Source organism: Solirubrobacter phytolaccae (assembly GCF_027587195.1).
GTDB lineage: Bacteria > Actinomycetota > Thermoleophilia > Solirubrobacterales > Solirubrobacteraceae > Solirubrobacter > Solirubrobacter phytolaccae.
Map to the genome: position 1 here is coordinate 1 of NZ_JAPDDP010000026.1, position 56,043 is coordinate 56,043.

General features: G+C 70.8%; 56 protein-coding genes and 1 tRNA gene (1 of these 57 only partly in view). 13 read left to right on the plus strand and 44 right to left on the minus strand.

Annotation, left to right across the window (positions count from 1 at the left end; genetic code table 11):
- Window positions 1-182, plus strand: a 182-nt coding sequence (locus OJ997_RS15590; RefSeq protein ID WP_270026082.1) for a hypothetical protein, incomplete at its 5' end; no start/stop codon positions are given.
- A 657-nt stretch (window positions 183-839) separates the two neighbouring features.
- Here OJ997_RS15590 and OJ997_RS15595 read toward each other — a convergent pair.
- The gene (locus OJ997_RS15595) at window positions 840-2,291 is read right to left on the minus strand and encodes a DHA2 family efflux MFS transporter permease subunit (protein ID WP_270026083.1); all 1,452 of its coding nucleotides are present in this window, start codon (window positions 2,289-2,291) and stop codon (window positions 840-842) included.
- Window positions 2,292-2,311: 20 nt separating this feature from the next.
- On the opposite strand from OJ997_RS15595, the gene OJ997_RS15600 reads away from it, so the two are divergent.
- Window positions 2,312-3,139: a TIGR01777 family oxidoreductase gene (locus tag OJ997_RS15600; RefSeq protein ID WP_270026085.1), complete on the plus strand. Its 828-nt coding sequence runs from the start codon at window positions 2,312-2,314 to the stop codon at window positions 3,137-3,139.
- Between the two features lie 23 nt (window positions 3,140-3,162).
- Window positions 3,163-3,459 carry a hypothetical protein gene (locus OJ997_RS15605; protein ID WP_270026086.1) on the plus strand — a complete coding sequence of 99 codons (297 nt, stop codon included), beginning with the start codon at window positions 3,163-3,165 and terminating at the stop codon, window positions 3,457-3,459.
- 13 nt (window positions 3,460-3,472) lie between these two features.
- Here the strand turns inward: OJ997_RS15605 and OJ997_RS15610 are convergent, their stop codons facing one another.
- The 19 genes from OJ997_RS15610 to OJ997_RS15700 form a co-directional block, all read right to left on the minus strand.
- On the minus strand, window positions 3,473-3,727 hold the full coding sequence (locus OJ997_RS15610) for a hypothetical protein (RefSeq protein WP_270026087.1): 255 nt from the start codon (window positions 3,725-3,727) through the stop codon (window positions 3,473-3,475).
- Window positions 3,724-4,434, minus strand: a complete 711-nt coding sequence (locus OJ997_RS15615; protein WP_270026088.1) for an ABC transporter ATP-binding protein — start codon at window positions 4,432-4,434, stop codon at window positions 3,724-3,726. The genes OJ997_RS15610 and OJ997_RS15615 overlap by 4 nt, the downstream gene beginning before the upstream one ends.
- On the minus strand, window positions 4,431-5,270 hold the full coding sequence (locus OJ997_RS15620) for an ABC transporter ATP-binding protein (protein ID WP_270026089.1): 840 nt from the start codon (window positions 5,268-5,270) through the stop codon (window positions 4,431-4,433). Before OJ997_RS15620 ends, OJ997_RS15615 begins: the two co-directional genes overlap by 4 nt.
- Entirely contained in the window at window positions 5,267-6,478 is a 1,212-nt protein-coding gene (locus OJ997_RS15625; protein ID WP_270026090.1) for a branched-chain amino acid ABC transporter permease, read from the minus strand. Before OJ997_RS15625 ends, OJ997_RS15620 begins: the two co-directional genes overlap by 4 nt.
- Window positions 6,475-7,530 (minus strand): branched-chain amino acid ABC transporter permease, encoded by a 1,056-nt coding sequence (locus tag OJ997_RS15630; RefSeq protein ID WP_270026091.1) that lies wholly within the window; start codon window positions 7,528-7,530, stop codon window positions 6,475-6,477. The genes OJ997_RS15625 and OJ997_RS15630 overlap by 4 nt, the downstream gene beginning before the upstream one ends.
- 116 nt (window positions 7,531-7,646) lie before the next feature.
- Window positions 7,647-8,915 carry a branched-chain amino acid ABC transporter substrate-binding protein gene (locus OJ997_RS15635; protein WP_270026092.1) on the minus strand — a complete coding sequence of 423 codons (1,269 nt, stop codon included), beginning with the start codon at window positions 8,913-8,915 and terminating at the stop codon, window positions 7,647-7,649.
- Between the two features lie 150 nt (window positions 8,916-9,065).
- Window positions 9,066-9,230 (minus strand): hypothetical protein, encoded by a 165-nt coding sequence (locus OJ997_RS15640; protein ID WP_270026093.1) that lies wholly within the window; start codon window positions 9,228-9,230, stop codon window positions 9,066-9,068.
- 12 nt (window positions 9,231-9,242) lie between these two features.
- Window positions 9,243-10,055 carry a tryptophan synthase subunit alpha gene (gene trpA, locus OJ997_RS15645; protein WP_270026094.1) on the minus strand — a complete coding sequence of 271 codons (813 nt, stop codon included), beginning with the start codon at window positions 10,053-10,055 and terminating at the stop codon, window positions 9,243-9,245.
- Window positions 10,052-11,236, minus strand: coding sequence for a tryptophan synthase subunit beta (gene trpB / locus OJ997_RS15650; RefSeq protein WP_270026095.1), 1,185 nt, complete (start codon window positions 11,234-11,236; stop codon window positions 10,052-10,054). The genes trpA and trpB overlap by 4 nt, the downstream gene beginning before the upstream one ends.
- Complete coding sequence (locus OJ997_RS15655; RefSeq protein WP_270026096.1) at window positions 11,223-11,858, minus strand: phosphoribosylanthranilate isomerase; 636 nt, start codon at window positions 11,856-11,858, stop codon at window positions 11,223-11,225. The genes trpB and OJ997_RS15655 overlap by 14 nt, the downstream gene beginning before the upstream one ends.
- A complete protein-coding gene (gene trpC, locus OJ997_RS15660; protein ID WP_270026097.1) occupies window positions 11,855-12,646 on the minus strand; it encodes an indole-3-glycerol phosphate synthase TrpC in 792 nt (263 codons plus the stop codon). The genes OJ997_RS15655 and trpC overlap by 4 nt, the downstream gene beginning before the upstream one ends.
- A gap of 70 nt (window positions 12,647-12,716) precedes the next feature.
- Window positions 12,717-13,748: an anthranilate phosphoribosyltransferase gene (trpD, locus tag OJ997_RS15665; RefSeq protein ID WP_270026098.1), complete on the minus strand. Its 1,032-nt coding sequence runs from the start codon at window positions 13,746-13,748 to the stop codon at window positions 12,717-12,719.
- On the minus strand, window positions 13,741-14,298 hold the full coding sequence (locus tag OJ997_RS15670) for an anthranilate synthase component II (RefSeq protein WP_270026099.1): 558 nt from the start codon (window positions 14,296-14,298) through the stop codon (window positions 13,741-13,743). Before OJ997_RS15670 ends, trpD begins: the two co-directional genes overlap by 8 nt.
- Complete coding sequence (trpE, locus tag OJ997_RS15675) at window positions 14,295-15,752, minus strand: anthranilate synthase component I (protein ID WP_270026100.1); 1,458 nt, start codon at window positions 15,750-15,752, stop codon at window positions 14,295-14,297. The genes OJ997_RS15670 and trpE overlap by 4 nt, the downstream gene beginning before the upstream one ends.
- Window positions 15,736-16,347, minus strand: coding sequence for a bifunctional phosphoribosyl-AMP cyclohydrolase/phosphoribosyl-ATP diphosphatase HisIE (hisIE, locus tag OJ997_RS15680; RefSeq protein WP_270026101.1), 612 nt, complete (start codon window positions 16,345-16,347; stop codon window positions 15,736-15,738). Before hisIE ends, trpE begins: the two co-directional genes overlap by 17 nt.
- A 15-nt stretch (window positions 16,348-16,362) precedes the next feature.
- Window positions 16,363-17,130 carry a hypothetical protein gene (locus OJ997_RS15685; RefSeq protein WP_270026102.1) on the minus strand — a complete coding sequence of 256 codons (768 nt, stop codon included), beginning with the start codon at window positions 17,128-17,130 and terminating at the stop codon, window positions 16,363-16,365.
- A complete protein-coding gene (locus tag OJ997_RS15690) occupies window positions 17,127-18,497 on the minus strand; it encodes a putative bifunctional diguanylate cyclase/phosphodiesterase (protein WP_270026103.1) in 1,371 nt (456 codons plus the stop codon). Before OJ997_RS15690 ends, OJ997_RS15685 begins: the two co-directional genes overlap by 4 nt.
- Window positions 18,452-19,615 (minus strand): NAD(P)/FAD-dependent oxidoreductase, encoded by a 1,164-nt coding sequence (locus OJ997_RS15695; RefSeq protein ID WP_270026104.1) that lies wholly within the window; start codon window positions 19,613-19,615, stop codon window positions 18,452-18,454. Before OJ997_RS15695 ends, OJ997_RS15690 begins: the two co-directional genes overlap by 46 nt.
- The gene (locus OJ997_RS15700) at window positions 19,612-20,457 is read right to left on the minus strand and encodes a phytoene/squalene synthase family protein (protein ID WP_270026105.1); all 846 of its coding nucleotides are present in this window, start codon (window positions 20,455-20,457) and stop codon (window positions 19,612-19,614) included. Before OJ997_RS15700 ends, OJ997_RS15695 begins: the two co-directional genes overlap by 4 nt.
- A gap of 31 nt (window positions 20,458-20,488) precedes the next feature.
- On the opposite strand from OJ997_RS15700, the gene OJ997_RS15705 reads away from it, so the two are divergent.
- From OJ997_RS15705 to OJ997_RS15715, 3 genes are read left to right on the plus strand one after another with little or no spacing between them, the layout of a single operon-like run.
- On the plus strand, window positions 20,489-21,418 hold the full coding sequence (locus tag OJ997_RS15705) for an ArsA family ATPase (RefSeq protein ID WP_270026106.1): 930 nt from the start codon (window positions 20,489-20,491) through the stop codon (window positions 21,416-21,418).
- Complete coding sequence (locus OJ997_RS15710) at window positions 21,415-21,870, plus strand: PH domain-containing protein (protein WP_270026107.1); 456 nt, start codon at window positions 21,415-21,417, stop codon at window positions 21,868-21,870. Before OJ997_RS15705 ends, OJ997_RS15710 begins: the two co-directional genes overlap by 4 nt.
- A complete protein-coding gene (locus OJ997_RS15715; RefSeq protein WP_270026108.1) occupies window positions 21,827-23,320 on the plus strand; it encodes a PH domain-containing protein in 1,494 nt (497 codons plus the stop codon). Before OJ997_RS15710 ends, OJ997_RS15715 begins: the two co-directional genes overlap by 44 nt.
- Here the strand turns inward: OJ997_RS15715 and OJ997_RS15720 are convergent.
- The 5 genes from OJ997_RS15720 to OJ997_RS15740 are packed head-to-tail and all read right to left on the minus strand — an operon-like array spanning window position 23,289 to window position 27,751.
- Window positions 23,289-25,049 (minus strand): metallophosphoesterase family protein, encoded by a 1,761-nt coding sequence (locus OJ997_RS15720; RefSeq protein ID WP_270026110.1) that lies wholly within the window; start codon window positions 25,047-25,049, stop codon window positions 23,289-23,291. The genes OJ997_RS15715 and OJ997_RS15720 overlap by 32 nt on opposite strands.
- 32 nt (window positions 25,050-25,081) lie before the next feature.
- Entirely contained in the window at window positions 25,082-25,966 is an 885-nt protein-coding gene (gene era / locus OJ997_RS15725) for a GTPase Era (RefSeq protein WP_270026111.1), read from the minus strand.
- Window positions 25,963-26,343 carry an rRNA maturation RNase YbeY gene (gene ybeY, locus OJ997_RS15730; protein ID WP_270026112.1) on the minus strand — a complete coding sequence of 127 codons (381 nt, stop codon included), beginning with the start codon at window positions 26,341-26,343 and terminating at the stop codon, window positions 25,963-25,965. The genes era and ybeY overlap by 4 nt, the downstream gene beginning before the upstream one ends.
- A gap of 1 nt (window position 26,344) precedes the next feature.
- A complete protein-coding gene (locus OJ997_RS15735; RefSeq protein ID WP_372517901.1) occupies window positions 26,345-27,322 on the minus strand; it encodes a PhoH family protein in 978 nt (325 codons plus the stop codon).
- Complete coding sequence (locus OJ997_RS15740) at window positions 27,323-27,751, minus strand: GatB/YqeY domain-containing protein (RefSeq protein WP_270026114.1); 429 nt, start codon at window positions 27,749-27,751, stop codon at window positions 27,323-27,325.
- Between the two features lie 40 nt (window positions 27,752-27,791).
- Here OJ997_RS15740 and OJ997_RS15745 point away from each other — a divergent pair, with 40 nt between their 5' ends.
- Window positions 27,792-28,148: a DUF192 domain-containing protein gene (locus OJ997_RS15745; protein WP_270026115.1), complete on the plus strand. Its 357-nt coding sequence runs from the start codon at window positions 27,792-27,794 to the stop codon at window positions 28,146-28,148.
- Here OJ997_RS15745 and OJ997_RS15750 read toward each other — a convergent pair.
- The 10 genes from OJ997_RS15750 to murJ form a co-directional block, all read right to left on the minus strand.
- A complete protein-coding gene (locus OJ997_RS15750; protein WP_270026116.1) occupies window positions 28,104-28,787 on the minus strand; it encodes a DMT family transporter in 684 nt (227 codons plus the stop codon). The genes OJ997_RS15745 and OJ997_RS15750 overlap by 45 nt on opposite strands.
- Window positions 28,788-28,950: 163 nt before the next feature.
- Window positions 28,951-29,904 (minus strand): pyridoxal-phosphate dependent enzyme, encoded by a 954-nt coding sequence (locus tag OJ997_RS15755; protein WP_270026117.1) that lies wholly within the window; start codon window positions 29,902-29,904, stop codon window positions 28,951-28,953.
- Window positions 29,905-29,979: 75 nt separating this feature from the next.
- A complete protein-coding gene (locus tag OJ997_RS15760) occupies window positions 29,980-30,774 on the minus strand; it encodes a 50S ribosomal protein L11 methyltransferase (RefSeq protein ID WP_270026118.1) in 795 nt (264 codons plus the stop codon).
- Window positions 30,771-31,514, minus strand: a complete 744-nt coding sequence (locus tag OJ997_RS15765) for a 50S ribosomal protein L11 methyltransferase (RefSeq protein WP_270026119.1) — start codon at window positions 31,512-31,514, stop codon at window positions 30,771-30,773. Before OJ997_RS15765 ends, OJ997_RS15760 begins: the two co-directional genes overlap by 4 nt.
- Entirely contained in the window at window positions 31,511-32,650 is a 1,140-nt protein-coding gene (dnaJ, locus tag OJ997_RS15770; protein ID WP_270026120.1) for a molecular chaperone DnaJ, read from the minus strand. The genes OJ997_RS15765 and dnaJ overlap by 4 nt, the downstream gene beginning before the upstream one ends.
- Window positions 32,651-33,655 (minus strand): heat-inducible transcriptional repressor HrcA, encoded by a 1,005-nt coding sequence (gene hrcA, locus OJ997_RS15775; protein ID WP_270026121.1) that lies wholly within the window; start codon window positions 33,653-33,655, stop codon window positions 32,651-32,653.
- A 4-nt stretch (window positions 33,656-33,659) separates the two neighbouring features.
- The gene (locus OJ997_RS15780) at window positions 33,660-34,031 is read right to left on the minus strand and encodes a MaoC/PaaZ C-terminal domain-containing protein (protein ID WP_270026122.1); all 372 of its coding nucleotides are present in this window, start codon (window positions 34,029-34,031) and stop codon (window positions 33,660-33,662) included.
- Window positions 34,010-34,414, minus strand: a complete 405-nt coding sequence (locus OJ997_RS15785) for a MaoC family dehydratase N-terminal domain-containing protein (RefSeq protein ID WP_270026123.1) — start codon at window positions 34,412-34,414, stop codon at window positions 34,010-34,012. Before OJ997_RS15785 ends, OJ997_RS15780 begins: the two co-directional genes overlap by 22 nt.
- Window positions 34,411-36,219 carry a translation elongation factor 4 gene (lepA, locus tag OJ997_RS15790; RefSeq protein ID WP_270026124.1) on the minus strand — a complete coding sequence of 603 codons (1,809 nt, stop codon included), beginning with the start codon at window positions 36,217-36,219 and terminating at the stop codon, window positions 34,411-34,413. Before lepA ends, OJ997_RS15785 begins: the two co-directional genes overlap by 4 nt.
- Before the next feature lie 13 nt (window positions 36,220-36,232).
- A complete protein-coding gene (gene murJ / locus OJ997_RS15795) occupies window positions 36,233-37,828 on the minus strand; it encodes a murein biosynthesis integral membrane protein MurJ (protein ID WP_270026125.1) in 1,596 nt (531 codons plus the stop codon).
- On the opposite strand from murJ, the gene rpsT reads away from it, so the two are divergent.
- The 3 genes from rpsT (at window position 37,822) to OJ997_RS38120 (ending at window position 39,043) form a co-directional block, all read left to right on the plus strand.
- On the plus strand, window positions 37,822-38,151 hold the full coding sequence (gene rpsT / locus OJ997_RS15800) for a 30S ribosomal protein S20 (protein WP_270026126.1): 330 nt from the start codon (window positions 37,822-37,824) through the stop codon (window positions 38,149-38,151). The genes murJ and rpsT overlap by 7 nt on opposite strands.
- A 70-nt stretch (window positions 38,152-38,221) precedes the next feature.
- Entirely contained in the window at window positions 38,222-38,683 is a 462-nt protein-coding gene (locus OJ997_RS15805) for a ribosomal protein L7/L12 (RefSeq protein ID WP_270026127.1), read from the plus strand.
- A 9-nt stretch (window positions 38,684-38,692) separates the two neighbouring features.
- On the plus strand, window positions 38,693-39,043 hold the full coding sequence (locus OJ997_RS38120; RefSeq protein WP_372517902.1) for a ribosomal protein bL12: 351 nt from the start codon (window positions 38,693-38,695) through the stop codon (window positions 39,041-39,043).
- A gap of 3 nt (window positions 39,044-39,046) precedes the next feature.
- Here OJ997_RS38120 and OJ997_RS15815 read toward each other — a convergent pair whose 3' ends face one another.
- Window positions 39,047-41,002, minus strand: a complete 1,956-nt coding sequence (locus tag OJ997_RS15815; protein ID WP_270026128.1) for a glycoside hydrolase family 15 protein — start codon at window positions 41,000-41,002, stop codon at window positions 39,047-39,049.
- Between the two features lie 25 nt (window positions 41,003-41,027).
- Window positions 41,028-42,005: a DNA polymerase III subunit delta gene (gene holA, locus OJ997_RS15820; RefSeq protein WP_270026129.1), complete on the minus strand. Its 978-nt coding sequence runs from the start codon at window positions 42,003-42,005 to the stop codon at window positions 41,028-41,030.
- Window positions 42,006-42,107: 102 nt separating this feature from the next.
- On the opposite strand from holA, the gene OJ997_RS15825 reads away from it, so the two are divergent.
- Window positions 42,108-44,819, plus strand: coding sequence for a YncE family protein (locus OJ997_RS15825; protein ID WP_270026130.1), 2,712 nt, complete (start codon window positions 42,108-42,110; stop codon window positions 44,817-44,819).
- Between the two features lie 63 nt (window positions 44,820-44,882).
- On the opposite strand, the gene OJ997_RS15830 is transcribed toward OJ997_RS15825, so the two are convergent.
- From OJ997_RS15830 to leuS, 4 genes are all read right to left on the minus strand, one after another.
- Window positions 44,883-47,633, minus strand: coding sequence for a lamin tail domain-containing protein (locus OJ997_RS15830; protein WP_270026131.1), 2,751 nt, complete (start codon window positions 47,631-47,633; stop codon window positions 44,883-44,885).
- Between the two features lie 140 nt (window positions 47,634-47,773).
- On the minus strand, window positions 47,774-50,308 hold the full coding sequence (locus OJ997_RS15835; protein WP_270026132.1) for a DNA internalization-related competence protein ComEC/Rec2: 2,535 nt from the start codon (window positions 50,306-50,308) through the stop codon (window positions 47,774-47,776).
- Window positions 50,309-50,318: 10 nt separating this feature from the next.
- Window positions 50,319-50,936, minus strand: coding sequence for a helix-hairpin-helix domain-containing protein (locus tag OJ997_RS15840; protein WP_270026133.1), 618 nt, complete (start codon window positions 50,934-50,936; stop codon window positions 50,319-50,321).
- An 87-nt stretch (window positions 50,937-51,023) separates the two neighbouring features.
- The gene (gene leuS, locus OJ997_RS15845) at window positions 51,024-53,483 is read right to left on the minus strand and encodes a leucine--tRNA ligase (protein ID WP_270026134.1); all 2,460 of its coding nucleotides are present in this window, start codon (window positions 53,481-53,483) and stop codon (window positions 51,024-51,026) included.
- 76 nt (window positions 53,484-53,559) lie between these two features.
- Here leuS and OJ997_RS15850 point away from each other — a divergent pair.
- A tRNA-Ala gene (locus OJ997_RS15850) sits at window positions 53,560-53,632 on the plus strand.
- Window positions 53,633-53,692: 60 nt separating this feature from the next.
- On the opposite strand, the gene rsfS is transcribed toward OJ997_RS15850, so the two are convergent.
- From rsfS to OJ997_RS15865, 3 genes are read right to left on the minus strand one after another with little or no spacing between them, the layout of a single operon-like run.
- Window positions 53,693-54,064 carry a ribosome silencing factor gene (rsfS, locus tag OJ997_RS15855; RefSeq protein WP_270026135.1) on the minus strand — a complete coding sequence of 124 codons (372 nt, stop codon included), beginning with the start codon at window positions 54,062-54,064 and terminating at the stop codon, window positions 53,693-53,695.
- On the minus strand, window positions 54,061-54,654 hold the full coding sequence (gene nadD, locus OJ997_RS15860) for a nicotinate-nucleotide adenylyltransferase (protein WP_270026137.1): 594 nt from the start codon (window positions 54,652-54,654) through the stop codon (window positions 54,061-54,063). Before nadD ends, rsfS begins: the two co-directional genes overlap by 4 nt.
- On the minus strand, window positions 54,651-55,910 hold the full coding sequence (locus OJ997_RS15865; RefSeq protein ID WP_270026138.1) for a glutamate-5-semialdehyde dehydrogenase: 1,260 nt from the start codon (window positions 55,908-55,910) through the stop codon (window positions 54,651-54,653). The genes nadD and OJ997_RS15865 overlap by 4 nt, the downstream gene beginning before the upstream one ends.
- A gap of 75 nt (window positions 55,911-55,985) precedes the next feature.
- On the opposite strand from OJ997_RS15865, the gene guaD reads away from it, so the two are divergent.
- A protein-coding gene (guaD, locus tag OJ997_RS15870) for a guanine deaminase (RefSeq protein WP_270026139.1) crosses the window boundary here: on the plus strand, window positions 55,986-56,043 show its 5' end (the start). The gene runs 1,241 nt beyond the window's last position; 58 of the gene's 1,299 nt are visible here — the first part of the coding sequence; it begins with the start codon at window positions 55,986-55,988; its stop codon lies beyond the right edge, outside the window.

Below are 56,043 nucleotides of genomic sequence, written 5' to 3' on the forward strand. Positions count from 1 at the left end.
ACCGGGCGGACGTTGAAGCCGATGACGATGGCCTCCGACGCTGCCGCCAGGTTGATGTCCGACCGGCGCCCGTCGAGGAGGCCCCCGCCCCCGCCGCTCCGCCGGCCGAGGCGCCCGCCCCGGCTCCGGCCGAGGCCGTCGCGACCCCGGCCGCCGACCCGGCCGCGACGCCGGCCTGGTAACCGAAGCGTCATAGAGATTCGCTCCCGGGCGCCCCAAGTGGGCGCCCGGCGCGTTTAACGGGCGCAGGCGCGCGTGGGCGGCGCGGACGCGGCACGGGCGTGCGCGGGCGCCGTGGAGTTCCGCGCGCGACGCGTCCCGCCACGCCGCCGCGCTCGGGGAGCACACCGTCGGGCGCCGCGTCAAGAAACTCGTGCCCGCCACGGTGGCGGAGTGCGCGGGCCGTCGTCACGAGTTTCTTGACCCGACGCGGCCGGCGTGCTCTGAGCTGGTCAGGCCGGCTGGGGCCGGCGAGCCCCCGCGCGGGGCCAGAACGCGCCCGCACTCGAGCGTCGGGTTTCTCGGCCCAGCGCCGAGAAACCCGACGCTCGCGTGGACCACGCCACGCGAACCTCGAGAAAACGACCGCATAGGTACAAAACTCGCGGTTCGCGTGGCACGGCGAACCAAACGAGCGCACTAGGCCCGCGCCCGGGCGCACCCCGGCGCAGCCGCTCACCCGCACAAGAGCGCACCGGCCGCGACGGGTCAAGAAATTCCTGGAGCGGCCTCGAGCCCCGAAGCCGCTCGGACATGAATTTCTTGACGCGGCGCCCGACGGTGTGCTCCCCGACGCCAACCCAGCCCACCCGCGCGCCACCCGCGCTGAGCTCCACGCGTCAATCGCCGTCCGCAACCGCCGGCGGCGGGTGCCGTGGCAGGAAGAGCGCCGGGATCAAAGCCAGCGCCGTGAGCCCCACCGCCCACCACATCGTGTGCGCGAACGCGTCCGCGAGCGGTTCCGCCACGCGCGAGACGTCGGTCGCGCCCGTGAGCGCGCCCAACGAGCCACCGCCCTCGCCGCCGAGGTTCGTCGTGATCTGACGCTCCAGCACGACGGTCAGCACGGCGGTGCCGACGGAACCGCCGACCGTGCGGATGATGTTGATCAGCGACGTCGCGCGGGGTACGGCGGCGCGCGAGAGCGTCTGGTAGGCCGCGGCCATCGCCGGCATCATCGTCATGCCGAGCCCCAGCCCGCGGACCCACAGGGCGAAGCCGAGCAGCCAGAAGCTCGTGTCCGCCGTCAGCTGGGTGTAGACGCCGGTGCCGACCAGGGCGACGAGGATCCCGAACGGCACGACCCGGCCCGCGCCGACCTTGTCGGTGATGCGTCCCGCGATCGGCATCGCCATCGCCGCGCCGATGCCCTGCGGGGCCAGCAGCAGGCCGGCGTTCAGTGCGCTCTCCTCACGCACCACCTGGTAGTAGAGCGGCAGGATCAGCATCGCGCCGAACAGCGAGACGCCGAAGATGAACGTGGTGCCCGAGGCGGCGGCGAACGCGCGGTCCTTGAAGAGGGACAGGTCGATCAGCGTGCCGCGCCCGCGCAGCGACCACAGGGCGAAGGCGACGAGCAGCGCCGCGCCGCCGAGCAGGCCGAGCAGCACGTGCCAGTCCATCAGCGTCCCCTCCGTGCCCACCTCGGAGAGCCCGTAGATCAACAGCGCGAGCCCCGGCGAGAGCAGCAGCAGCCCGCGCACGTCGAGCGGCGAACGGCCGCGCACCTCGGTCCGCGGCAGGATCCGGAAGGCCAGCGCCAGCGCCACCGCGCCCACGGGCAGGTTGACGAAGAAGATCCAGCGCCAGGAGAAGTTGTCGACGATCAGACCGCCGATCACCGGTCCGAGGATCGGCCCGAGCAGCGTCGGCACGCCGATCACGCTCATCACCCGCCCCATCCGCTGCGGGCCGGCCGCCTGCGCGAGGATCGCCTGGCCGATCGGCATGATCATGCCGCCGCCGAAGCCCTGGAGCACGCGGAAGAAGATCAGCGACTCCACGTTCCACGCGAGCCCGCACAGCCCGCTCCCGGCCAGGAACAGCGTCACGGAGAGCATCCACATGTTCCGCCCGCCGAAGCGCTCCATCGCCCAGCCGGTCAGCGGGATCACCGTCGCCAGCGCGAGCAGGTACCCCGTGGAGACCCACTGGATCGACGTCAGCGACGCGTCCAGGTCCCGCGCGAGCGTCTCGATCGCGACGTTGACGATCGTCGTGTCGAGAATTGACATGATCGTCCCCAGCACGACCACCGACGCAAGGCGCAGCAGTGCGCGGTCCAGACCCATCCGGCAACCGTACCCAAGCTATGCGAGTGACCATCACGGGCGCCAGCGGGCTGATTGGCTCGAAGCTCACGGCAGCGCTCCAGCAACGCGGCGACGAGGTCATCCCCGTCTCCCTGCGCAAGGACGGCCCGATCGAGCTCGGCGACGTCGTCGTCCACCTCGCGGGCGAGAACGTCGCCCAGCGCTGGAACGACGCGAGCCGCGAACGGATCGAGCAGTCGCGGGTGCAGGGCACCCGCCGCGTCGCCGAAGCCATCAACGCCTCCAGCCACAAGCCGGCGCTGATCAGCTCCAGCGCCGTCGGCTACTACGGCAAGCACGGTGACGAGCGCATCGACGAGGACAGCCCGCCCGGCGACGACTTCCTCGCCCAGGTGTGCGTCGCCTGGGAGACCGAGGCCAAGGCCGCGCAGACACGGGTCGTGCTGGTCCGCACGGGCGTCGTGCTCGACCAGAATGGCGGCGCGCTGAGCAAGATGCTGCTCCCGTTCAAGGCCGGCGTCGGCGGCCCCGTGGCCGGCGGCAAGCAGTACATGCCCTGGATCCACGTCGACGACGTCGTCGGGATCTACCTCAACGCGATCGACGACCCCACCTGGGAAGGCCCCGTCAACGCCACCGCGCCGGAGCCCGTGACGAACAAGGAGTTCAGCCGCGCACTCGGCCGTGCGCTGCACCGCCCTGCGGTCGCCCCCATCCCGGGCTTCGCAATCCAGGCTCTATATGGCGACATGGCCGAGATCGTGACCGAAGGCCAGCGCGCGATTCCGCGTCGTACGCTGGAGCTCGGGTACACGTATCGCTACACCGACCTCGACGAGGCGCTGAAGTCCGCGACATCCTCGTAGCCGTCGAGGCATCATTGGAGAGAATGGGTCTTCCCCCCGAACTGGACCGGCTCGGCACCGCGCTGACGCACGCGGCGACGCGTCATCGTGCGCGGCGGGAGCGGCAGCGCCGCCTCGCGGGCGGGATCGCCGCCGGGCTGCTGGTGTTCGCGGCGATGACGCCTGCCCAGCTCGAGCGCGCCGACCAGACGGACATCCTCGGCTTCGCGATCACGTCGAGCGCGCAGGCCGCGGAGGTCTGCGACCAGCCCCGCGGGCCACGCTTCGACATAGACAAGACCTGCGAGGCGGGTCACCCCGCCCCGCAGGCCGTGCGCTAGAGACGCGAGGCCGCTACGCGGCCGCGCGGTTCTTCTGCCCCCGGCCGAACGGGCCGAGGGTCTTCCACTTGGACTCGGGCTTCGCCGGGATGACGAGCCAGATGATCGTGCCCAGGACCGTCAGGATGAGCCCGGTGGCCAGCCCAGGGCGGTCACCGTAGCCCTTGCGATCCGACAGGTACGACGCGCCGATGGTGGACAGCAGCCAGACGTACATCCAGAGCAGGTTCCAGGCGCCATCGGTGATGCCAGCGTAAAGCAGGGTCATGTTCCGAGGTATGCCTTCTGCACGTCGGGGTTGGTGCGGAGCGTGTCGGACACGTCCGACATCACCACCTTGCCGGTCTCCAGCACGTACGCACGCTTGGAGACGTCGAGCGCGAAGTTCGCGTTCTGCTCGACCAGGAGGATCGTCATGCCCTCCTTGTTGATCTCCGCGATGGTCTCGTAGATGCGCTCGGTGAGCACGGGCGAGATGCCCATCGACGGCTCATCGAGCAACAGCACCTTCGGGTTGGCCATCATCGCGCGCCCGATGGCGAGCATCTGCTGCTCACCGCCGGACATCGTGCCGGCCTTCTGCGACTGGCGCTCGTCCAGGCGCGGGAACAGCTCGAAGATCCGCTGCAGGTCCTTCTCCTGCTGAGCGGAGTCCCGGCGCAGATACGCGCCGAGCTCGAGGTTCTCGCGCACGGTCATCCGCTGGAAGCACTTGCGGCCTTCCGGCGACTGCGCGATGCCCAGGCCGACGATCTCCTGGGGCGGGAGATGCGTGATCTCCTCCCCATCGAGCACGATCGAACCCGTGCGGGCGGGGGTGAGGCCCGAGATGGACCGCAGCGTCGTCGACTTGCCGGCACCGTTGGAGCCGATCAGCGTGACGCACTCACCCTCTTCCACGGTCAACGAGATGCCCTTGAGCGCCTGGATGTTGCCGTAGTAGGTGTGGATGTCCTCGACCTTGAGGAAGCTCATGACTTCTTCCGCTCCCCCGTCTCGGCCGCGGCCTTGCCCAGGTAGGCCTCGATGACCTTCGGGTTCGCCCGCACCTCGGCGGGGAGCCCTTCGGCGATCTTCTCGCCGTGATCGAGCACCGTCAGACGCTCCGAGACGCCCATGACGACCTTCATGTCGTGCTCGATGAGCAGGATCGTCATCCCCCGCTCGTCGCGCAGCTGGTGCATGAGGTCGGTCAGCGCCGCGGACTCCTGCGGGTTCATGCCGGCGGTCGGCTCGTCCAGCAGGAGGATCTTCGGGTCTGACGCCAGCGCGCGAGCGATCTCCACCCGGCGCTGATCGCCGTAGGAGAGGTTCGTCGCGAGCCAGTCGTGATGGCGCTCCTTGATGCCCACGTACGAGAGCTCGGTGTGCGCCTTCTCGCGCACCTCGCGCTCCTCGCGACGCGTGCCCGGGAGCCGGAGGATCGAGCCGACCAGCCCCGACTTCATGCGGGAGTGCTCGCCGATCATCACGTTCTCAACCGCGCTCATGGTCGAGAACAGGCGGATGTTCTGGAACGTCCGCGCCATGCCGGCCTTCATCACGATGTCCGGGCGGGCACCCGTGATGTTGCGCCCGTCGAACCCGATCGTGCCGAACGTCGGGCGGTAGAAGCCCGTGAGCATGTTGAAGAACGTCGTCTTGCCCGCGCCGTTGGGCCCGATGATCGAGACGATCGACTTCTCGGGCAGCGTGAACGAGACGTCGCTCACGGCGGTGAGACCGCCGAACTGCTTGGTGATGTTGCTCGCGTCGAGGATCGCCGGGTTGGCGAGCGACGGCGCCGGTGTGGAGCTCTGCGTCGCGCTCATGCTCGTGCCGTGTAGAGGTTGTCGTCCGTGGTCTCTGCGTGATCCGCGAGCTCCATCTTGTGACGGCGCTCGGGGAGCAGGCCCTGCGGACGCAGGATCATCATCAGCAACAGCAGGAAGCCGTAGACCGCGAACGTGATCTGCGTCATGTCGAAGTCCAGCCCCAGATCGCCCGGGACGCCGTTGATGACGTCGGGGATCAAGTAGTTGTTGATGATCGACAGCACGATCGCGCCGATCACGACGCCCCAGATGCTGCCGAGGCCGCCGAGGATGACCATGGCCAGCACCAGGATCGAGAACGAGAACTGGAACTGGTCGGCGTTGACCGTGTTCAGCAGCGACGCCAGGAACGCGCCCGAGATGCCACCGAAGGCGGCGCCCGAGGCGTAGGCCATCAGCTTGGTCTTGACCGCCGGGACGCCCATCGCCACCGCGGCGATCTCGTCCTCACGCAGGGCGACCCACGCGCGGCCCATCCGCGAATCCCGCAGGCGGAAGTTCACGAACAGCACGACCACGACCAGGAACAAGGCGAACCAGTACCAGGGTTTCTTGTCCAAGACCGTGAACGGGTCCAAGAAGGGCAAGTCGATCCGGTCCACCGGCGAGATGCCCTGACGGCCGGCCGTGATCGGCGTGCCGCCGAGGATGGTCGTCCCGTCGAGGTTGACCGCGAGGCGGCCGATGATCTCGCCGAACGCCAGCGTCACGATGGCGATGTAGTCGCCGCGCAGACGCAGGGTCGGCAGGCCGATGATCATGCCCGCGATCGTGGTCAACACGATCGCGATCACCAACACCAACAAGAAGTTGAAGTGGATGCCTGGCAAGTTCAACGCGTTGCCGCCGACGAGGAAGTGGATGCCCTTCTCGTCGTTGACGTAGGCGAAGTGGCCGGACGCGAACCAGCCGACGGCAAACGCGCCGAAGGCGAAGAACGCGACGTAGCCGAGGTCCAGCAGGCCGGCGAAGCCGACGATGATGTTCAGGCCGAGCGCCATCACCACGTAGGCGAGGGCGACCGCCATCTGCTGCATCAGGTTCGCCTTGTCCCCGATGGCGGGGATGAAGGGAATCAGCGCAGCGATAAGGAGAACGACGCCGGGAATGACGCCCTTCTCGGCCCAGCCCGGAAGCTGGAAGCCGGACTTCTTGCCGGTGGGGTCGGGAGGCGTCTGCTCCACCTCGGATGCGGCCACGCTCATCCTGCGTCCCTTGTCTGCTCGCCGAGGAGACCCGACGGCTTGAACACCATGATCAGGACGAGGTAGGCGAACACGATCGCCGGCGTCCACTGCGAGCCGATGCGGTTGTCCGACATCTGCTGGATGAAGCCGATGATCAGACCGCCGAGCACGGCGCCGCGGAGGTTGCCGATGCCGCCCATGACGGCCGCGGTGAAGGCGATGAGACCACCCGTGAAGCCCTGGAAGAACCAGATCGTCGTCTGGTAGACGGCGTAGATCAGGCCGGCCGCGCCGGCCAGCATGCCGCCGATCAGGAACGTCATCGAGATCGTCGTGTCGACGTTGATGCCCATGAGGCGCGCGGCCTCCGGGTCCTGCGCCGTCGCGCGCATGGCCTTGCCGAGGCGCGAGCGGTTGATGAAGGTCGTCATCACGATCAGCAGCGGGATCGTGACCGCGACCGAGAGCACGTCCGCGTTCTCGATCGTGACGCCGAAGATGGTGACGAGCGTGTGCTGCGCGTCCAGGAGATCCGGAACGCCCTGCTGGTTGCCGCCCTTCCAGAGAAGGCCGACGTTCTGCAGGATGAAGGACATGCCGACCGCGGTGATCAGCGGCGCCAGCTTCGGCGCGCTGCGTAGCGGTCTGTACGCCACCCGTTCGATGAGCACGTTCAGCGTGCCCGCACCGACCATGGCCACGACCAAGGCCACGACCAGGCCGAAGAAGACAGGCAGGAACGACGAGTCGACCGTGAGGCCGAGCGTTCCGATCAGCGAAGCGGAGATGAACGAGCCGATCATGAAGATCTCGCCGTGGGCGAAGTTGATCAGCTCGACGATGCCGTAGACGAGCGTGTAGCCGATGGCCACCAGCGCCCAGATGGCGCCGTTGGAGAGGCCGGCGACCAGGTTCTCGCCCAGGCGAACGAGGTTGCCGTCATCGGAAAGGTCCGTGATCGCGAACCAGACCGGCATGATGAGCAAGACGGCCGTGAGCCCGTACGTGCCGATCAGCTGCTTGATGCGCTGAGAGGCAGGCGGGCCCGCAGGGATGCTGGCGGCTTCCATTAAGTCTCGTATGTGGTTGAGGTCCGACCGGAAATAGGCACCGGCCGGGAGCGGGTAAACCCCGCTCCCGGCCGAGCATACGCCTCAAAGAGGCGGCAAGCCTATGGCCTGGGTGTCTAGCCCTGGGCCTGAGCCTTGATCGTCTGATCGAACTTCAGCTCGCCGTTCTCGACGCCGTAGGCGCCGTAATCGGTGAGCGTGGTGTCGCCGTTCTCGTCGATCGAGTAGGTGCCGAGCACGGAGGCGCGGTCCTTGGTCTCGAAGAGGGCCTTCTTGATGTCGGCCTTCTCGCCGGTGCCGGAGCGCTCGATGGCGTCGATGGCCAGCTTCATGGCCTCGTAGCCGTAGATCGCGTACGGATCCGGGTTGTCGACGCCGTACTTCTCCGTGAACTGCGTGAAGAACTCCTGGCCCTCCGGCGGGTACTGATCCGGGGACAGGGTGGCGACGGTGACCTTGACCTGCTTGTTCAGGGCAGCGGGGATGCCGCCGTCCTTCTCGGAGACGAAGCCGGTCTCGGCAACGCCGTCCGGGCCGTACAGGCCGGCGTCGGCGCCGAGGGCCGCGGCGAAGTCCTTGAACTGCTGGACCGCGTTGTTGGCCGTGATGCCCGAGTAGACGAAGCAGTCAGCGCCGGCAGCCTTGGCCTTCTGGGCCAGGGAGCGGTAGTTGGACGCGTTCTTGTCGATCGCGTCGTTGCTCGTCAGCTCGAGGCCCTGCTCCTTGGCGGACAGCTCGATGACGCGAGCCAGGCCGGCGCCGTAGACCTCCTTGTCGTTGGTCATGGCGACCTTGGTGCAGCCGTCCTGCTTCATCAGCGTGACGAGGGCCGCAGCCTGGATCGTGTCCTTCGGAACGATGCGCGTGTAGGTGCGATCGCCCGTCGGGTAGTACTTGTCCGGCTCGCCGGGCTCGGAGCCCGGGTCGTTCGTGGTCAGACCCACGTACGTGTTGGCCGGGGAGATCTGCGGAACGCCCGCCTCGGAGAGGATCGGGATCGAGACCTTCGAAGCGCCCGAGTTGAACGCGCCGAGGTAAACGGCGGTCGCCTCGTCCTGGGCGGCCTTGAGCGCGTTGGCCGACTCGGCCTCCGGCGTCCAAGAACCGGCCTGGGCCGTGGAGTCGTCGAGCGACTCGTACTTGATGGTGTGGTTGCCGGCCTTGCCGCCAGCCTGCTCGAGAGCGAGCTTGGCGCCGTTGACCAGGGCCTCCGTCTGAACACGCGACGCACCCTGGAGCGGGAGCGACGAGTAGATCGTCAGGTTCTTGCCCTCAGCGGCCGGCTCTTCCGTCCCGCCGCCACCGCCGGTGGTCGGCTCGTCTTCATCCCCACATGCCGCAACGCCCATCGCGAGCGCGGCGACAAGGCAGCCCGTGGCTGCCATGTACTTAGAACGCAAAAAGAACCCCTCCTCATGAGGCTCGTATACGGGCGGCGATATTACGCAAGCCCCCTTCAGGCAGCAAGAGCGTAGACCGCTATCCAGCGGAACGGGCGAGTCCGCGGAGGGGCTTAGCGCGACCGCAACGCGCGCTTAATCGTTGCCGCGCGGCAGGTACTTGATGACGATGACGGCGGTAGCCGCCAGGAGCGGGAACAGCATCGCGATGATGAACGCGTCGAACGACTTCATCAGGCTTGTGCCCCACAGGACGACCCAGACCACGAGTCCGGTGATCAACGCAAGGAAGATTCCCATGTCGCGCGAAGGCTAGCGGACCAGCGCGCCAGCGAGTTCAGCGACCACTGATCCGGCTGCTGGGGCGGGATCCGCGCCCTGCTCGACCGCCTCGGCGACCGCTCGGACGAGGCGCGATCCGACGATCACGCCGTCCGCTCCGGCGTCCGCCGCGGCCCTCGCCTGAACACCGTTCGAGATGCCGAACCCGAGCGCGACGGGCACCGTCGTGGAGGCCTTCACGCGGGCCAGAAGGTGCGACGGATCCGTGCTGGTGGAAGCCCGCTCACCGGTCGTCCCGGTCACCGAAACCGTGTAGACAAATCCACGCGCAGTCCGCCCGATCGCGTTTAGACGAGCGTCCGGAGTGGTGGGTGCGACGAGCGGCACGAGCGCGACGCCGTGCGCGTCGCAGGCGGCGAGGATCGGCTCGGACTCCTCGAGCGGGAGATCGGGCACGATCAGGCCGCTGATGCCGCGCTCGGCGAGCTCGGCCGCGAAGCGCTCGGGCCCGCGCGCGAGGATCGGGTTCACGTAGACCATCAACACCACGGGAAGCTGCTCGGCGATCCGCGTGCCGGCCTCCAGCACGTTGTGCACGGTCGCGCCGCTCTCCAGCGCGGCGGTGGCCGCGGCGTGGATCACGGGGCCGTCCGCCAGCGGGTCGCTGAACGGCACGCCGAGCTCGACGAGGTCCGCGCCCGCATCGGCGTACGCGGTGGCGATGCGCACGGACGTCTCGATGTCGGGGAAGCCCGCCATCAGGTACGGCATGAGCGCCGCGCGCCCGCGCGCGGACTCGAACGCCGCCGTGATCCGGTCCACACCCGTTTCGGTGCGCGTCATGCCAGGCCCAGCTTCGAGAGCGCTTCCGCGAGGTCCTTGTCGCCGCGGCCGGACAGGCAGATCAGGTCGATCGTGTCGCTCGTGGCCGTCTCGCGGCCCGCGCCGAGCACCCAGGCGACGGCGTGCGAGGACTCGAGCGCCGGGATGATCCCCTCCAGCTCCGCGAGGCGTTTGAACGCCTCCAGTGCCTGCGTGTCGGTCACGCCCGTGTAGGTCGCGCGGCCCGTGTCGCGCAGCCACGCGTGCTCGGGGCCGGTGCCCGGGTAGTCCAGGCCGGCGCTGATCGAGTGCGCCTCGAGGATCTGGCCGTCCTCGTCCTGCATGATCGCGCTGTAGGACCCGTGCAGGACGCCGCCGCGGCCACCGACGGTCAACGGCGCGCCGTGGCGACCGGAGTCGATCCCGTCGCCCGCCGCCTCGGTCCCGATCAGCTGCACGGCCTCGTCGCCCACGAAGGGCACGAACGTGCCGATCGCGTTCGAGCCGCCGCCGACGCAGGCGATCACGCGGTCGGGCAGGCGGCCGGCCTTCTCGAGGATCTGCGCGCGGGCCTCGTCGCCGATGATCCGCTGCAGGTCGCGCACGAGCGCCGGGAACGGCGCCGGGCCGACGCAGGAGCCGATCACGTAGTGCGTGTCGCCGACGTTGGAGACCCAGTCGCGGATGGTGGCGGAGACCGCTTCCTTCAGGGTGCGAGAGCCCGCGTCCACCGGCGCGACCCGCGCGCCGAGCAGCTCCATGCGCTGGACGTTGGGCGCCTGGCGCCGCATGTCCTCGGTGCCCATGTAGACGATGCACTCCAGGCCGAGCAGCGCGCACGCCGTGGCCGTCGCGACGCCGTGCGAGCCCGCGCCGGTCTCGGCGATGATGCGGGTCTTGCCCATCCGCTTGGCGAGCAGCGTCTGGCCGAGCGCGTTGTTGATCTTGTGCGCGCCCGTGTGGTTGAGGTCCTCGCGCTTGAGGTAGACGGCGTGGCCGACCTCCTCGGACAGCCGCGTCGCCAGGTACAGGGGCGACGGCCGGCCCACGTAGTCGTTCAGGAGCGCGTCCAGCTCGGCGCGGTAGGTCGGGTCTTCGCGCGCGGCGACCCACGCCGCCTCGAGCTCAACGAGCGCCGGGACGAGCGTCTCCGGGACGTACTGCCCGCCGTACGGGCCGAACCGGTGCTCAACCGCCGACATTCACCACTCCAGCTGCTTCAAAGAGCGCTTCCAGCTTCTTCGCCGACTTCACACCGGGCGTGTACTCCACGCCCGAGGAGACATCGATCCCCCACGGGTTGGCCTCGGCGATCGCGGCCGCGACGTTGTCCGGGTTCAGCCCGCCCGCGAGCAGGAACGGGATCTTGCTCTTGCGCCGCGCGACGAGCGACCAGTCCCACGTCTTGCCGGTGCCGCCGTACGTGCCGTCGGCCGTGCCGGTGTCCAGCAGGTGCAGGTCGGTGTGGTAGCGGTCCATCTCGCGCAGGTCGTACGCGTGGATGATCCGCCCCGCCTTGATCACCTTCGCGCCGGTGCGCTGGGACACGGCCGCGCAGAACGACGGGCCCTCGTCGCCGTGCAGCTGCACGTACGTGAGGCCGATCGCGTCGACCAGGGCGGCGATGTCGTCCAGCGGCTGGTTGACGAACACGCCGACCAGCTCGACCTTGCGCCGCATGACGCGCGCGATGCCCGCCGCCACGCCCGGATCGACGTAGCGCTTGGACTCCGGCCACAGCAGGAACCCGAGCGCCCAGGCGCCGAGCTCCACCGCCTTCTCGGCGTCCTCGAGCCGGGTGATGCCACAGATCTTGATGTTCACGGGAGGGTGCCGAACCCGGTCAGCTCGCGCGCGGCGGCCTCGATGTCCGGCGCGCGCATGAGCGTCTCGCCGATCAGCACCGCGTCGACGCCGACGCGCTCGAGGTCGTCCAGCTGGTCACGCGTGCGGAACCCGCTCTCGCTCACGACCGTCTTGCCCGCGGGGATGTCCGCCAGCAGCTCGAACGTGCGCTCGATGTTCACGCTGAAGTCCGACAGGTCGCGGTTGTTGATGCCGAGCACGTCGGCCTCGACCTCCAGCGCCTTCTCGAGCTCGCGTTCGTCGTGGACCTCGACGAGGGCGTCCAGGTCCAGCTCGCGCGCCTCGTGCAACAGGTCCGCCAGGTCGGGCAGGTCGAGCGCGGCGACGATCAGCAGGATCGCGTCCGCCCCGGCCGCCGCGGCTTCGTAGAGCTGGTAGCGGTGGACGATGAAGTCCTTGCGCAGGATCGGCAGCGTCGCGGCGGTGCGCGCCTCGCGCAGGTCGTCGAGCGAGCCGCCGAAGTGGAACGGCTCCGTGAGGATGCTGAGCGCCGCGGCCCCGCCGCGCTCGTAGGCCTGCACGATCTCGGTGACCTCGGAGCCCTCGCGGATCGCGCCCGCGGACGGCGAGCGGCGCTTGTGCTCGGCGATCAGCGAGATGCCGGGGCGCGTCAAGGCCTCGCTGAACGGCCGCGCACCCTCCTCGCGGACCTCGATCAGCTTCTTGAGGTCCTTGATCGAGACCTCCTTCTTGCGGCGTTTGACCTCGTCGCGGGTGTCGTCGACGATGCGGTCGAGGACGCTCATGGACGAACCATCCGGGCAGCCGCTAGCGCGGCGCCATCGGGGGTCGTTTGAAGCATCGCTACGCGGATGCTCATGCGGGCGCCAGCTCCTTGCTGAGATTCGCGAGGTTTTCGAGTGCTTGCGCGGCGCGACCGTCATCGATCGCGGCCTCGGCGGCGCGCACGCCGTCCTCGAGGGTGTTCACGGTTCCGGACACGTAGATCGCGGCGCCCGCGTTGAGCACGGCGACGTCGCGCGCCGGCCCGTGTTCGCCGGCGAAGATCCGGCGGGTGATCTCGGCGTTGACGGCGGGCAGGCCCGCGCCCAGCGCGGTCGGCTCGGCGCGTGTGATGCCGAAGTCCTCCGGGGCGACCTCGTAGGCCCGGACGTCTTCGCCGTCGACCTCGACGACGCGCGTTGTCGACGACGTGCTCATCTCGTCCAGACCGTCGTTGCTCGACACTACCAGCGCCTTGGCCGCGCCCAGCCGCGCGAGCGCGCCGGCGATCGGCTCCAGGAAGCTCGGGTCCGACACGCCGATGACCTGGCGCTTGGCGCCGGCCGGGTTGGTCAGCGGGCCGAGGAAGTTGAAGATGGTGCGGACGGCGAGCTCCTTGCGCACCGGGACCACGTAGCGCGTGGCGCCGTGGTGCGCGGGGGCGAACATGAAGCCGAAGCCGACCTCGTTGATGCAGCGCGCCACCGCTTCCGGCTTGAGATCGATCCGCACGCCGAGCGCCTCCAGTACGTCGGCGGAGCCCGAGAGGCCCGTGGCGGAGCGGTTGCCGTGCTTGGCGACGGCGCAGCCGTGGCCGGCGGCGATGAGGGCGGCGGTGGTCGACACGTTGAACGTGGGCCTACCCCCACCGGTGCCCGCCGTGTCGATGAGATCCTCGCGGCCCGCGTCGACCGGGGTGGCGAACGCCCGCATCGTCGTGGCCAGGCCGACCAGCTCGTCGATCGTCTCGCCCTTGGTGCGCAGCGCGATCAGGATGCCGCTCGTCTCCACCTCGGAGGCGTTGCCGGCCATGATCTCGGCCAGCACGGCCGCGGTCTGCTCGGACGTCAGGTCGTGCCGCGAGGCGAGGTTGTCCAGCGCCGCGGTGAGGATCGGGTTAGGCAAGGAAGTTCTTGAGCAGTTGCTTGCCGTCCGGCGTGAGCACGGACTCGGGATGGAACTGCACGCCGATCGCGGGCAGCTCCTTGTGGCGCATGGCCATCAGCACGCCGCCGCCGTGGGCCGTGGCCTCCAGGCAGTCCGGCAGGTCCTCGTGGACCACGAGCGAGTGGTAGCGCGCGACCGGCAGCGGGTTCGGCAGGCCCGCGAACACGCCCTGGCCGTCGTGCGTGATCTCGGTCGTCTTGCCGTGGACCGGCAGGTGGCGGATGACGCGGCCGCCGAACGCCTGCCCCATCGACTGGTGGCCGAGGCAGACGCCGAGCGTCTTCACGCCCGCCTCCGGGAAGCGGCGCATGGCCTCGACGCTGATGCCGGCCTCGTTGGGCGTGCACGGGCCCGGGGAGACGACCACGCGGTCGTACCCCTTCTCCAGCAGCTCGTCGACCGTCGCGACGTCGTTGCGCACGACTTCCAGCTCCGCCCCCAGCTCGCCCAGGTACTGGACCAGGTTGTACGTGAAGGAGTCGTAGTTGTCGACCATCAGGACTCTCATGGCCACGCCGCCTGCTGGGTGGCCAGCTCGATCGCCTTCACGACGCCGCGCGCCTTCGCGCGCGACTCCTCGTACTCGTAGTCCGGGCGCGCGTCGGCGACGGTGCCGCCGCCGGCCTGGATGTGCGCCATCCCGTCCTTGGTGACGACGGTGCGGATGCAGATGCAGGTGTCCAGCTCGCCGGCGTACGAGAGCCAGCCGACCGCGCCGCCGTACGCGCCGCGCTTGACCGGCTCGAGCTCGTCGATGATCTCGATCGCGCGGATCTTCGGGGCGCCGGAGAGCGTGCCCGCGGGCAGGACCGACCGCAGGGCGTCGATCGCGCGCACGTCCTCGCGCAGCGTCCCCGCGACCTGGGAGACGATGTGGATGACGTGCGAGTACGTCTCGACCTCCATCAGGCGCTCGACGTGGACGCTGCCGGGCGTGCAGACGCGGCCGAGGTCGTTGCGCCCGAGGTCCACGAGCATCACGTGCTCGGCGCGTTCCTTCTCGTCGGCCAGGAGCTCGGCGGCGATCGCGGCGTCGTCCTCGCCGCGCGGCCGCGTCCCAGCGATGGGACGGGTGCTCACATAGCGCCCGTTGACGGTCAACAGCGGCTCCGGTGACGCGCCGACGATCTGGAAGTCCTCGAAGTCGAGGAAGTACATGTACGGCGACGGGTTCACGGCGCGCAGGCCGCGGTAGATGCTGAACGGCTCGACCGGGTTCTTCGCGCTCCAGCGCTGGGACGGGACCACCTGGTAGGCGTCGCCGGCGCGGATGTACTCGATGATCCGGGAGACGTTGCCCTCGAACGTCTCGCGGCTCATGTTGGACTCGAACTCGGGCTCCGGGCGCGCCGCGTGCGTCTCCAGCGGCGGCAGCGGGCCGGCCAGGCGGGTCCGAACCTGGCGGATCGCCTCCACCGCGCGGGCGTGCGCGGTGTCCACGTCGGTCTCCTCGTCCAGGTACGCGTTGGCGAGGATCGTGACCGTGTGGCGCAGATGGTCGAAGGCGACGATCACGTCCGTGAGCATCAGCGCCATGTCCGGCAGGCCGAGCGCGTCCGGGTTCGGCTCGGGCAGGCGCTCGGCGGCGCGCACGCAGTCGAAGCCGAAGAAGCCGACGGCACCGCCCGCGAACGGCGGCAGGCCGGCGATCTCCGCCTGACGGACCTGCGAGACGGCCTCACCCGCGATCGAGTACGGGTCCCCGTCCTCCCCCAGGCTCCAGCGGATGACGTCCTTCGGGCGCCAGCCGATGAAGCTGTAGCGGCCGACCTGCTGGCCCTGCTCGGCGGACTCCAGCAGGAAGGCCGGGCCATCGCCGCGCAGCTTCAGGAACGCCGAGACGGGCGTCTCGCAGTCCTCGATGAAGCTGTGCGTGACCGGGATGAGGTTGTGGTCGCCCTCGAGCGCCCGCGCCTCTTCGAGCGTCGGGCTGACCTCCAGATGCTCAGCGACGGCGGTCAAGCAGCACCTCCTCGGCGTCCTTCAGCGTCAGGCCACGGCTGTGGAGCAGGACCGTGAGGTGGTAGAGCACGTCGGCGGCCTCGTTGGCCACGCGCTCATCGGTCTCCTCGCGCGCGGCGCGGGCGACCTCCTCGGCCTCCTCCTCGACCTTCTCGCCGATGAACGGCGGGTCGGCGAGCAGCTGGTTCGTGTACGAGCCCTCGACCGGGTTGGCCTTGCGATCGCTCAAGGTCCGCTCCAGGCCGGGCAGCGCCTCGTACGGCAGCTGCGGCTCGACGTCGCCCTTGTGGAAGCACGTGCGCGCACCCGTGTGGCAGGCCGGGCCGGCGGGCTCGACGAGCGCGAGCACGGCGTCGCTGTCGCAGTCGAAGCGCAGCGCCTTGACGGCCTGCGTGTTCCCCGACGTCGCACCCTTGTGCCAGAGCTCGTTGCGGCTGCGGCTGAAGAGGTGCAGCTCACCGGTCTCGCGGGAGAGGCGCAGCGCCTCCTCATTCATGTAGGCGAGGGTCAGAACCTCGCCGGAGCGCCAATCCTGGATGACGCACGGAACGAGGCCGCGGTCATCGAAGCGCAATTCTGGACTGGGAGGCTCCATTTCGGAGCGTGCAGTCTAGGTGGTCTGTTCGGCCCAGGGAGAGCGGCGGCCCTGCGGGGCCGGGCGACCGACGAGCGGGCGACGGTTCCAGTCACGCACCGAGCCCTTGTGCAGGCGGTGCACGGTCCACAGGAAGAAGATCGAGGCGGGCACGCCGAGGTTGTCCAGCGCGATGCTCCAGGCGTCGGCCTGGGTCATCATCCCGGCGAGCAGGTGCGACCCGGCGCAGGTGAGGAACACGCCGCTCATCGCCAGGCCGGACAGCGACCAGCCGCCGAGCAGCGGGCGCCGCGCGATCTGGGTGCGCGCCGTGAAGATCCCCACGAGCGTGTAGGCGACGAACAGGAACACGTTGGGCACCAGCGCGCGGAGGTCGACGCCGTGCGCGGAGGCGTGGTGCAGGCCGTCCCAGAGCGTGGCGCCCGCGGCGGCGGCCATCAGCACCGGGAGCACCTGCAGCCAGATCGGGGTGCGGACGATGAGCCGGTCGCCGCGGCCGCCGAACGCCGCCTCCAGGCGCAGGCCGACGAAGGTCACCGCCGGCACGACGCCGAGCGCGAGCGCGGCCACGTGCGGGCCGTGGGCGACCTCACCCGTGACGAGGTGGCGGTAGGCGTGCAGCAGGTGGTGCGGCCCGCAGGTGCTGGCCATCACGAAGAACGCGGCGCCGAACTGGCTGAAGCCGCGCTCGCGCTGGTGGACCATCTCGCTGACCGTGACGATCGCGAGCCCGGTGTAGGCGAGCCCGGTCAGCAGGGCGAGCAGCCCGGCGACGAGGGTCATCGCTCTTCCTTGGCGATGCCGATCTGGTGCATCATCTCGTCGACCAGGCCGCGCTCGCCGCGGTGGGTGCGTACGCGCGGGTGGGCGGAGGTGGCGATCGTCGTCAGCTCGTGCAGCCGCTCGGGCGGGACGGCCGGGGACCACAGGAAGCCCTGGGCGACCGAGCAGCCGAGCGCGATCAGCTGGTCGGCCTGCAGCGGCGTCTCGACGCCCTCGGCGACCACGTGCAGGCCGAGCGCGTGGGCGAGGCTGAGGATCGCGGCGACGACCGCGGAGTCCTCGGGCTCGGTGCCGAGCCCGTCGACGAACGAGCGGTCGACCTTGAGCACCTCGACCGGCAGGTGGCGCAGGCGCGCGAGGCTGGAGTGGCCGGTGCCGAAGTCGTCGATGCCGACGTAGACGCCCAGCGCCTTGCACTCGCGCAGCCGGTCGAGCGCGATGTCCTTGGCCGCCATCAGCGCCGACTCGGTGATCTCCAGGCACAGGTCGCTGGCGTCGATGCCGGCGTCGGCGATCGCGGTCTCCACGATCGCCGGGAAGTCGGGGTCCTCGAGCTGGCGGGTGGAGACGTTGACGGTGATCGTCAGCGGCCTGAGGCCTTCGCGGTGCAGCTGGGCGAGCGCCTGCGTGGCGCGGCGCAGGACGCGCGTGCCGAGCGGGCCGATCAGCCCGGTCTCCTCCGCGAGCGGGATGAACTCGGCGGGCGAGGCGTCGGCCCAGCGCACGAGCGCCTCCGCGCCCGCCAGGCGGCCGGTGGAGAGGTCGATCTGCGGCTGGAAGTGGACTTCGAGCTCGTTGCGCTCGAGCGCCGTGCGCAGCCGCTGCTCGAGGTCCAGGCGGCGCAGCAGGCGGGCGCGGGTCTCGTCGGAGAACACCTCGACGCGGTCCTTGCCGGCCTCCTTGGCCTGGTACATGGCCGTGTCGGCGTCGCGCATGAGCACGTCGGCGTTGTCCTCTTCGGGCCCCGCGACGCGACAGCCGACGCTCACGCGGACATGGCGGCGCTGGCCGCCGACGTCGAACGGCGCCGACAGCGCGCCGCGGATGCGACCGGCGGTGATCGACGCGGCCGCGAGATCGGCGCCGGCGCACAGCACGGTGAACTCGTCGCCGCCGATGCGGGCGACGAGGTCGCCGTCGTGGACCGCGCCCTTCAGGCGCTGGGCGACCTGGATCAGCAGGCGGTCGCCGGCCTCGTGCCCGAAGCCGTCGTTGACGAGCTTGAAGTCGTCGAGGTCGAGGAAGAGCACGGCCATGCCCTGCTCGATCGCGATCGCCGACCGCAGCCCGGCGAGGAACGCCGGACGGTCGGGGAGCCCGGTCAGCGCATCGAATCCGGGGCGGCTATGGAAGACGAGGGTCGACAAGACTCCCCCATGAGTCGACCGGCCGTCGGGGTCCGTTTAGCGTTTGCGAACTTTGGATCAGCGACCGTGAGATACCACCCGAATGAGGCGGTGCAGGGTCGCTTGCGGCCCATGAGCTTCAGGGCACGCGTGAGCACCTTCGGCGGCAGGCGCGGGATCACGCGCTGCAGCCCGAGGGCGAGCGCGAACACCGGCGCGTGCCGACGGCTGAACGCGCTGTAGCGCTTCAGCGCGGCGCCGGCGGTCTGCTCGCCGGCGAGGGCCGCCCGGATTTCGCGGGCGGCCGCGATCCCGAAGTAGAACGCCGGCCGGATGCCCTCCCCGCTCAGCGGCAGGCAGTGGCCGGCGCTGTCGCCGGCGAAGAAGATCCCGTCCTCGGTCGCGGGCCGGAGCTTGTGCGGGAACCAGTTGCCCTGGTAGCGGACCGGCTCGCGGTCGAGTCGCTCGGCGATCTCGATCGTCGCGTCCTTGACGTGGTGGCGCGGCTCGTAGGACCCGACGCCGATCCGCTGCTCGCCGTCGGCCGGGACGCTCCACGCGTACCCGGAGCGGACGAGGCTGCGGTCGATCCAGACGTCCAGGTCGGTGGAGCCGCCGTGCGGGTGGACCTCCAGGCCGCGGCTCAGCGGCGCCTCCGGCGGCTGGTAGTGCTTCGCCAGCACGCGCCGCCAGCCGAGGGCGTCGACGATGTACGGCGCGGTCAGGTCACCGCGGTCGGTGATGACGCGGCGCCCTTCGCGCCGCTGCACCTTGGCGATCTCGAAGCGCGCGTCGGTCTGCTCGAACAGCGCCTGGCACAGCTCGCGGTAGTCGAAGCTCGACCAGCTCCACGGCAGCCGGAACCGCGCGCTGCCGTGCGGCGTGTGGAACGCCATGCACGGGATCTCCTGGCGGATCGCCCGCTCCACCCCCATCGCGTGCAGCCACGGCGTCGGCGCCGCACACGCGCTCGTGGCCCGCTCGCCGATCTCGTACCGATCGACGATCAGCACGTCCGCCCCGCTCCCCGCGAGTTCGCGCGCCACCGCCAACCCGGCGAAGCTCGCGCCGCAGATGAGCACGTCCGGGCGCACGTCGAGCGGCGTCCGATCGCCCCGCGCCAGCGTCGCCCGTTTCATAAAGCCCCAGGGCCTTTATCTTCGGTTGAGGCTGGCTTTAGGTTGGCGGCCTCGAGAAGGGCACCCGGGAGGTGCCAGGCGCGCACGCCGGTCGGGCGCGGCGCGTCGAGCATCCGGCGGTAGAGGGCGATCGCGAGGCGCACGCCCGGGCGGACCGAGGCCGGCGCGGACGCGATCGCGGGGCCGGCGGCTGCGAACAGCGCGCGGGCGCGCTCGGACTCGTGGCGCAGCAGGGCTTGCAGGCGCGGGCTCGTGCCGGTCAGGTCGGCGTCGGTCACGCCGAACGCCTCGCGGTCCTCGGCCGGGAGGTAGATGCGGTCCAGGGTCCGGTCCTCGCGCACGTCACGGATGAAGTTCGCGAGCTGGAAGGCCACGCCGAGCCGGCCGAGGTCGCCGTGATGGCGCGCCGGGACGCCGAGCACCGCGGCCATGATCCGGCCGACCGTGCCCGCGGAGCCGTCCATGTAGGTGGCCAGCTGGTCGTAGGTGTCGATCCGGATCGGCGGCTCGGAGTCCACGCGCATCGAGCGCATGTAGGTCTCGAGCTCCTCGAGCGGGAGGTCGTGACGCTCGGCCGCGTCGTGCAGGGCCAGCGCGACCGGATGCCGGGGCGCCGTGAGCTGCGCCTCCCACGCGTCCAGCGCCGCGCAGCGGGCCTGCGGCGTGTCCGGCCGGTGCGGCCCGTCGACGAGCTGATCGGCGGCGCGCACGTAGCCGTAGAGCGCATATGTCGCGGGACGCACGCGCGCCGGGAGGCGCCGGGTCGCCAGGTAGTACGTGGGATCGTGCCGCCGCAGCATCCGGCGGGCCGTCTCGTATCCCTCGGCTAGCGCCGGCTCCATCCTCACCATCCTCCCTCTAGGGTTGCCTACGGTGGACGCACTGCTCCGAGATCGTTCCCTCTTGTACGTCACCGGCAAGGGTGGCGTCGGAAAGACGACCGTGGCGGCCGCCCTCGGCCTCGCGGCAGCGCGGACCGGGCGACGCACCATCGTGTGCGAGGTCTCCGAGCAGGACCGGGTCTCGCGGGCGTTCGCGCGCGAGGGCGTGCGCCCCGAGCAGGAGGTCCAGCTCGCGGAGAACCTGTGGGCGATCACCGTCGATCCCCAGGCCGCGCTGGAGGAATGGCTGGCCAAGCAGGTCGGCGGCACGGCGCTGAAGGTGCTCGGGCACTCGCACGCGTTCCAGTACTTCGTCGCCGCCGCGCCGGGCGCGAAGGAGCTGATCACGATCGCGAAGGTGTGGGAGCTCGCGCAGCCCCAGCGCTGGAACCGCGGCAGCGACACCTACGACCTCGTCGTCGTCGACGCGCCCGCGTCGGGCCACGGGATCGGGATGCTGACCACGCCACGCACGTTCGGCGAGATCGCCCGCGTGGGGCCGATCCGCCGCCAGGCGTACAAGGTCTCCGAGATGCTCGCCGACCCGACCCGCACGGGCTACGTCGCGGTCGCGCTGCCCGAGGAGATGCCGGTGACCGAGACGATCGAGCTCGAGGCGCGCCTGCGCACGGAGATCGGGCTGCCGTTCGACGCGATCGTGATGAACGCGATGTGGCCCGAGCGTTTCTCCTCGGCGGACGTGACGAAGCTGCGCGCCGCCGCGAGCAACGGGTTCGACGAGGGGTCGCTGGGTGCCGTGCGCGCCGCACTGTCCGTGCACGAGCGCGTGAAGGCCCAGCGGGCGCACCTGCGGCGGCTGGAGGCCGCGACCCACGCGCCGATCACCGCCCTACCGTTCGTCTTCGAGTCCGAGCTCGGGCTCGCCGACTACGAGCACCTGGCGGACGAGCTCGCGCGGTGATCGCCGCCCCGACCCGCACCCTGGCGCCGCAGGCCCGCCTCGTCTGGGGCGCGGCGCAGCTCGGCCTGTGGGGTGCGCTGGCGATCGGCGCCGCGATGCTCTCGCAGGTCGACGCGCTCGACTGGTGGCCGCTCGTCGCCGCGGTCGTCGGCCTCGTGGTGTGCGTGCCGCTCGTGCCGATCCTGCGCTGGCGGCGCTGGCGCTGGGACGTGCAGGAGCCGGGGATCGACATCCGCCACGGCCTGTTCAGCGTCCGCCAGACGCTCGTCCCGTGGGTGCGTGTGCAGCACGTCGAGACGCGCCGCGGCGTGCTCGAGCAGGCGATGAACCTCGCGACGGTGGTCGTGCACACGGCCGCCGGGTCGCACACGATCCCGCTGCTGGCGGAGAAGGACGCCGAGGAGCTCCGTGACCGGATCGCCGAGCTGGCCCGAACCGACCCCGACGCCTGAGCCGCCGCCGGCGACCGCGCCGGTCCGCCGGCTGCACCCCGCGGCGATCGCGGTCTACTCGGCGAGCGCGGCCGGGAACCTCGCGCTGCCGCTGGCCGTGGTCCTCGGCATGTCCGTGTTGGGTAACGGGCTCGACCTGATGGACCTGATGCGGACGCTCGGCTACGGCGTCGTCGGCCTCGTGGTCGCCGTGATCATCGGCTACGTCCGCTGGTCGACGACCCGGTACTGGATCTCGGCCGCCGGGATCTCCCACCACACCGGCCTGGTCTCGCAGAAGGACACCAACGTCCCGTTCGACCGCATCCAGGCGCTGGACGTCCAGCAGGGCGTGCTGCAGCGCTGGTTCGGCGTGCAGCGCGTGGACGTGCAGACCGGCGCGGGCGGCAAGGGCGGCGAGATCTCGCTGCCGGCGCTGCTCCCGGACGCGGTCGCCGAGCTGCGCGGCCTGAAGCCTTCAGCCGTCGCCGAGGAGGCCGACGGCGTCAGCCGGGCCCTGACGCGGCGCGAGCTCGTGGAGGCCGCGTTCACGGCCGGCCAGCTCGGCATCGTCCTCCCCGTGCTCGCCGTGATCGGCCAGGCCGCCGGGCAGGTGGCCGAGGAGGAGGGCAGCCGCAACGCGGTGCAGCTGATCCCGGACACGGCCGGCGGGTGGGTGTTGATCGGCGTCGCGCTGCTGGTGCTCGCCTGGGTGCTGTCGACGCTCGGCGCGTTCATCGCGTTCGCGGGCTTCACCGTGACGCGCGGCGAGGACCGGCTCCGGATCCGTCGCGGGCTGCTGCAGCGCAGCGAGGCGACCGTGCCGCTGCACCGCGTGCGGGCCGTGCGCGTGGTCGAGGGCGTGTTCCGGCGTCCGTTCGGCCTGTGCGCGCTGAGCATCGAGGTCACGGGCTACGCCGAGGAGGCGAGCGCCGCGCGGACGCTGTTCCCCCTCGTGAGGGTCGGCGAGGTCCAGGAGTTCCTCGACGAGTTCCTGCCGGAGATGGCCGCCGTCGGCCATGGCGAGCGGCCGGAGGGCGCGGTGCCGGCCCGCGACCGCCGGACGCGCTCCGCGGGCGCCGTCGTCGCGCTCGACCGTCCCCCCGCACGCGCGGCGCGGCGCTACATCGCGCCGCCCGTGCTGGGCGCGCTCGTGCTCGTCGTCGCCGGGTGGTTCTTTGTCGGCCCGTGGGCGCTGCTCGCGCTGCTGTTCGCGCCGTACGGCTGGGCCCGCTGGCGCGCCGCGGGCTGGCGCTTCGAGGACGGCCGGCTGGCGGTGCGCACGCTGCGGATCGCCCGCACGACCGTCCTCGCCCCCGCGCGCTACCGCGAGTCGCACACGTGGGCGCAGAACGTCTTCCAGCGCCGTGCGCACCTGGCCGACCTCGAGGTGGCGTTCGGCAAGCGCACCACCGCGCGCATCCGCCACCTGGACGCGGCTACGGCACAGGCTGCCTGGCAGGCGCTTTGACCGGCGCGCGGACCTCGCGGTAGTCGAACACGGTCGGCGCGGTGCCGGGCGTGACGAGGTCGGGCTTGCCGTCCTTGAGCTCCGGCCCGTAGCGCGCGACCTGCTCGACGCCGACCGCCCACATCGTCAGCCGGCCCTTCGGGTCGATCCGGAAGCGCAGGAAGTGCTTGTAGTCCGGGATCCCCTGGCCCGCGAAGACCTCGTTGGCGTGCCACAGCGGCTGCTTGCGCTTGACGCCGGCGCGGTGCGTCCACCACAGGTACTGGACGAACACGAGCCGGCCGACGAACACGCCGACCACGAACACGACGGCGGTCGCGAGGTAGCCGCGCAGGAAGCCCCAGTCGAGCGGGATCAGCAGGACCGCGACCGACACGCCCCAAGCGAGGACGACGTGGGCGAGCGCGTGAACGACGCCGTACACGCCGGGCGCACCGGCCGAGCGCGCCCAGACGCGCAGGCCGAACGCCAGTGCGCCGACGAGCAGGAGCAGCCAGATCGAGATCGCGTCCAGCAGGATCCCCGGCCCTTCGGCGACGGCGCCCTCGAAGCTCGGGAACTGGTCGCGCACGGCCGCGGCGGTCAGCAGCGCGAGCAGCGCGTAGATCGGCCCGAGCACCATCCATAGGCGCTTGGTCTTGCCCGGGTGGCGGTGCTCGAGGATGCCGCGCGCCAGCGCGCTCGAGGCCTCCGACTCCGGCCAGATCGTCGTGCGCTCGTACGGGATCGGACCGGTCGAGGAAGCGTCCACCGGCGTGTTCGCGCGCTTGGCCTTCGGCAGCTCCCGCGCCTCGGGCAGCCAGTGGGTCGGCGACAGGTACGCGCCGCCGCCGCCCGCGGTCACCTTCGCGCCGAGCGAGTCCGGCTCTCGGTCGACGGGCTCGTAGCGCGAGTAGTGGTGCAGGTCGCCGGTCAGCGTGAGCGCGAGCTTCGCCCGGTCCTCGCTGGCCTTGCAGATCACCTCTTCCTCGAACCACGCGAGGCTCTTCCACGACTGCGGCGGGTTCTGCGGGTCCTCGACGTGCACCCAGCTGGGCTTGGCCGTGGCGAGGATGACCTGGTCGCCGGGCGTGGTCTGGCGCGCAATCGCCTTGAAGTACTCGATCTGCGGGCCGTCGATGTAGGCGTCGAACTGGATGTCGATGCCCCACAGCCACCAGCCGCGCGGCAGCTTGAGCGCGAAGTACGACCGCGCCTGGCGGGACTGCCAGCCGCCGACGTGGCCGCGCTGGCAGAACACGCGGGTGAAGGCCGTCAGGCCGTCGTACCAGTCGTGGTTGCCGGGGATCGCGAACAGATGCGGTGGGCGCTCGGCGTCCGGCAGCGCGAGCCCGTACGGCAGCCGGAAGCGCTCCTCGTAGGCCTGCCAGTTGGCGGTCGGGTACACCTGGTCGCCGCCGAGGACGAGCAGGCGGCCGCGTTCGGTCTTGGCCGGCTCGGTGCCCTCGTGGCCGAGCGTCAGCGGCTGGGCGAGCAGCTCGGCGATCGCGTACGTCGCGTCGAAGCCGTCACCGACGTCGGACGCGTAGTCGAACCAGAAGTCGCCCTCGGTCGCGGACTGGTCGTAGCGGAACGGCTCGTCGGACAGGCCGGCCATCGTCTCGCGCTTGTCCGCGAAGTTCGCGAACAGGCCGGACAGGACGACCTCCTGCGCGGAGTGCAGCAGCACGCGCGGGGCGAGCCACTCGACCATGGGCTGGGGGCTGGGCTGAGAGGGCGGCTTGCTCACCGCCCGAGTCTCTTAGCCGTGGACGCCGCGCGTCAAGTGATGCCGAGGCGATCCAGCAGCGCGTCGTCCGCGCGCCAGGAGCGGCGCACACGCACACTCAGGTCCAGATGGACGTGCTCGGCGAGCTCGCGCTCGATCTCCTTGCGCGCCGCGACGCCGATCGCCTTGATCATCTTGCCCTGGTGGCCGATCAGGATGCCCTTCTGGGACTCGGTCTCCACCCACATGATCGCCTGCACGGCGACGAGGTTCTCGCGCTCCTCGATCTCCTCGACCTGCACTTCCACGGCGTGCGGGACTTCCTGGCGGGTCCGCAGCAGGACCTGCTCACGCACGAGCTCGGCGAGCATCACGCGCTCGGGCTGGTCGGAGTGATCCTCGGGCGGGAAGTAGAACGGGCCCTCGGGCAGCAGGCTCGCGAGGTGCTCGACGAGGGCCGGTACGCCTTTGCCGGTGCGGGCGGAGATCGGGAAGACCTCGGCCTCGGGCAGGCCGAGCTCCTCGGTGAGCATCAGCGACTTGACCGTCTTGGAGTGGTTCATCCGGTCGACCTTGTTGACCGCGATCACGATCGGGACCTTCGCGTTGCCGAGCGCCTCCGCGATGAACCGGTCTCCCGCGCCGCCGATGCCCTGGTCGCCGTTGACGACGAACAGCGCGGCGTCGGCCTCGCTCAGCTCGGTCTCCACGCGCTTCTGCATGCGGCTCGTGAGCGCGTCGCGCGGACGCTGCACGCCCGGCAGGTCGGTCAGCACGAGCTGGAAGTCGGCGGTCGTGAGCACGCCGCGGATCGCGCGGCGCGTGGTCTGCGGCTTGTCCGAGACGATGGCCACCTTGTGGCCGACCATCGAGTTGACCAGCGTCGACTTGCCGACGTTCGGTCGCCCGGCCAGGGCGATGAACCCAGAACGCGTCATCGCAGCCACCCCATGATCTCTGCCTGCAGGGCCAGCATCTCGCCCTCGTCCGTCTCGTGATCCATGCCCGTCAAGTGGAGCACACCGTGCACGACCGCCTCTGTGAGGTCCACCGTGTGCTCGGGGCAGATGAACACGTCGCCGAGCTCGCGCTCGCCGAACGGGTCCTCGTCGTCCTCGTCGATCGGGAAGCTCAGGACATCCGTCGGGCCGACCTTGCCGCGCCAGGTGAGGTTGAGCTCGGCGATCCGCTCCGGGCTGACGAACGAGACGGCGACGTGACCGTCGTTGAAGCCTGCGGAGGCGGCCGCGTAGCCGACCGCCTCCTCCACGCGCTCCGCGGGGAGCGCGCTGCCGATCACGTCGACTTCGAGCACGCTACGCGGTTCTACGGGCCGGGCGGAGCCCGCTCGGCTGCTCCGTGGCGTGCTGGTCGTAGGCCTCGACGATGCGCTGGACGAGCTTGTGGCGAACCACGTCGTCGCCGCCGAAGCGCACGAACTCGATGCCCTCGACCGTCTTCAGGATGTCGTTGACCACGATCAGGCCCGATTTCTGGTCCCGCGGCAGATCCACCTGCGTGACGTCGCCGGTGACGACCATCCGCGAGCCGAACCCGAGGCGGGTCAGGAACATCTTCATCTGCTCGGGCGTCGTGTTCTGCGCCTCGTCGAGGATCACGAACGAGTCGTTGAGCGTCCGGCCGCGCATGAACGCGAGCGGCGCGACCTCGATCACGCCCTTCTCCAGATGGGTGGCGACCTTCTCCGGGTCCATCATGTCGTTGAGCGCGTCGAACAGCGGGCGCAGGTACGGGTCCACCTTGGCCATCAGGTCGCCCGGGAGGAAGCCGAGCCGCTCGCCCGCCTCCACCGCCGGCCGCGTGAGGATGATCCGGTTGACCTCGCGGCGGCTCAGCGCCGCCGTGGCCATCGCCATCGCCAGGAACGTCTTGCCGGTGCCGGCCGGGCCGACGCCGAACGTCACCGTGGAGCGCTTGATCGCGTCCACGTAACGCTTCTGGTTGACGGACTTGGGCGCGACGCGCAGGTTGCGGTGGCGCCAGACCACGTCCTCGAGCACCTTGGAGGGCGACTCGTTGGACTCCAGGACGCGCGTGACCGCCTCGATCGTCGCCGGGCCGATGTCGTGCCCGCGCTCGACCATCGCCGACAGCTCGCGGATCACCGTCGCGCCGGCCTGCACCGCCTCGGCCTCACCGTCCAGCGTGACGATGTTGCCGCGCAGGAACACCTCGCAGTCGAGCTGCTCCTCCAACGTTCGCAGGGCCGCATCGCGCGAGCCGGCGAGCTCCGCGGCGACCTCGTTCGATACTTCCAACTGCCTACGTGCCATCTAGGAAAGCGCTTCCTTCACCTTGGTCGAGACCCTCTTGCCGTCGACGCGGCCGCCGGCGGCCTCCATCACCTGCTTGATCACCCGGCCCATGTCGCGGGGGGACGAGGCGCCGGTCGACTCCACTGCCGTCTTGACCAGCGCTTCGAGCTCCGCGTCCGAGAGCTCCTGCGGGAGGTAGCCCTCGATGAGGGCGGCCTCCGATGCTTCCTGTGCGGCGAGCTCTTCACGGCCCGCCTCGCGGTAGGCCGTCTCGGCCTCGCGACGCCGCTTGCGCTCGCGCCGCAGGACCGCCAACTCGTCTGCCCCGCCGTCCTTCTCCGCCTTCTGCAGCTCGGAAAGGACGAGCCGGAGCGCCGCGACACGTTCACGCTCCCCCGCCTTCATGGCGGTGGTCACGTCGGCTCTGATGCGCTCAGCGATCTGCAATACATCCAGTGTACGTGCCCATCCGGCAGGATCCGCGTCCGTGAACGCACGTCTCGACGCATTGCCAGGCCGCGACCTCCCCGGTGGGCTGCGGATCGTCGAGGCTCGAACCCGACGTTCGCGCGGGAAGGGGCTCGCGCGGATGGACACGATGCCTTCACATCTCGGGCTGGAGCTGGCGCCGTGCCGGTCCGTGCACACCTTCGGCATGCGGTTCGCGCTGGACCTGATCTGGCTGGACGCGGAGGGTGCGGTGGTGCGGGTGGATGAGCGTGTGCCGCCGCGGCGCTTTCGAACCTGCTGGCGCGCGCGCTCCGTGATCGAGACGCTGGGTGGCGCCTCCGGGCCGTTCCTAGCCGAAGACGACCGCGGCGATCCCGAGCGCGACGAGCGCTGAGCCCGCGAGCCGGCGCCGGCCGCCGCCCGCTCCGGCCAGCAGGACACTCGACTCGCGCAGGGCGGCGACCGGCGCGGCGGGCGCGCGCTCGAGGGCGGCCAGGACGAGGATGTACGCGGCGGCCATGCCCGCGCCGGCGGGGAGCGAGCGCCGGTCGGTGGCGGCTCTGAGGCGCTGCGGGCCGATCACCAGCGCGTACGGGATCGCCGAGATGCCGAGGACGAGCACGAAGTACGGGATCGGCGCGGCGTGCTCGACGCCGTGGTCGTCGACGAGCGTGTAGCCCGCGATGCACGCGCCGACGGCCAGCGCGAGCCCGACCGACAGCGCGTCCGGCGTGTTGTCGCCGACGCCGCGGACGAGCAGCACACCGCCCGTCACGGCGAGGACGCCGACCACCGCGAACAGCGACAGGTCCTGGCCGAGCGCGACGATCGAGATGACGAGGACGATGACCGGCGCCGCGCCGCGGGCCACGGGATAGGCGAACGAGTAGTCCGCGCGGCTGTAGACGGCGGCGAGCAGGGCAAAGTAGGCCAGCTCGAGCGCCGCGGAGCCGCCGATGTACGGCCACGCCTCGGCCTCGACGCGCCACGTGAGCGCGGCCGGGATCGCGAACACGGCGACGCCGGTGAGCATCGCGACCGCCGCGGTGGCGTGCGTGTCCTTCGCGCCGGCGACGAGCGCGTTCCAGCCGGCGTGCAGGAACGCGGACGCGAGGACGAGGACGAGCGCGCCCGCGCTCAGCGCGCACCGCCCGCGGCGGCACGCGCGGCGAGGAGGCTCGGCCGCGCCGCGTGCTTCATCCCACCAGCTCGGCGAACCTCGCCGCGGTGACGTTGCCGCCCGAGATCGTCACGCCCACGCGCAGGCCTTTCGCGTCGACCTTGCCGGCCAGGAGCGCGGCGAAGGCGCAGGCGCCACTCGGCTCCGCGACGATCTTCGTGCGCTCGAACAGCAGACGCATGGCGGTGACGATCTCCGCGTCGGAGACCGTGACGACCTCGTGGACGAGCTTCTGGATGACCGGGAACGTCAGCTCGCCGGGCATCGGGGTCTGCTGACCGTCGGCGATCGTGCGGGGCACGGGGATCTCGATCCGCTCGCCGGCCGCGAGGGAGCGGACGAAGTCGTCGCCGGCCTCGGGCTCGACGCCGATGATCCGGGTGTCCGGCGAGAGCGCGGCGGTCGCCGTGGCGCAGCCCGACAGCAACCCGCCGCCGCCGAGGCAGACGAGCAGCACGTCCAGCGAGCCCGCGTCCTCGATCAGCTCGAGCGCGGTCGTGCCCTGCCCCGCCATCACGTGCTCGTTGTCGTAGGGATGGATGGGCGTGAGGCCGCGCTCCGCGACGAGCTCGTCCAGCAGCTCGTCCCGCTGCACGGCGTAGCGGTCGAAGCGGATGATCTCCGCCCCGTAGCCCTGCGTCGCCGCGAGCTTGCCCGCTGGCGCGTCCTCCGGCATAAGGATCACCGCGGGGATCTCGTGCAGCCGCGCGGCCAGCGACACGGCCTGCGCGTGGTTGCCGCTGGAGACCGTCGCCACGCCGCGGCGCCGGTCCGCGTCGCTCAGGGACGAGATCGCGTTGTAGGCGCCGCGGAACTTGAACGCGCCCACGCGCTGGAAGTTCTCGGCCTTCAGCAGGACGCGGCCCGCGCCGGTGGCCTCGTCCAGCGAGCGGCCGGTGATGACCGGGGTGCGGTGCGCGACCCCGTCGAGTCGCCGCGCCGCGGCCTGGACATCGTCAAGCGTGATCACGATCGCGAGTCTACGCCGCGCCAAAACGCGACAGTTGTTGCGTGAAGGGGTCTGACCCCTTTAGGTTCGTTTAGGTCAGTACGGCGCGCGGAGAAGCTCGATCGCGGCCCAGCCGCCGCCCTCGCGGCGGTCCTTCTCGACCAGGCCGATGCGCGTGAAGGCGGTGAGGACCTCGTCGATCTCGTGCGTCTCGACGCCGGAGATGATCATCCGGTCGGGCACGGTCTCGAGGTTCGCGGCGAGCTGCAGGAGCAGCGGGCGGACGAGGTTCGCGAGCACGGTCGGGGCGGACGGGCCGCCCTGGCGGACGTCGGCGCGGGTGGCGTCGACCTGCACGCCGTTCCGCGCGGCCGATTCGCGCGTCTCGTCGACCGACTCGGGCTCGATGTCGCAGGCCAGCACCGGTGACCAGCCGAGCTTCGCCGCCGCGATCGCGAGGATGCCGCTGCCGCAGCCCCAGTCGGCCAGCGGGCCGGCGGGCTCCAGCTGCGTGAGGAGCTCCAGCGTCAGCCGCGTGGTCGCGTGCGACCCCGTGCCGAAGCCCTGGCCCGGCTCGATGACGACGTCCAGCGCGCCGTCGCGCGGCTCGTGCCACGGCGGGCGGACCCGCAGCGGGCCGACATCGATGGGGACGTGGAACGAGTGCCAGTCGATCTCGGGCACCTCGCTCGTGGAGACCTCGACGAGCGCCTCCCCCACCGCGGCCTGCACGTCGCCGATCGCCGGCAGCTCGCCCTCGGCGCCGTACAGCACGTACTCGACGGCGTCGCCAAGCTCGACCTCCTCCAGCCCGCCGGGCGCGAACGCCATCAGGTCGGTGAGCACGAGCTCCGCGTGCTCGCGCTGGACTTTCACGCTGAGGCGGATCATGGCCGGTCGAAGAGGACGGCGACCCAGCCGTCGCGTTCGCGGCGCTCGCGCTCGGTGAAGCCGTACGGCTCGAAGACGGTCGCGGGCACGTCGGCGTGATCGACGCTGATGCCGGACACGAGCAGCGTCACCGGCCCCGTGGGCGCCGGGATGTTGCTCGAGTTCGCCATCAGGTTCGCGGTCAGGTTGCCCACGACGGTCCGCGCCCAGGGCGGGTTGGCCGTGACGTCGGCGACGTGCGCGTCGACGCCGTTCTTGCGCGCCGTCGCCACCGCGCCCGGGTCCAGCTCGATCGCCGTGACCGGATCGAACCCGAGGTGCATCGCGGCCACCGACAGCACGCCGCAGCCGCAACCCCAGTCAGCCAGCTCCGTCGGCGGCAGCTCCTGCAGCCACTGCAGGCACAGCTTGGTCGTCGGGTGCGACGCGAGGCCGAACGTGTCCCCCGGGTCCACGACCAGCCCGGGACCGGGCAGCCACGGCGGGCGGATCGTGATCTTGCCGACGGTCACGGGCTCCAGATGCTCGTGCCAGGCGGTCTGCCAGCCGTCCGCGATCGGCGTCCGCGACTGCGAGACGAGCTCCGGGAACGACAGGTGCGGGAAGTTCTCGCCGTAGACGACGAGCTCGACGTGCTCGCCGTCCGCGACCTCCTCGAAGCCAGCGGCCAACAGCCCTTCCAGCCGCGCGTAGGCGACCTCCGCGTCCTCGGCCCGAACGCGGATTCCGAGGCGGATCATCCGGCCAGAGCTCGTTTGAGCTTGGCGATCATGCCTTCGCTCTCGTGCAGGTTGTCCTCGGTGATCGAGTCCGCGAGCTGCTCCATCAGATCCTTCTGCTTCTTCGAGAGCCGCCGCGGGATCACGACGTTCACGACCACCTTCAGATCGCCGGTGCGCCCACGGCCGATCGGGGGCATGCCGCGCCCGTTCATGACGATCGTCTCGCCCGGCTGGGTGCCGGCGGGCACCTCGAGCGGGACGTCGCCGTCCAGCGTGGGAACCTGGATCGTCGTGCCGAGGGCCGCGTACGGCGCCGCCACGTCGACCACGGTGATCAGGTCCTCACGGTCACGCAGGAAGCGCTCGTCCTCCTTGACCCGGACGACCACGTACAGGTCTCCGGCGGGGCCACCACGCTCGCCCGCGTGGCCGCGGCCACTAATCCGCATCCGCTGCCCGTCGGCGATGCCGGCCGGCACGTCGACCTTCACGCGGCGCTCCTCGGCGACCATCCCGCGGCCCTCGCACGTGTGGCAGGGCTGCTCGGCGATCCGCCCGTCGCCGCTGCACTTGTCGCACAGCGCGGTGCGGACCATCTGCCCGAAGCGCGTGCGCTGCACGGCCTGGATCTGGCCCGCGCCGCGGCACTTGTCGCAGGTGACGATCGGCGTGCCCGGCTCCGCGCCGTTGCCGTGGCAGGTGCCGCACAACGCCGTGGCGTCGTACGTGACCTCGATCTCGGTCCCGCGCGCCGCGTCCTGCAACGAGATCTGGACCGCCAGCGCCACGTCCCCGCCCTGCACGGCGCCGCCGCGCATGCGGGTGCCGCCGGCGCCGCCGAAGGCCGCGTCGAACCCGCCCTGCCCGAAGAACGCGCTGAACAGGTCGCTGATCGACCCGAAGTCCTGGAAGTTCGGTGCCCCGCCGGAGCCCTTGAGGCCCTCATGGCCGTACGCGTCGTAGGTGCGTCGCCGCTCGGCGTCGCTCAGCACCTCGTACGCCTCGGCGGCCTCCTTGAACTTCTCCTCGGCCTGCGGGTCGTGGGCGTTGACGTCCGGGTGCAGCTCGCGCGCGAGCCGCCGGAACGACTTCTTGATCGTGGCCTCGTCCGCTTCCCGATCCACCCCGAGGACGTCGTAGTAATCCCGTGGCACCTAATACAACTCCTCGACAAAGCGTGAGAGCTCGTGCGCGGCTTCACGCACCGAGCGGATCACGCGGGAATAGTCCATCCGCGTCGGCCCGATCACCGACACGGTTCCAAGATTGCGCTGCGGCAGCCCGTAGTTGGCGGCGACGAGCGACATGCCCTGCAGGGCCGGCTGCGGGTTCTCGATCCCGATCCGCACGTACGCGCCGCGCGAGCCGAGCGCGGTCGACAGCACGCCGAGCATCGAGACGCGCCGCTCGAGCATCTCCATCAGCGCGTTGAGCTGGGAGACGTCCTGGAAGCGGTACTCGCTCACCAGGCGGTGCGCGCCGTCCACGTAGAGCGTGTCTTCGGCGGTGTCGACGAGCTCGACGAACGCCGGCGCGAGCTCGGTGACGAACGCGCGCTCCGTGGCCGGCAGCGTCGGGTCGTTGAGCTTGGAGCCGAGCATCCGCGCGCCCAGGCCCATGCCCACGAGCTGCTCGTTCAGGTACGAGCCGGCCCAGTCCGCCAGCCCCGCGTCCACCGGCCGGTCGAACGTGAAGACCTTCTTCGAGACGCCGCCCGTGGACGTGATCACGACCACCATCAGCACCTGCGGCTGCAGCAGCAGGACCTCGATGTGGCGGATCGTGGTCGTCGCGATCGGCGGCGCGGTCACCAGCGCCAGCAGGTTGGTGACCTGCGAGAGCGTGTCGGCGGTCATCCGCATCGCGTCGTCGACCTCACGCCGGACGAGCGACAGCCCGAGCCCTTCGCGCGGCGGCTCCGGCAGCAGGCGATCCACGTAGTAGCGGTAGCCCGCGTCCGTCGGCACCCGCCCCGCCGACGTGTGCGGGTGCGCGAGCAGCCCGCACTCCTCGAGCACGGCGAGCTCGTTGCGGATCGTCGACGAACCGGCGGTGATCTCCGGGTCGGCCGCGAGCGTCTTGGACCCCACGGGCTGCCCGGTCGCCTTGAAGCCGTCCACCACTTTGCTGAGGAGGAGGGCCTGACGGGGCGTAAGCACGACTTCAGATTCTAAGAACTGCTCTGCCGCGGCGGACGAGCTTGCTGCCGTCCTGCACCGCTTCGCAGTCGAAGACGGCCTCGCCGTCCCCCTGCGACTTGAGCTTGCTGGTGATCGTGATGTCCTGCTCGGGCACGCCCATGCCGCGGAACTGGACACTCAGCGACTTGAGCGCGAGCGGGCCCCCGACGACGTCCGTCTGGGCGCGCGCGACCTGGGCCATCGTCCACAGGCCGTGGAGGATCTTCGACGGCAGGTCGACCGACCGGGCGAACTCGTCGTCCAGGTGGATCGGGTTGAAGTCGCCCGAGGCGCCCGCGTAGTGGTACGTCGTGTACCGGTCGGGCGTGACCGTCACCTCACGAAGTTCGTCCATGTCCCCTCGCAGACGAGCTCTCCGCGCTGATTCGTCGAGCGCGAGCTGAACGTGTAGACCTTGATCTCACCGCGTTTGGCCTCGTCGACGAACGACGCCTCCGTGGTGATCTCGTCGCCGGCGACGACCGGCAGGTGCCAGGTGAAGTCCTGCGCGCCGTGGACCAGGCGGGAGAAGTCGATCCCGATCTGGGGGTCCAGGACGGCGGGACCCATCGCGCGCCACTTGTAGACGGCAGCGAACATCGGCGGCGCCACGACGTCCTCGTAGCCGGCCTCGCGGGCGGCCGCGACGTCGTGGCAGAGCGGCGACTGCTCGCCGATCGACGCCGCGTACTCGCGGATCTTCTCCCGCCCCACCAGATACGTGTCGCTGTGGCTCAATTGTCGTCCGCCAGCTCGAGCACGGCCAGGAACGCCTCCTGCGGCACCTCGATGCGCCCGACCTGCTTCATGCGCTTCTTGCCTTCCTTCTGGCGCTCGAGCAGCTTGCGCTTACGCGAGATGTCACCGCCGTAGCACTTGGCCGTGACGTCCTTGCGGAAGGCCTTGACCGTCTCGCGGGCGATGATCTTCGCGCCGACGGCGGCCTGGATCGGCACGTCGTACTGCTGGCGCGGGATCCGCTTGCGGAGCCGCTCGGTCATCTGCTTGCCCTGCTCGTAGGCCTTGTCGCGGTGGACGACCATGCTCAGCGCGTCCACGGCGTCGCCGCCGAGCAGCACGTCGAGCTTGACGAGGTTGGAGGGCCGCAAGCCGATCGGCTCGTAGTCCAGCGACGCGTAGCCCTTCGTGCGCGTCTTGAGCTGGTCGAAGAAGTCCAGGACGACCTCCGCGAGCGGCAGGTCGTACGTGAGCTGCACGCGGTCCGAGCTCAGGTAGTGCATGCCCGAGTGATTGCCGCGCCGGTCCTGGCACAGCTCCATGATCTGGCCGATGTACTCCTTCGGCGTCAGGATCGAGGCGCGGATGTAGGGCTCGCGGACCTCGGCGATGCGCGCCGGGTCGGGCATGTCCGTCGGGTTGTGGACAGGGATCACGTTCCCGTCCGTGAGCGTGATCTCGAACTCCACCGACGGCATCGTCGCCATCAGCTCGAGGTCGTACTCGCGCTCCAGGCGCTCACGCACGATGTCCATGTGCAGGAGGCCGAGGAAGCCGCAGCGGAAGCCGAAGCCGAGCGCGTCGGAGGTCTCCGGCTCCCAGCTCAGCGCCGCGTCGTTCAACGTCAACTTCTCGAGCGCGTCGCGCAGCTCGGGGTAGTCGTCGTTGTTCATCGGGAACAGGCCGCAGAACACCATCGGCTTGACGTCCCGGTAGCCGGGGAGCGCCTCGCTGGCCTGGTTGTGCTTGATCGTCAGCGTCTCACCGACGGCGAGCTGCGTGACGTCCTTGATGCCGGTGATCAGGTAGCCGACCTCGCCGGGACCGAGCTGCTTGGCCGGCAGCTGGGCGGGCGTGAAGAACCCGATGTCGTCGATCTCGGCCTGCGTGTTCGTCTGCAGGCCGAGGATCGTCTCGCCCTTCTTGAACGTGCCGTCGACCACGCGGATGTAGGCGATCACGCCGCGGTACTGGTCGTACTCGGAGTCGAAGATCAGCGCGCGCGGCGGCGCGTCCGGGTCTCCGGAGGGCGGCGGGACGCGCTGCACGATCTGCTCGAGCACGTCCAGGACGCCCTCGCCGGTCTTCGCGCTGATCCGGCGCACCTGCTCGGGGTCCTCACCGATCAGCTCCGCGATCTCCTCCCCCACCCGCTCGGGCTCGGCACCCGGCAGGTCGACCTTGTTCATGGTCGGGATGAGCTCCAGGCCCGCGTCGATCGCCAGGTACGTGTTGGCGACGGTCTGCGCCTCCACGCCCTGGGAGGCGTCGACGACCAGCAGCGCGCCCTCGCACGCGGCCAGCGAACGCGACACCTCGTAGGTGAAGTCCACGTGGCCGGGCGTGTCGATCAGGTGGAACTGGTAGGTCTCACCGTCCTGCGCCGTGTAGAAGACGCGCACGGCCTGCGCCTTGATCGTGATGCCGCGCTCGCGCTCCAGATCCATGGAGTCGAGCAGCTGGGCACGCATCGCCCGAGGGTCGACGGTCTGGGTGAGCTCGAGGATCCGATCCGCCAGCGTCGACTTGCCATGGTCGATGTGGGCGATGATCGAGAAGTTGCGGATATGCGACTGGTCGGCCAATTCGTCCCTTAGGTTACGAGCGTTTGCGCAGTCGCCGTGCGAAAAGGTCGAGGATTTGCCGTGCCTCCGGAATTCGGAGCCCCAGCACGACCGCGGCGTAGGCCGCCGAGCCCGCCCCGAGAGCCACGAAAACGCTGACCGCCCGGGCGAGCAACGCGGTGCCGAGCAGCGCGTCCAGCCCGGCCCAGACGCCGTAGGCCACCGCGGCCAGCGCACCCGCGGCGACGAGCATCTTCGCGATCGCGACGAGCGTCTCCCGTGTCTCGAACCCGCCCAGCGCGCGCCGCAGCAGGAACGCCTCGGCGAGCACGAGCGCCGCGTTGGAGGCGATCGTGCCGAGCACGATGCCCGCGATCCCGAACGGCTTGGACAGCAGGTAGGAGCCGACCGCGTTGATGGCGAGTGAGCCGACGGCGAGCTTGGTCGGCGTCGTCGGCTGCTGCAGCGAGAAGAACCCGCGCGTGAGCATCAGGACGAAGCCGCTGAACGGGAGGCTGAACGCGAACCAGAACAGCGCGTCGGCGGTGAGCCGGGTCGATTCGGCGTCCCACTCCCCGCGCTGGAAGACGAGCTGGACGATCGGCTCGGCGAGCACCGCCATCGCCGCGCCCGCGGGGATCAGCAGCAGCGCGATCTGGCGCAGGCCGGTGCCGATCGTCGCGCGCAGGCCCGCGAAGTCGTTGCGGGCGGCGAGGCGGGCGAGCTGCGGGAACAGCACGGTCGCGACCGCGACGGAGAACATCCCCTGCGGGAGCATGTAGATGCGGAAGGCGGCGTCGATCGCGCGCGGCACCTCGTCGGAGACGCCGGAGCCGATGACCGTGTTCAGCAGCAGGTTGATGTTGATCAGGCCGAGGCCGATCGACACCGGCAGCATCAGCATCAGCACGCGCTTGACGCGCTCGTCACCGCGCCGCGGGAGCCGGATGTGGCCGATCGGGAAGCCCATCCGTCGCAGCGTCGGGAGCATCATCAGCAGCTGGACGAGCGTGCCGGCGACGACGCCGATCGCGTACGCGTAGAGCTTGTCGTCGCCGTCGAACAGCGGCGCCAGCCCGACCATCCCGGCGATGATCACGACGTTCCAGACCAGCGGCGCGATCGCGGGGATCGTGAAGTGGTCGTGGACGTTGAGGATCCCCGTCACGAGCCCGGTCAACCCGAGCAGCACGACGATCGGGAACAGCACCTGGCTGAGCCCGATCGCCAGCGTGTCCAGCGCGGGCGTGAACTCGTCCCCCGTGAACAGCGGGATCAGCCACGGGGCGATCACGATGAACACCAGCGAGATCAACGTCAACGCGACGAGCATCAGCCCCGCCAACGCGCCCGCGAGCTCGATCGCCTCCTTGCGCTTCTTCTGCTCGAGCAGCTCGGAGAAGACCGGCACGAACGCGCTGGAGAGCGCCGCGTCCGCCACCAGCGCGCGGATCAGGTTCGGGATCTGGAACGCGAGCGTGAACGCCGAGGCGGCGCCCGCCGTGCCGAAGTACGCGGCCGCGACGACCTCGCGGATGAGCCCGGCAACGCGCGAAAGACCCGTCGCAGCTGAGAAGATCAGCGTGTTGATCGCCGTGCGGCGGGCGTGTGAGGTGGGCTGAGATGCCAAGACCGGCGCGCTATAGTACGCGGCCGCTGCGGTCCTTCCGCGGCCTTTTCACCATGGCCAACATCAAGTCACAGATCAAGCGGAACAACCGCTCCGAGCGCGAACGCGTCGAGAACCGCCAATACACGTCTGCGATCAAGACGTACTTCCGGCGCCTCGAGACCGCCGTGACCGAAGGTAACGATGACACCGCGGGTACCGAGCACCGCAAGCTCATCTCGCTGATCGACAAGGCCGTCAAGCGCGGCGCCCTGCACGCCAACACCGGCGCTCGCAAGAAGGCGCGTGCCGACCGGCTGCGCAACACCGTCACCGCCGCGTAACGCACCTTCGCGATCTTCCTCGCCGTTCAAGGCGCCGGCAAGCCGGCGCCTTTTTCGTTTAATGGGCTCGATGCCGCCCGTGCTCACGATCGTGGACGTCGGTCCGCGCCCGGCCGACGTGATCGCCGCGATCGACGTGGTCACGGACGTCGGCCCGCGCCGGGCCGCGGAGCTCGTCGAGTGGCTCCCTGCGTTCGTCGGTCGCGGGCTGCACGCCGCGCTGGCGGAGGTCCTGCGTGAGGAGCTCCAGCGTGCGGGAGCGATCGTCGAGCTGCGCGAGCCGCCGCCTCCGGCGCCCGTCGTGCCGTCCGCGGCGCCGACGGGCGAGTCCACGGTGAAGCTCGTCGACGCGGGCGAGGACCGGCTCCGGGTGATCAAGCGCGTGTGCACGGCGACCGGCCTCACGCTGCGTGAGGCCAAGGAGCTCGTCGACGCGGCGCCGACCGTCGTCGCGTCCGGGTTGAGTACGGAGCGGGCGGCAGCGCTCCGGCACGAGCTCGAGTCGGCCGGGGCGCGGGTCGAAGCCGCCTAGGATCGAGCCATGAGCTTCCTCCGCCGCCTGCTGGGGCGCGATCACGCCGACGACACCATCGGGGAGAACGGTCTGCCCTTGGCCCCGCGTGTCCCGCCACGGGTGGAGACGACACGGACGGCGACCGCTCCGCCCGCCCCGACCACGCCGACCGCCGGCGGCGGATCCGTCTTCCTCGCCGAGGTCGGCCCGAAGAAGATCGCGGTGATCAAGGTGGTCCGCGAGGCCAGCGGGCTCGGGCTCAGGGAGGCCAAGGACCTCGTCGAGTCGGCGCCGACGCTGATCGTGTCGGGACTGAGCCCGGAAGCGGCGGCGGCGCTCCGGCGCGACCTCGAGTCGGCCGGAGCGCGGGTCGGTTAGCCCCTAGGCGGCGCGCTTCTTCTTCGCCGGCGCCGCGGCCACTTCCGTGGGCGGCAGCGGCTCGTCCTGGGCGGAGAGCGGCTGCAGGCCGGCGGCGAGCTTCTCGTCGGCGCGGATCACGTGCATCACGGCGTTGATCAGCGCGAGGTGCGTGAACGCCTGCGGGAAGTTGCCGAGGTGGCGGCCGCTGCGCGGGTCGATCTCCTCCGCGTACAGGTGCAGCGGGGACGCGTAGCCGAGCAGCTTCTGGCACAGGTCGCGCGCCAGGTGGTGCTCGCCGATCTCGCTCAGGGCGCTCACGAGCCAGAACGAGCAGATCGTGAACGTGCCCTCCTCGCCCTGGAGGCCGTCGTCGGTCTCCTCGACCTTGTAGCGCAGCACGAGCCCGTCGATCGTCAGGTCGTTGGCGATCGCCATCACCGTCTTGCGCACGCGCTCGTCCGTCGGCGGCAGGAAGCGCACGAGCGGGATCAGCAGCGCGCTCGCGTCCAGCGCCTCGGTGTCGTAGTGCTGGGTGAAGACGCCGTCCTTGCAGCCATGCTCGAGGATGTCGGCCTTGATCTCGTCGGCCTTCGCGCGCCAGATCTCGGACTGCTCGTGGTTCTCGCGCAGCGTCGCGAGGCGGGCGCCACGGTCGCACGCGACCCAGCACATGACCTTCGAGGACACGAAGTGCTTGTCCTCGCCGCGCACCTCCCAGATGCCGCGGTCGGGCTTCTGCCAGTTCTCGATCGCGGCCTCGACCAGGCTCTTGATCAGCGGCCAGCGGCGCTCGGGCAGGTGGTCGCGGGACTTGGCGTGCAGGAAGATCGAGTCCAGCATCGTGCCCCACACGTCGTGCTGGCGCTGGTTGTAGGCGCCGTTGCCGATGCGGACAGGGCGGGCGTTGTCGTAGCCGCTGAGGTGGTCGAGCGTCTCCTCGATCAGCTCACGCTCGCCCTGGATGCCGTACATGACCTGCAGGTCGTCGGCCTGTGCCGCGTCCTGCATGAAGTAGAAGTAGTCGTTGGCCTCCCACTCGAAGCCGAGCGAGTGCAGGCCCCAGAGCATGAAGGTGCTGTCGCGGACCCAGCTGTAGCGGTAGTCCCAGTTGCGCTCGCCACCCGGGGTCTCGGGGAGGCTCGTGGTCGCGGCGGCGATCATCGCGCCCGTCGGCGAGTAGCTCAGGCCCTTCAGCGTGAGGGCGCTGCGCTGGAGGTACTGGCGCCACGGATGATCCGGGAACGTGCCGTGCGCGAGCCACTGGTGCCAGTAGTCGGCGGTGTTGACCAGGCGCTCGTAGGCCTCGTCGTACGTCTTCGGGCCGGGGTGCTCCGAGAACGCCAGCGAGACGAACGCGGTCTCCCCCGCCTTCAGGGTGCTGACCGCTCGCACGCGCGAGCCCTCGAAGCCGACGCGCAGGTCGGTCGTCAGGTGCAGCTTGGTGCCCCAGCCCTCGGCGGTCGCGACCGCCTCGTGGTAGCCCTCACCCGCGTACTCCCACTGCGCGTAGCGGCGGCCGTAGTCGAAGATCGGGTCGCACTCCATCTGGACCTCGACCGAGCCGTTCACGCAACGCATCGTGCGCAGGAGCACGTGGTCGGCGTCGTAGTCCGTGGGGGCGCGCCGGTGCGTCGTGGAGCGCTCCTCCTTGTCGTGCCACGGGCCGATCAGCAGCACGTCGCGGACGATCAGCCAGCCGCGGTCGGTGCCCCAGGTGGTCTCCAGGATCATCGTGCCCGGCAGGTAGCGCCGGGCGGCGGGGACCATCGTGTCCGCCGGGCCGAGCCGGAACGTGCCGGCGTCGCGGTCCAGGACCGCGCCGAACACGCTCGGACCGTCATGGCGGGGCAGGCACAGCCACTCGATCGCGCCGGACGGCGCCACCAGGGCGTTCGTCTCGCAGTCCGAGAGGAAGCCGTAGTCCGCGATCGGCGGGAAGGGGGAAGAGAGCGGAGGGTTCGCGTTGTCCAGCGACATTGCCGCTGGATGCTAGGGAGTTCGCTCAGGCGGCGGCAGCGAGGACGGCGCGGATGGCGACCGTGTCCTCATTGAGCCCGCCGCCCAGGTGCCCGCGCGTCGCGGCCTCGAGGTCGGCCATCGCCGCAAGCGCTTGGCGCAGCGACTCGAGATCCCGCGCCCCGACGTCCTTGATGAACTTGTCGGCGGCGCGCGGCGGCATCCGCAGCGTGCGCTTGACCTGCGCGGGCGCCTGCCCCGCGTGCAACGCTTCTGCCACGGTGACCGCGTCGCGCAGCCGGCGGACCATGTTGTAGATGAGGCCCGTGACCCGCTCACCCTGCTGGCGCAGCTCGAGCAGCAGCTCCAGCGACGCCTGCTTGTCGCCCGCGACGAGCGCGTCGGCGAGGCTCCAGACCTTCTTCTCGGAGGACGTCGCACAGGAGTCGATGACCTCCTCCGGCCCGATGTAGGCCCCCGGCCCGTGCTCGAGCGCGAGCTTCTCCAGCTCGCGCATCAGCCGCTGCTGGCGCTCCCCGACCTGCGCGACGAGCGCTTTGGCGCCCTCCCGGTCCAGGTCGATCTTCAGGCCCTTGGCCTGTGCCTCCAGCCACTTCGGCAGATCCCAGGCCTTGACGTTGTTCTCGGCCGCGATCTGCCCTTCGACCTTCTTGACGGCGTCGTGCAGCTTGTCCGGCGCCTTGTAGCGGCCCTCTTCGCGGGCGAAGAACGCGACCGTCAGCGTCTCGGGATCGGCCGACTTGAGCGCGGTGGCGACACCGGTGACCTCGGCGTCCTTCCAGCGCTCGACGCCGTCGGCGATCACGAACCGCCGGCCCATCGCGAACGTCATCGTCGAGATCGCGATCTCCAGCGCCGCGGGCGTGCACTGGTCGCCCTCGTAGACCTCGACACCGGCCGTGCCCGCCGACTCCTCGGCCATCGCGCGTAGACGGGCGCGCCGCTCGGCGATCCGACCGTGGTCGTCGCCGTGGATGAGGTACGCGGCGCGGAAAGCAGGCACGCGGAGCGAGTCTATCCCCGTAACTGGACGGCAACCTCCCGGTTTTGGCGCATTGGAACTCTCATGGCGTTCCAATCCACAGGATCAGGAGGATCTGTGCCTTTGCTCAGCAGGATGGTCGCCGCAGCGGCGACCGGTGCCGTGCTCACACTGGTTGGATCGGGGTCCGCGCTCGCGGCCCCGACGGCGTTCGTGACCGACGGCAACGCGTCCGTGTTCCCGGTCGACGTCGCCACGGGCGTGCCCGGCGAGCGGATCGCGCTCACCACCGGTGAGACCCAGCTCGTCGTCGCCTCGCCGGACGGCAAGACCATCTACACCCTGGGGGCCAGCCCCGGGCTCCTGTCGGTGATCGACGCGGCCACGCGCACGGTCAAGTCGACGATCACGATCGGCACGGTCCCGGCCGGCCTCGCGATCACACCGGACGGCACGAAGCTCTACGTGACGCGCCAGTTCTCGCGCCAGCTCATCCCCGTCGACGCCGCGACCGGCGCGACCGGCCCGGCGATCACGACCGGGAACGGCCCGCGCGGGATCGCGATCACGCCCGACGGCACGAAGGTCGTCGTGACGAACTACAGCGGCAGCCAGGTGCAGATCGTGTCGGTCGCGACGGGCGCTGTGCTGTCGACGATCCCGGTCCCCGGCAACCCGCAGTCCGTCGTCATCACCCCGGACGGCAAGACCGCGTGGGCGTTCGCCGAGACCAACAAGCAGCTCGTCCCGATCGATCTCGCCACCGCGACGGCCGGGACGCCGATCGTGGTCGGGGGCACGACGCCGCGCACGATCGCGCTCGCGCCGGACGGCACGTCGATCTACGTGTCGGACTGGGCGAGCGGTGATCTCACGCCGTTCGACCTCGCCACCGGCGCGCCGCGGACACCGATCGTCAGCCTGGGCGCGACGAGCGTCGCGTTCACACCCGACGGCAAGACCGGCTACGCCCCCGGCGGCATGAGCGGCAAGGTCTTCCGCTTCGACGTCGCCACGGGCGCGCTGGGCACGCCGATCGAGCTCGGCAACTCCCCCGCGTACGTCGCGTTCTCGAACGTCACGCCCACTGAGCAGGGCCCGCCCGCGCCGACCTACACGCTCTCGCACGAGTACCTGTCGGGCACCGTGGGCGATCCGACGAACGACCGCGTCACGATCACCGTCGCGCAGAAGACGGCGGCCGGCGGCGATGTCGATGCTTCGGCGTTGCGCGTGGAAGCGGTGCTGTCGTCGAACCCGGCGGTCGCGGCATTGAGCGGCGTGACCGTGAGTGGGATGGGCGCGACCCGGTCGGTGTCGATCACGCCCGCGGGCGGCGTCGGCTACGCGGACATCGCGCTGCGGGTGAGCGGCCTCGGAACCGAGACGACGACCGCGATCGTCAACTACGCCGCCTCGGGCGCCGCGCCGACCGCGACGAGCCGCTCGCTGATCGGCAGCGCGGACGCGTCGGCCGCGATCGACGCCGGCGACGGCTACATGCTCGTCGCCGACGACGAGAGCAACATCATCAAGCTCTTCAAGCGCGACTCCTCGGAGCGGCGCGTGAAGGACTGGGACTTCCAGACGCGCGTGCAGGCGCCGCGCGAGGTCGACATCGAGGCCGCGACGCGCGTCGGCGACACGATCTACTGGAGCGGGTCGCTCGGCAACAACAAGGAGGGCAAGCTGCGGCCGGAGCGGGCGTTCGTGTTCACGACGGTGGTGAGCGGATCGGGCGCGAGCACCGAGCTGACGTTCGGGAACCGCTACGCCGGGCTGCGCGACGACCTGATCGAATGGGACCAGGCGCACGGGAATCGCTTCGGGTTCGCGGCCGGCGCGGCCGAGGGCAAGATCCCCAAGATCCTCAACGGCTTCAACGTCGAGGGGCTGGAGTTCGCGCCGGGGTCGACCTCGGTGGCGTACGTCGGGTTCCGGGCGCCGCTGGTGCCCGCCGTTCCGGGTGGCAAGGCGCTGGTCGTGCCAGTGCTCAACTTCGACCAGGTCGCCTCGGCGAGCGCGAAGGCGACGTTCGGCGAGCCGATCCTGTGGGACCTCGGCGGGCTCAGCATCCGCGACATCCGCAAGAACGCGCTCGACCAGTACCTCGTGCTGGCCGGCTCCTACGACGCCGGCGGGCGCTACGAGCTGTGGACCTGGGACGGTGTGTCGTCGCACGCGCCGCGCAAGTCGCCGACGCCGCTGCCCGCCCTGGACACCACGGGCGAGGACCCGGGTGCGTGGGAGGCGATCGTCGACGTGCCCGCGCCGCTGCGGACCGGTGCGCCGGTGCAGCTGCTGATGGACCAGGGCGCGGCGGACCTCTACCACGACGGCCAGGAGGCGAAGTCGCTCAACCCGGAGTGGAGCAAGGGCCGGTCCGACTGGTTCTCGCTCGAGCTGCCGACCGACATCACGGTGGGCCTCTCGGGCACGGTGCCGCTGACGCTCGGGCTGTCGCTGGGCTCGGGCTCGGCTTCGTTCGGCACGTTCCTGCCGGGCGTCGGCCGGGATTACGTGGCGCCGCTGGACGCGACGGTCACGGCGACGGCGGAGGCGAGCGCGTTGACGGTGTATGACCCGAGCAGCGTCGTGCCGGGCCGGCTGGTGAACGGGACACGGGCGCTGGCGACGCCGGTGGCGGCGCGAGCCGGGACGGGTGCGTTCGCGCCGGTCGGGAGCGCCGCGGTGACGCTGGGCGCCTGGACCGAGCCGGTCAGCAACGAGCCCGTCGCGCTCGAGTTCCGGCAGTCGATCGGGGCGCGTGAGGGCCTGAGCGCGGGCGAGTACGGCAAGACGCTCGTGTTCCTGCTCGCACAAACGACGCCGTAGAACGACCGAGGGGGCGCCGCAGTGGCGCCCCCTCGGGTTACGTTCGGCGCGCTCGGCGCGCGGTTACGGCGTGGTGGTGCTCAGGGTGAACGTGAGCGTCTTGGAGTAGCTGCCGGTGCGCAGGCCGTCCTCGGCTGCGATCGACTGCTTGAAGCCGACCGTGACCTTGCGGACGCTGATCGGCTCGGTCCAGGACGCCAGCGCCAGCGGGCTGCTGTCGGTCTTCAGCGGCGCGTACGTGCCGCCGTTGGCGTTGACCTGCACGGGCGTGCGGAGCGCGTGCACGCCGTTGACCAGGCGGCCGGTGGCCGTGGTGGAGGCGTCGTTGACGCTCAGCGTCGCATCCGCGCCGGTCGAGGTGACCGTCGCGTCCAGCGTCGTCGTGTAGTCGCGAGCCACACCCGGCAGGAACGTGCCGAACGAGGCGTCGCCGATCGTCAGCGCCAGCGTCGCGGGGACGCTGCCGGTGAGGTTGCTCGGCTGCGAGACGCTCGCGCCCTTGGCGAGCTCGAACGTCACGACCGGCGGGTCATGGTCGGAGATGCCGCTGCCGTCGCCCTCGGGGCGCTCGTAGTAGTCGTTGTCGAAGTGCACGTAGCGGAAGTCCGTCACGCGCGACTCGAGGCCGGAGGAGACGAAGATGTGGTCCAGCGTCTGCAGGTGGCCGTTGAACTTGTACGAGTAGGCCTGGCCCACCGGCGCCTTGGTCCACAGGTTCGCGAGGGCGTTGCCGCCCGCGAGCGTGCTGAGCGCGGTGGAGAACTCGAAGTCGTTCAGGTCACCGGCGACGAGGACGTTCTTGCCCTCCTGCTGCATCTGCTTGGCGGCCGTGTTGACCCAGGCCGCCTCGTCGATCCGGCACTGGTTCTGGTGCGACTGCGACGCCCAGTGGTTGCTGAGGGCGGTGAAGGTGATGTCGCCCTTCTTGAGCTCGAGCGCGTACGGGGCGCGGTCGAACAGCTTGCCCGGGTAGAGGTCGCAGACGCCCGCGTTGGCCCACGGGCCGGGGACGTCGGCGCCGATCACGCGGCCGTTGGTGGCCGTCGTGCCGTTCTTGACGAGGAAGCCGGGCGCGATGCCGCGGCCGTCGTTGTTCGGGGCGATATAGCCCGTGTAGTTGCCGAGCTTCGCGGCCAGGCCGGTGAGCGCGTTCTTGCCGTTGAGGACCGCGACTTCCTGGACGGCGATGACGTCCGGCTCCTTGAGGAAGTTCTTGATCGCCAGGGCGATCGTGCGGATGCGCTCCTCGTACTCGGCGTCGGTGATGGTGTGGCCGTCGTTGCTCTCGCCCACCGGGAACAGGTTCTCGACGTTGAAGGAGGCGACGCGCAGCGTGTTGTCCTCCGGCGTCGGGACGGCCGGCGGGTACGCGGCGTTGATCGGGCCGCGCTCGATCGTCGGGGCGGTCGCGCCCGTGAGCTGAGGCACGATCTTGAAGAAGCTGTAGCTGTAGCTCAGCGGGCCCGTGACGCTCTTGACGACGTCGAAGAGGTCCAGGTCGACCTGCGTGAGGCTGCGCCACGGCAGGCGCGGGTCGGCGGGGTTGCCGGCGCCACCGTCGGGCGAGATGCCGAGCTCGGCGGGCGCGTCCGACCACGGGGTGGTCTCGGCGGCCGCGTCGTTCTTGCGGAACAGGCGCGTGGCGTCCGTTCCGGGCTCGACGAAGACGTCACGGAACTTGGTCGTGCCGCCGCCGGTGGCGATGCCGACCGGAAGCGTCACGCGCATGCCCTGCAGCGCGCGGTAGTACGGGCGGTTGATCGGGTCCTGGTTCTCGGCCTTGGTCTGGTCGAGGACGACCGCCTCCGGGAGCGGCTTCTTGTCCGTGGAGACGGAGACGGCGACCGTGTTCAGGTCGACTTCCTGGGCGTTCGGGTTCGTCGTGGAGCCGACGCCGTCCGGCACGATCTCGACCTGGCCGAACTTCGCGTTCGCGCGACCCTCGATGACGACCTCACGGCCGATGACGTCCGCCGGGTTGGTCGCGCTGCGGCGGATGCCCGCCACGAAGATGGCGCTCGAGGTGGTGGCCGTCGCCGAACGGGTCTCCTCCTGGATCCAGATGCCCGAGTCGCCCTTGTAGATGGCGTCGTAGGAGGAGCCGTAGAGGTTGTCGATGCCGGTCACGATGCCCTTGATGCGGACGCGCGTGCCGTTGCACGCCGACGAGGCGCCGAGCGTTTGGATGCTCGTGATGCTGGTGACCGCCGGGGCGGTCTGGCAGCCCTCGCCGGGCTCGACCGGACCACCGGTGCAGGCGCTGCCGCACTTGGTGGGGGTCGGCGTCGTCGGACCGGTGAAGTCGGCCGCGTTGTCGTCGGTGTCCTGCGTGCCGCCGTTCTTGCGGATGAACCCGCCGGGGCCGGTCGACGGCTGGGCGAGGCCCGCGCCTTCGCGGTAGGCCTGCGGGGCGGCGGTCGAGCCGAAGGCGTCGACGGTCGCCGACCCGTTGCGCAGGGCGATGCCGCCCGTGGCCGTGATACCCGTGCCGTACTGCACGTCGGACTGCGCCGTGAACGTGCCGGCCGAGTTGGCGAACACGAACGTCCCGTTCGCCGGCAGCGAAGCGCCGGCGGGCACGGTCGCCCGCACGCTGTTGGTGCCGGCGCTGTTGGCACCGACGATCGTCCAGCCGCCGATCGCGACGGCGGCGCCGGAGACGTTGCGGAGCTCGATGACTTCGTCGTTGCCGCCGCCGGGGCCGCCGAACGCCACCTGCGAGATCACGACCGGGCCGGCCGCATGCGCTGCGGGTGCCGCGAGCGCAAGCGCGGCGATCGCCGTCGTCGCGACGGTCAGAAGACGGGGTTTCACGATGGAGGAGTCCTTTCCGCGGGGGAATCCGAAAGACGGCGTCAACTTACAGGTGCGTCGCGCTGAGAGGTGACGGTTTGGTGACCAACCCCGGTGGTTGCCCGGTATGAGCGGGTGTGGCGTGTGTCCGGCTGCGGACATCAGCGTTGGATCGCCAGGCGTCCGTCGTCGGCGTGGAGGCGCACCGTGCCGTCGGTGTCCGTGCGGACGACGGTGGGCACGGCCGCGGCCAGCGCGCGCGTGGTGGACGGGTCCGGATGGCCGTACGTGTTCTCCTTACCCACCTCGATCGCGGCGACCTTGGGCTGCAGTTGCTGGAGGAGGGCGGGCAGGCCCGGGTCGGCGCTGCCGTGGTGGGGCACCTTGAGCACGTCGACCGGAGCGAGCGCGAGCCGGCTGAGCACGGGCGACTCGGCGTCCGCGGTCAGGAACACCGACACGTCCTCGGCCTCCAGGCGCATCACGAGCGCGTTGTCGTTCGGGTCGCCGCTCGCCGTCCAGCCCGCGGGGCGCCGTGGCGGCCACAGCACGTGGAAGCGGAGGTGGTTGAGCGTGATCGTCTCCCCCGCCGCCGGCGCGTGGACCTTGTGACGGGTGAGCGTGCGCTGCACGGCCGAGCTCCAGCCCGCGCCGCCGTCGACGATCAGCCGGGGTCGGTACTTGGCGATCACGGCCGGGGCGGCGCCCTCGTGGTCGGTCTCCGCGTGGGTGAGCATCAGCGCGTCCAGCCGGTCGACGCCCGCCTCGCGCAGGCGGGTGAGGATCGGCCCGTCCGGCTTGCCCGTGTCGATGAGGACGGTGACGCCGTCGTGCTCGATCAGCGTCGCGTCGCCCTGGCCGATGTCCAGGAACGTGACCCGCAGGACACCGGGCGCGGGCGGCGCCGTCGTGGTGCGGCTCAGCACGACGACTGCGGCGACGACGGCGAGCGCGAGCGCCGCGGCGGCGGGCGTGACGCGGCGGCGCCTGCGCGGGGTTCGGCTCCAGCGTTTGAGCGCCAGGGCGGTCAGCAGCACGAGCCCGAGCCAGCCGGCCAGGACGAGCTGCGGGCTCGCGTGGATCTCGACCACCGACAGCGGCGTGGCCGCCGTGATCCGCGCGACGTGCTGGACGTAGACGAGCAGCGGCGCGGTGAGGAACGTGAACGGGACGGCGAGCGGTGCCGCCAGTTGCGCCGCCGCGCACGCCAGCACGCCGAGCCACATCACGGGCGCGATCGCCGGCGCCGCGAGCAGGTTCGCGGGCAGCGCGGCCAGCGAGACCTCCTCGAAGTGCATCGCCATCAGCGGCGCCGTCCCGATCGTCGCCGCGAGCGTGAGCGCCGCCGCCTCGGCGACAGGGTCGGGCAGCCGGCGTTTGAGCGGTTCGGCGAGCGGCGCGAACCCGGCCAGCAGCGCCGCGACCGCCGCGAACGACAGCTGCCAGCCCGGCTCCTGCACCGAGCGTGGGTTGAGCACCAGCGTCACCGCCGCCGCGAGCAGCAGCGCGTACCAGCGCTGCGCGGGCCGCCCCGCGAGCGCCGCGACCAGGCCCGTGATGCCCATCACGCCCGCCCGCTGGATCGATGGCCCGGCGCCCGTGAGCGGCACGTACAGCGCGATCGCGAGCGCGGCGACGACCAGCCGCGCGCGCAGCGGAAGCCCCAGCAGGCTCGCCACCGCGAGCACGAGGATCGCGAGCAGCATCACGTTCTGGCCGCTCACCGCCAGGATGTGCGCGAGCCCCGAGCGCTGGAAGTCGTCCTTGACCTCGCCCGTGAGCTGCTCGTCCGCGCCGATCACCATCCCGCGCAGCAGCGCCGCCTCGGGCGCGGCGAGCCGCTGCGCGAGCCCGGCCTCGGCCCGCCGCCGCACGCCGTCGAGCACGCCGGCCACGCCTCCCCGCCGCGTGCCGGTGGCGTCGACGCGCGACGCGTCGATAGCCGCGTGCGCGTTGCGCAGCCGCTGATAGGCGTCCGCGAACCCGAGCGGCGCGACCCGCCCGGACACGGCGACGATGTCCCCGACGGCGACCGAGGGCCCCGCCCCGTGTTTCGCCTCGCCGCCCGTCGCCTCGTCCGCCGTGACCCCGCCGCCCGCAGCGGCCCCAACCCCGGCCGCCGCCTCACCACCTGCCGCCACGCCCGCCGTAGCCCCGCCGCCCAACGTCGCGCCCGCCGTGGCCCCGCCGCCCGTCGTCCCGGGCGCCGGCGCGGCCGTACTTCCACCCTCGCGGGCGGCGCGGGGCGGCCCTGGCCAGGCGCGCGAGCGCAGCACGGCCTGCTCACCCGCGCCTGGGCCGTCGAGGAGACGGACGCGCGCGACCGCCGGGCCGTGGGCACGCTCGCGGACCGGCTCGAGGACGACAACGCGCGTCGTGACCGAGCGGCCGTGCATGTCGGCGAGCACGCCGGCGTCCAGCGCCGTGAGCCGCGCGTCCGCGAGCGTCGCGCCGAGCAGCACCGCCGCGGCGGCGATCGGCGCCGGCCAGGTCGCCCCGGCCAGCGTGGCCGCGGCGAGCGCCGTGGCCACGACCGCCGCGGGGTGCGCACGGCTCAGCAACAGCCCGGCGACCAGCGCGGCGAGCACGACGTGCCGTGGGTGCGCTCGCACCGTCGCGAGGGCGAGCCGCGCCCGCGCGGAGGCGCCTCCCGGAGCTTGCTGCGCCGGCACCGGAACCATGTGCGGCCGCGACATCGCTCGCGCTCTAGACCGTCACGCGTTCGCGGAGCGTCGCGAGGCGCTTCTCGCCGATGCCGGAGACCTGGTCGAGCTCGTCGACCGTTTTGAAGCCGCCGTGCTGCTCGCGGTACTCGATGATCTTCTGGGCCGTGGCCGGGCCGACGCCGTCGAGCGTGTCCAGCTGCTCGAGCGTCGCCGTGTTCAGGTTGATCGGGCCTTCGGGCGCCGCTGCCGCGCCGCCTGGCGTGGTCGGGGCCGTGGCGGTCGCGACCTTGCCGCGGGTCGGCACGAGGATCTGGCGGCCGTCCTCGAGCTTGGCGGCGCGGTTGAGCTGGGTCACGTCGGCACGGCGGGTCGCGCCGCCGGCGCGCTCCAGGGCGTCCTCGACGCGGTCCTGGGTCGTGAGCGAATAGACGCCGGGGCGCTTGACGGCGCCGGAGACGTCGACGACCACCTTCGTCCCACGTGCGGCCGCGCCCGGCTCGGCGGTGGGTTCCTGCGCCGCCGCGATCGTGGCGACGGCAGGTGGCGGCGCGGCGTCGGCGGTCGGTCGCGAACGGGCGAGGTACCAGGCGGCGAGCAGGGCCAGGACCACGCCCGCGGCGGCCCAGGCGGCCATCCGGCGGGGGTCTCGTTCGGGCATGGCCGGAACCTATGGGCGCGTGCTGAACGGATCAGCACGCGCTTTGCAACTTAAGACGCGCGGAAGTGTGAAAAAAGGCGCGCGGCCCTAGCGGACCACGAAGTTCACGAGCTTGGATGGCACGACGATGACCTTCACGACCTGCTTGCCGTCGATATGAGCCAGGACGTTCGGACGCGAGCGTGCCAGCGCCTCGAGCTCTTCCTTCGAAGCCGTGGTCGAGGCCTCGACGCGGTCGCGCAGCTTGCCGTTGACCTGCACGACGACCTGGACGACGTCGCGCTCGAGCAGCGACAGGTCGGCGTCCGGCCAGGGGGTCTCCCAGACGCGGTCGCCCGTGAGCTTCTCGAAGACGTCGGCGGCCGTGTGCGGGGCGAACGGGAAGATCAGCGACGCGGCGGTGGCCGTCGCGAAGTGCAGCGTCCCCGACGAAACCGCCTCACGGCGGCGGTAGGCCTCGTTGACCAGCTCCATCACGGCGGAGATGGCCGTGTTGAAGGCGAAGCGGCCGGCCATGTCGTTGGTGACCTTGTCGATCGCCCAGTGGGCCTTGCGCATCAGCTCGAGGTCGTCGCCCTCGGGCGCCTCCAGCGGGCCGAGCAGCGGCTGGGGCGCGCCCAAGCCGTCGGCCACGTCCATGCCCAGGCGCCAGAGACGGGCGAGGAAGCGGTGCACGCCCTCGACGCCCTCGTCGTTCCAGTCCGCGTCCTGGTCGGGCGGACCGATGAAGAGGATGTACGAGCGGGCGGTGTCCGCGCCGTAGCGTTCGACGTACGGCGCCGGGCTGATCATGTTGCCCTTGGACTTGGACATCTTCGCGCCGTCGCGCGTGATCATGCCCTGGGTGAACAGAGCCTTGAAGGGCTCCTGGGCGCTCAGCAGGTCCAGGTCGGCCAGCGCCTTCACGAAGAAGCGCGCGTACATCAGGTGCAGGATCGCGTGCTCGACGCCGCCGACGTACTGATCGACGGGCGTCCAGCTGTCCAGGACCTTCTTGTCCCACGCGGCGTCGTCGTTATTGGCGTCGGTGTAGCGCAGGTAGTACCAGGACGAGTCGACGAACGTGTCCATCGTGTCCGTCTCGCGCCGCGCGGGACCGCCGCAGATCGGGCACTCCGTGTTGACCCAGTCCTCGGCCGCGGCCAGCGGGGACTTGCCCTGCGGCGCGTAGTCCTCGATGTCCGGCAGCTCGACCGGCAGCTGGTCCTCGGGCACCGGGACCATGCCGTGCTCGTCGCAGTAGACGATCGGGATCGGGCAGCCCCAGTAGCGCTGGCGCGAGAGCAGCCAGTCGCGCAGGCGGTAGTTGATCGAACGGTGGCCCTTGCCCTCGCGGTCCAGCCAGTCGACGATCTTCTCGAGCGCGTCGCGGTTGCCCAGGCCGTCGAACTCCGGCGCGGAGTTGATCAGCGGCCCGTTCCCGGAGTACGGGAGCTCGGCGTCCTCGCCGCCGTCGACGACCTGGCGGATCTCCAGGCCGAACTCGGTCGCGAAGTCGAAGTCGCGCTCGTCGTGGCCGGGCACGGCCATGATCGCGCCGGTGCCGTACTCCATCAGCACGTAGTCGGCGACGTACATCGGGATCTTCTCGCCGTTGACCGGGTTCACGACGCTGCGGCCCAGCGGCACACCGGTCTTCTTGCGGTCCGTGTCCGCGCGCTCTTCCTTGCTCTCCGTCAGGACCTTGTTGACGTACTCGCGTACGGCGGACTCGTGCTCGGTCCCGGCCGCCAGCTTCAGCACGTCGGGGTGCTCGGGCGCCATCACGAAGAAGGTCGCGCCGAACAGCGTGTCCGGGCGGGTGGTGAAGACGGAGTACTCGCGGCCGGTCTCGGCCTCGGAGAAGGTGACCTCCGCGCCCTCGGAGCGGCCGATCCAGTTGCGCTGCATCGTGACCACGTTCTGCGGCCAGTCGATCGTGTCCAGATCGTCGAGCAGGCGGTCGGCGTAGTCGGTGATGCGGAAGAACCACTGCTCGAGCTGGCGCAGCTCGACGGCCGTGCCGCAGCGCTCGCAGTGCCCGTCGATGACCTGCTCGTTGGCCAGCACCGTGGCGTCCTTGGGACACCAGTTGACCGCGGCCTCCTTGCGGTAGGCCAGCCCGCGCTCGAACAGCTGCAGGAAGATCCACTGCGTCCAGCGGTAGTAGCGCGGCTCGTGCGTGCCGAACTCGCGCGACCAGTCGATCGAGATGCCCCAGGAGCGGAACTGGCGCTGGAAGGAGGCGATCGACTCCTCGGTGGCGACGCGCGGATGCTTGCCGGTCTTGATCGCGTTGTTCTCCGCGGGCAGCCCGAACGCGTCGTAGCCCATCGGGTGCAGCACCTTCATGCCGTTGCGGCGGCGGAAGTGCGCGACCGCGTCACCGACGCTGTAGTTCTTCAGGTGCCCCATGTGGGGCTCGCCCGAGGGATACGGCAGCATCTCGAGCACGTACGAGCGCGGGGCCCCGTCAGGTTCGTTGGAGACTTCCCAGGTGCGCTCCCGCTCCCAGATCTGCTGCCAACGGCGCTCGATCTCGTGCGGCTCGTAACGGTGCTCGGCCATGAGGCGCGGAGGTTAGCGTCCGGACGAACCACATCCGCGGCGCGAGGTCGCTAAAGTATCTCCCGGCAAGTTGCTCGGGGCTATAGCTCAGCTGGGAGAGCGCGTGACTGGCAGTCACGAGGTCGTCGGTTCGATCCCGTCTAGCTCCACTAAATGAAAAGGCCGCCCAACGGGCGGCCTTTTCTCGTTCTTGCGGAAGATTCGAACCGCTACTCGATCTCGCGCTTCGGGGCTTCGCCCCAGAGCTGCTCGAGGCGGTAGTACTCGCGCGCCTCGGCGGTGAAGATGTGGACGATCACGTCCAGGTAGTCCATGAGGATCCAGCGGGACTCGCTGACGCCCTCGACGCGCCGCGGGAGCAGCCCGTGCTCCTTCTTCATGTTCTCGTGGATGCGGTCGTGGATCGCCTTGACCTGGCGATCGGAGCCGCCGGTGGCGACCACGAAGTAGTCGGTGTAGCCGAGCACGCCCCGCAGGTCGAGCTCGACGATCTCCTGAGCTTTGACGTCTGACGCGTAGCCGCCGATCAGGTCGGCCAGCTGGGCCGGCTCGATCGGCGCGGAGGCGCGGGGAGCGGTCATGCGTACAACCCTTCGGCGGCGATGAACTCGGCCACAGCGTCGGGCACGAGGTAACGGATCGGACGGCCCTGCGCCATGCGTGCGCGGATGGCCGAGGAGGAGATGTCGAGACGAGGCATGTCGAAGAAGCGGATCTGTTCAGCGCCGGCGAGCCCGGCGAGGTGCTCCACGATGTCCGTGCGGCGGATGCCTTCACGTTCGGCGACGCCCAGCGTCGCCAGGGCGAGGACCGACTCCGGCTCGTGCCACGTGGGCAGCGAGTGGGCCATGTCACCACCCATGATGAACGTCAGCTCGTCCTCCGGACTGGACTCATGCAGCCGTCTGAGGGTATCGACCGTGTAGGACCGACCCGGGACGTCCGCGTCCACGCGTGAGACCCAGAAGCGCGAGTCCCCCGCCACGGCGCGGCGCGTGAGCTCCACGCGCACCTCCACCCCGGGGTCGCCGACGATCTCCTTGTGCGGCGGCTGGTTGACCGGGATGAACGCCACCTCGTCGAGCCCGAGCTGGTCGCAGGCCTCCGCCGCGCAGACGAGATGACCGATGTGCGGCGGGTTGAACGTGCCGCCGAGCAGGCCGAGCTTCAAGCGCGAACGTGCCCGTCGCCCTCGACCAGGTAGCGCGTCGAGCACAGCTCGCGCAGCCCGATGGGCCCGCGGGCGTGGAGCTTCTGGGTCGAGTTGCCGATCTCCGCGCCCATCCCGAACTCGCCGCCGTCCGTGAAGCGCGTGGAGGCGTTGACGTAGATGCAGGCGCTGTCGATGCCGAGCTGGAACGCGCGGGCCGCGGAGCGGTCGTTGGTGACGATCGCCTCCGAATGCCCGGAGCCGTACTGGTTGACGTGGTCGATCGCCTCGTCCACCGAGTCCACGACGCGCACCGCGAGGATGAGCGCGAGGAACTCCTCGCCCCAGTCGGACTCGGACGCGGCGGCGACGCTCGGGTCGATCGCGCGCACCCGCTCGTCCCCGCGCAGCTCGACGCCCTCGGCCCGCAGCGCGGCGATCGCGCCCGGCAGGAAGTCGGCGGCCACGGAGGAGTGCACGAGCAGCGTCTCGGCCGAGTTGCACGTGCCGGGACGCTGGACCTTGGCGTTGACGATGATCCGCTCCGCCGCGGCCAGGTCGGCCGAGGCGTCCACGTACACGTGGCAGTTGCCCGCCGCGGCGTAGATGACCGGCACCTTGGCGACCGCGCTGATCGCCTTCTTCAGGCCCTCGCCGCCGCGCGGGATGATCAGGTCGACGATCCCCTCGAGCTGCGCGAGCTCGGTGAGCGCGGCCCGGTCGCCGCCGACGAGGCCGATCGAGCCCTCGGGCAGCGCGCTGGCCGCCTCGGTCGCGATCCGGGCGAGCACCTCGTTGGAATGGGTGGCGCTCGACGAGCCCCGCAGCAGCACCGCGTTGCCCGACTTCAAGGCCAGGGCGGCCGCGTCGATGGTCACGTTCGGCCGCGCCTCGTAGACCACGGCGACAACGCCGAGCGGGACTCGAACCTTGCGGACCTCGAGCCCGTTCGGCAGCCGCCCGCCGTCGACGACCTCGCCGACCGGGTCCGGCAGCGCCGCGATCGCGCGGGTGCCGGCGGCGATCGCGCGCACGCGCTCGTCCGTCAGCGCCAGGCGGTCCATCAGCGCTTCCGAGAGCCCGTTCTCGCGCCCGGCCTCCAGGTCGCGCGCGTTGGCCTCGATGATCTCCGGGATCCGCGCCTCGAGGGCGTCCGCGATCGCGTGCAGCGCCGCGTCCTTGGTCGCCGACGGGACCGCTGCCAACCGCCGGGCAGCCGCCTTGGCGGCAAGGGCGAGATCGGTGACGGAGGTCGAGGGAACGGTCGCGGCGGCCATGAGCCTAGTGTAAGGGCCGCGTGCGCTCGGCACGAGGAGGCGCGCGGTCGCCGTGGTTGGCCGTAGGCTGCGCGGGTGGCCGGCACGACGATCATCCGCGCGCGCGTCGCGCACACGCCGCGTGATCCGTTCG

Excerpts from the sequence above, each read along its gene's own strand:
- OJ997_RS15595 (WP_270026083.1), bottom strand. The coding sequence starts at position 2,291 with ATGGGTCTGGACCGCGCACTGCTGCGCCTTGCGTCGGTGGTCGTGCTG.
- OJ997_RS15600 (WP_270026085.1), top strand. The coding sequence starts at position 2,312 with ATGCGAGTGACCATCACGGGCGCCAGCGGGCTGATTGGCTCGAAGCTC.
- OJ997_RS15605 (WP_270026086.1), top strand. The coding sequence starts at position 3,163 with ATGGGTCTTCCCCCCGAACTGGACCGGCTCGGCACCGCGCTGACGCAC.
- OJ997_RS15610 (WP_270026087.1), bottom strand. The coding sequence starts at position 3,727 with ATGACCCTGCTTTACGCTGGCATCACCGATGGCGCCTGGAACCTGCTC.
- OJ997_RS15615 (WP_270026088.1), bottom strand. The coding sequence starts at position 4,434 with ATGAGCTTCCTCAAGGTCGAGGACATCCACACCTACTACGGCAACATC.
- OJ997_RS15620 (WP_270026089.1), bottom strand. The coding sequence starts at position 5,270 with ATGAGCGCGACGCAGAGCTCCACACCGGCGCCGTCGCTCGCCAACCCG.
- OJ997_RS15625 (WP_270026090.1), bottom strand. The coding sequence starts at position 6,478 with ATGAGCGTGGCCGCATCCGAGGTGGAGCAGACGCCTCCCGACCCCACC.
- OJ997_RS15630 (WP_270026091.1), bottom strand. The coding sequence starts at position 7,530 with ATGGAAGCCGCCAGCATCCCTGCGGGCCCGCCTGCCTCTCAGCGCATC.
- OJ997_RS15635 (WP_270026092.1), bottom strand. The coding sequence starts at position 8,915 with ATGGCAGCCACGGGCTGCCTTGTCGCCGCGCTCGCGATGGGCGTTGCG.
- OJ997_RS15640 (WP_270026093.1), bottom strand. The coding sequence starts at position 9,230 with ATGGGAATCTTCCTTGCGTTGATCACCGGACTCGTGGTCTGGGTCGTC.
- trpA (WP_270026094.1), bottom strand. The coding sequence starts at position 10,055 with ATGACGCGCACCGAAACGGGTGTGGACCGGATCACGGCGGCGTTCGAG.
- trpB (WP_270026095.1), bottom strand. The coding sequence starts at position 11,236 with ATGTCGGCGGTTGAGCACCGGTTCGGCCCGTACGGCGGGCAGTACGTC.
- trpC (WP_270026097.1), bottom strand. The coding sequence starts at position 12,646 with ATGAGCGTCCTCGACCGCATCGTCGACGACACCCGCGACGAGGTCAAA.
- OJ997_RS15670 (WP_270026099.1), bottom strand. The coding sequence starts at position 14,298 with ATGAGAGTCCTGATGGTCGACAACTACGACTCCTTCACGTACAACCTG.
- hisIE (WP_270026101.1), bottom strand. The coding sequence starts at position 16,347 with ATGGAGCCTCCCAGTCCAGAATTGCGCTTCGATGACCGCGGCCTCGTT.
- OJ997_RS15685 (WP_270026102.1), bottom strand. The coding sequence starts at position 17,130 with ATGACCCTCGTCGCCGGGCTGCTCGCCCTGCTGACCGGGCTCGCCTAC.
- OJ997_RS15695 (WP_270026104.1), bottom strand. The coding sequence starts at position 19,615 with ATGAAACGGGCGACGCTGGCGCGGGGCGATCGGACGCCGCTCGACGTG.
- OJ997_RS15700 (WP_270026105.1), bottom strand. The coding sequence starts at position 20,457 with ATGGAGCCGGCGCTAGCCGAGGGATACGAGACGGCCCGCCGGATGCTG.
- era (WP_270026111.1), bottom strand. The coding sequence starts at position 25,966 with ATGACGCGTTCTGGGTTCATCGCCCTGGCCGGGCGACCGAACGTCGGC.
- OJ997_RS15735 (WP_372517901.1), bottom strand. The coding sequence starts at position 27,322 with ATGGCACGTAGGCAGTTGGAAGTATCGAACGAGGTCGCCGCGGAGCTC.
- OJ997_RS15750 (WP_270026116.1), bottom strand. The coding sequence starts at position 28,787 with ATGCTCACCGGCGTCGCCGTGTTCGCGATCCCGGCCGCGCTCACGTGG.
- OJ997_RS15760 (WP_270026118.1), bottom strand. The coding sequence starts at position 30,774 with ATGATCCGCCTCAGCGTGAAAGTCCAGCGCGAGCACGCGGAGCTCGTG.
- OJ997_RS15765 (WP_270026119.1), bottom strand. The coding sequence starts at position 31,514 with ATGATCCGCCTCGGAATCCGCGTTCGGGCCGAGGACGCGGAGGTCGCC.
- OJ997_RS15780 (WP_270026122.1), bottom strand. The coding sequence starts at position 34,031 with ATGGACGAACTTCGTGAGGTGACGGTCACGCCCGACCGGTACACGACG.
- rpsT (WP_270026126.1), top strand. The coding sequence starts at position 37,822 with ATGCCAAGACCGGCGCGCTATAGTACGCGGCCGCTGCGGTCCTTCCGC.
- OJ997_RS15805 (WP_270026127.1), top strand. The coding sequence starts at position 38,222 with ATGCCGCCCGTGCTCACGATCGTGGACGTCGGTCCGCGCCCGGCCGAC.
- OJ997_RS38120 (WP_372517902.1), top strand. The coding sequence starts at position 38,693 with ATGAGCTTCCTCCGCCGCCTGCTGGGGCGCGATCACGCCGACGACACC.
- OJ997_RS15815 (WP_270026128.1), bottom strand. The coding sequence starts at position 41,002 with ATGTCGCTGGACAACGCGAACCCTCCGCTCTCTTCCCCCTTCCCGCCG.
- OJ997_RS15835 (WP_270026132.1), bottom strand. The coding sequence starts at position 50,308 with ATGTCGCGGCCGCACATGGTTCCGGTGCCGGCGCAGCAAGCTCCGGGA.
- OJ997_RS15840 (WP_270026133.1), bottom strand. The coding sequence starts at position 50,936 with ATGCCCGAACGAGACCCCCGCCGGATGGCCGCCTGGGCCGCCGCGGGC.
- leuS (WP_270026134.1), bottom strand. The coding sequence starts at position 53,483 with ATGGCCGAGCACCGTTACGAGCCGCACGAGATCGAGCGCCGTTGGCAG.
- rsfS (WP_270026135.1), bottom strand. The coding sequence starts at position 54,064 with ATGACCGCTCCCCGCGCCTCCGCGCCGATCGAGCCGGCCCAGCTGGCC.
- OJ997_RS15865 (WP_270026138.1), bottom strand. The coding sequence starts at position 55,910 with ATGGCCGCCGCGACCGTTCCCTCGACCTCCGTCACCGATCTCGCCCTT.